The sequence below is a fragment of the Corynebacterium sp. HMSC064E07 genome (genome assembly GCF_001815745.1).
Classification (GTDB): Bacteria; Actinomycetota; Actinomycetes; order Mycobacteriales; family Mycobacteriaceae; genus Corynebacterium; species Corynebacterium jeikeium_D.
Genome location: NZ_KV821808.1, coordinates 1 through 57,671, shown reverse-complemented (window position 1 = coordinate 57,671; position 57,671 = coordinate 1). Strand labels below are relative to the sequence as shown.

Sequence of the window (57,671 nt, the reverse complement as noted above, 5' to 3'; positions counted from 1 at the left end):
CTCATATCCTGGTTGACCCGGAGGCTGGTACCGCTGGTCTGAAGTTCTCCGCCAGCAACCAGCAGCGCGCTACCGAGTCGGTCTACAAGCTGAAGTCCGTCACCGTTGAAGGTATCGGCGAGGTTGAGCTGAAGAAGGTCGCTGAGACACCTTCCTTCGCTAAGGCTGCAAAGGGCGAGGACTCCCTGCCGCGTGAGTGCCAGATTGTTGCCGGCCCGAAGTCCGTCATCGATCCGCTGGCTAAGACCGCCAAGGACAACACCGGCTGCATCGCGTACTACACCAATGAGCTGGACCCGAGCACCCTGGTTGGCGACAAGAGCAGCGCTGCTGGCCAGAACCGCGAGGCCACCTTCGAGTTCACTGACCCGCAGGGCCAGACCAACACCTACGACCTGGACATCACCATCTCTGCTGACATTCTGGAAGCTGGCGCACCGAACCGCGGTGCTGACGGCATGATTGAATCCAAGTAATCGCAGCACAGTGGTGTTCCTGCGCTGTTCGCGCGCAGCGCACTTTTAGGCGCTGGTACAGCGCAGTCCTGTCCCGCAAATAACGCGAGGAGCTTCATCGAGCGGGCATGGGCGATTGGTCGCTTGATACGGGCCACGGCGGTACAGTCAGTCCTTGACACATGTCATTGACTCTGCCCTGGCCCGTTCTCGCGTATCTGGGGCAATTTTTTAGCGACATTTCCCGCACATCCCGCACCAAACGTTGTCGGGTCTGTCGCCCCCTCGTTTGAAGCAAAGGCGGTTGCACCGTGGCCAAGACCAAAGACGAAGCCTACGAATGCTCGGCATGCGGTTGGCAGGTGTCGAAATGGGTTGGTCAATGTCCCAACTGCAAAGAGTGGGGCACACTGGAGAAGGTCACTATCCGCTCCAGCAGAGGGAAGTCCGGCTCCACCCTTGAGGACAAAATCGCCACCCGGGCAGCCAAGCAACGTCGCCGGAGTGCTGCCACAACGGAGCCCGGCACGCGAGGTGACCGTCGTAAAGCATCTTCCACTTCCGTCGCGGCTGAGAGCCAGCGTTTAGCACAGCGCGCGCTTGACGACGATGCGGAGGAACGTTTCCTCGCCGAGACATCCGCAACAGATCGAATCCCCACTTCTTCTTCTGAGCTGACGGCCATTACCGGGATTTCCGCCAAAGCTGCGCACGCGGTGCGCACGGGCATCGGTGAGCTGGATCGGGTGCTCGGTTCGGGTATTGTGCCGGGTTCGTTGGTGCTCTTGGCCGGCGAGCCGGGGGTTGGTAAGTCGACGTTGCTGCTTGAAGTGGCCTATCGCTGCGCGGACGGCGATTTGGGGCCGACACTTTACGTCACAGGTGAGGAGTCGGTCGGTCAGGTGCGACTGCGTGCCGAGCGCACTGGCGCGCTGTCGGACTCGCTGTACCTGTCGGCGGTGTCGAATATCGAGGACGTCATCGATCTGACGCTAGAGCTCTCCCCCGGTCTGCTCATTGTGGACTCCGTGCAGACGATGCGTGCCGACGTCGAAGGTGCTCGCGGTGGCGTTGCTCAGGCCCGCGCCGTAACCTCTGCCCTGGCGGCGTTGGCAAAGGAGACCGGGACTGCGATTTTCTTGGTAGGGCACGTGACCAAGGACGGCAATGTGGCCGGCCCGCGCACGATGGAACACCTCGTTGATGTGGTACTCAACTTCGAAGGCGATAGACACTCGGGGCTACGCTTCTTGCGGGGTCTGAAAAACCGCTTCGGCAGCACCGATGAGGTGGGCTGCTTCGAGCAGACCGCGGGCGGTATTGCGGAAGTTGAGGATCCCTCGGGGCTGTTTTTGCATCACCGAACACCGACCTCGGGAACTGCAATTACCGTGGCCATGGATGGCCGCAGACCGCTGCTGGCGGAGGTGCAGGGCCTGGTAATCAACACCGAGGCACATAATCCACGACGCAATGTCTCTGGTCTCGACCCGAGGCGCGTGCCGATGGTCGCGGCCGTGCTGACTGAACACGGTAACTTCAAGCAGTTGGCCCGCATGGAGATGTACGTGTCCACCGTCGGCGGAATGACGCTGTCGGAGCCGGCCGCGGACCTGGCGATTGCGCTGGCACTGGCCTCATCCATGACTAAGCGGACCTTCCAGGACAAAACCATTGCACTCGGCGAACTGGGGTTGGCCGGCGAAGTGCGGCGAGTGACCGATTTGGAGTGGCGCCTTAAGGAAGCTCATCGAATGGGCTTCGACACGGCAATTGTGCCCAGAGGCGCAAAAGGCCCGGCAGGGATGCAGCTGCTGGAAGCAGCCACCGTTGCCGAGGCCATTGAGCTTGGGTTAGGAGCTAAGCGCTAGCGCATGTTGAACGTGTAGGCGTCAGAGTTGTTGTCACCAATCACGCCGTAGAAGATGTACGACCCGGAGGGAACTGGGACCCGGTCTTCTTCGGAGCACTTGTTCGGCGCCGAGGTCAGACGCGACCAGGTGGCGGCATAGTTGACTTCCTCGCCCGGTGCCAATACCAGTTCACCGTGGCCTTCGGAGTCATTGCAATCCACATCCGACCAGACTCGCTCATACGTTGCCAGGTCGTACACCTCGAAGCGCAACTGCTGCTCATCAAGGTTCACGCGGCATTCACCGCCGGTGGGATTGTGGACGGTAATCGCCAGAGTCGGCTGCTCATCGCCGTAGTTCGGCTGATCCGAGGTGGCCGTCACCTGCAGATCTGCAAGGGTACAGTCCTTTTTGCTCGCAAGCGCCGCCTGAGCGTCATCCTTCGCGGAGTCTTCGCCTTCCTTGTCGCCCTTCTTGGCGTCCTTGTCAGACTTGTCGTTCTCCGAGTCCTTGTCAGACTTAGGCGCGTAAGGTTCCTTGGGCTGTTCCGGAGGAGTCACCTCTTTCCCGTCATCCCTGGTGACATTCACCGGTTCAGAATCCTCGCTGTCCCGGTTTACCAGTGCGGAAATACCCCAGCCCAGGAGAACGAGGATGATAACGAGCAACACCGCCGCGGCGATACGCCGACGCCGGTAGATTTCTGGAGGCAGCTTATTGGTCACACATTTAGGTTAGCGGGTTCTCGCTGACTCCATGGGTAACGACGGTCTCAGCGCGTCCGTCCTCCAAGCGGTACCGCATACCGACAACGCCCACCTCGCCGGTCACCAAGCGCGATGAAATCTCTGGCGAGCGATCAATAATGTGATTAACAATCTCGCGCACGTGGCGCCGCTCAAATTCGTCGATTTCAGTCTCGCCATCCTTGCGAGCCGCCAGCAGCGACGGGGTGACCTTTTCAATCAGCACACGCTGGAAACCACCCGGCAGTTCGCCACCATCCAGTGCATTCTTCGCCGCAGCCACAGCGCCGCAGGACTCGTGACCGAGAACAATCACCAGCGGAACTCCAAGACCATCAACTGCGAATTCCAGCGAAGCCAGCACCGACAGGTCAGTAATCTCACCGGCAGTACGGATTACAAATACATCGCCCAAGCCCTGATCGAAAATAATCTCCACCGGAGCGCGGGAATCCGAGCAAGCCAGCACAACGGCCTTCGGCTTCTGCCCCTGCGTCAGCTGCTTACGACGAACCAAGTCCTGGCGAGGATGCGCAGTCTTGCTCTCGCAGAAGCGGAGGTTTCCGCGCACCATCGATTGCCATACACTCTCAGGAGTCCTCTCAGAATTGCTCATAGCTATATTGTGCAACGACTCTGCTGTTTATGGGAAAGCGAGAATGTAGATTGACCTCTGCAATTAACCAATCCGACGACTTCGACGAACACGTCGATGCCGCCTTACGTGATTGGTATCGCACCAACATGCGGCCACTTCCCTGGCGCGAAGAAGGCACTTCACCATGGGCTGTGCTCGTCAGCGAAGTGATGAGTCAACAGACTCCCGTCGCCCGCGTCATCCCCTCCTGGCGCGCCTGGCTGGAAAAATGGCCCACCCCAGCCGATTTGGCAGTCGCGCCCAAGGATGAAGTCCTACGTATGTGGGGAAAACTCGGCTACCCCCGACGTGCACTCCGGCTGCGTGAATGCGCAGAAAAGATCGTCGAAAAGCACGACGGCGAAGTACCAAGCGACGTGAACACACTGTTAGCCCTTCCGGGGGTAGGAGACTACACCGCTCGGGCAGTAGCGGCGTTTGCCTTTGGCGTGCGTACGCCGGTGGTGGACATCAACGTGCGCCGCGTACTCCGGCGACACCGTCAGGGCACGTACCTACCCGGCATCGCCAAACGCGCCGACATGACGCTCGTCGAAGAGTTCCTACCACTCGACCCCACGACTGCGGCCGAGACTTCCGTCGCACTCATGGAACTCGGCGCTACCGTCTGTCGAACGACACCCGAGTGCGAGGTCTGCCCCATCGCCACCAGTTGCGCATGGATTGCCGCCGGTCGCCCCGAACCCGAAGACCACGAAATCGCCGCTGCTAAACGGCGTGTGCAGAAGTTCGAAGGCACCGACCGTCAAGTCCGGGGCTTGCTTCTCGACGTGCTCCGCGCCGCCGACTCCCCCGTCGAACAGGCCGCTCTGGATGCGGTCTGGGATGATGCGCATCAGCGTTCCCGCGCACTGTTTTCCCTGCTTGACGACGGACTTGCGGAGCAAACCTCCGATGGCCGCTTCCAGTTGCCCCGTTAAAGCCGAGGCAATGCTCCGGTAAAGACCAGATTCGAACAAGTGCGTTGCCTAGAATTAGACACATGAATGCCACGCCCCATCGACCTCAGCGCCAGCGCTGTCTCTTTGGGGCTAGTAAGCGCAGAATTGCGCTGAGCACAGTGCTTGGAGTTGCTCTTCTGGGCTCTAGCGTGGGAACGCTCGGTGGTTGCTCGGCGGTGGATGGTCTAGGAGCGACTGGCTTCGGTTCTTCGGATTCTGACTCTTCTACGGTGAAGCGATTGCCTCCGGGGCAGGTAATTACGAAGACGCCATTTCCGGTCAATACGCCCGCACGCGCACAGCGGGTCGTGTTTTCCTCCACAGGTGCACGCGACCACCGCCAGACAGCCGTGTCCGGCACGATTTTGCAGCCCTACGCCCGATGGTCAGAGAAATCCCCGCGCCCACTGGCAGTAATTGCACCTGGAACTCTCGGCATGGCTGATAACTGTGCCAGTTCGGTCGCCCTGCGTTACGAAGCGCCTCCGACGCCTCCGGCACCTCAGCTGCTGGCACAGGGATGGAATGTTGCCATTGTGGATTACCAGGGGCTCGGCACGCCTGGGGTACATCCGTATCTCAACCGTGAGATTGCCGGGAATAACACGCTCGATATGGCGCGAGCGGCTATTGAGACTTTACAACTACCTGCAGATACTCCCATTGCGCTGTTCGGCTACTCACAGGGCGGAGGCGCCACCGCTGCAGCCGCCGAGCTAGCCGATGCGTACGCCTCGGAGCTGAACATCCGCGCTGTTTACGCCGGGGCTATTCCGGCCGATCTCACCGACACTGCACTGCATATTCGCGGCTCGGCGCTGGCGGGGCTCGTCGGTTACTTCATGAACGGCTTGATTGCAGAGTACCCAGAGACAAAAGAACCGATCGAGCGCATGCTGAGCCCGCTGGGGCAGGATTTCCTGAAGCTCACGGCCGATGAATGCATTGGCGCCACTGTCGAACGTTGGCCCCGCAATGACACCAAGGCATTCACGGCCAACGACTTAGGAATAGCGGAAAATCTGCGCTCGCCGGAGCTCTCCCCCGTCGTTCGGCGCCACGTGGAAGAACAAGCTCTGGGGACAAAGACTCCCAGTATGCCCGTATTCGTTACCCATAACGCATTGGATGATGTGCTACCCGTGACGTCGGCACGCGAACTTGTGCAGAAATGGCAAAAGGCCGGCTCCGACATCACCTACGTGGAGGTCGATACTGACCTCGGTGATGGGACGCACGGCCTTGCCTACGTGCTCACCCACGAAGAGATGCTTGCGTGGGTGAATCAGAAAATGGGGTACTAGCGGCGACAACCGCCGCTTTCCTCCATCTAGCAAGTACAGCTACTTTTTCTTCCAGCGACCACGGAAGGTCAAGCCCTTGCCCAGTCGGACGGTGTAACCGCCACGGCTGTTAATGGTCACCGGACCGATACGCTTCGAACCAGAGACTCCCGAACCCGAGTAGTTCAGCCACGTGTCCTTGTCCAGGTTCTGCTTCTTGCGAAATTGGATCCCCATTTAGTTCTCTCCCTCGGAGTTATCAGATTCGGGCTCTGCCTCAGCAGCGGCCTGGTCTGCGGCACCCTCGATGTCGTCGGATTCAACACTCAGGGTGCCTTCAGCACTCCCGAGAACATCCTTGTTTTCCTCGGACTCAGCCAGAGCACCGCCGTCGGCATCGACGTTACCGGCCTTGCCCTTGTTGGTGAAGGTAAACTTCGCCTTGTCGACGTCCTTGGACTCGCCATCCCAGCCTTCGACATCGATGAAGACGGTCTCGCCGAGACCAACCTCACCGTAGAGAATCTTCTCGGAGAGCTGATCCTCAATCTCGCGCTGGATCGTGCGACGCAGCGGACGGGCACCGAGCACTGGATCAAAGCCACGCTTGGCCAGCAGGTTCTTGGCGCGGTCGGAAATCTCCATGGTGATGCGCTTCTCGTCGAGCTGGTCGCTGACGCGGGCCAGCATGAGATCGACCATCTGGACAATCTCAGCCTGGCTCAGCTGCTTGAAGACCACAATCTCGTCGATACGGTTCAGGAACTCCGGACGGAAGTGCTTCTTCAGCTCGTCGTGGACCTTGTCCTTCATCCGCTCGTACTTGCCATCTTCATCGGCCTCGCCGACACCCGAGAAGCCCATACCAACAGCCTTGGAAATGTCGCTGGTACCCAGGTTCGAGGTGAAGATCAGAACCGTGTTCTTGAAGTCCACCACTCGACCCTGCGAGTCAGTCAGACGACCGTCTTCCAGGACCTGCAGCAAGGTGTTGTAAATCTCCTTGTGGGCCTTCTCAATCTCGTCGAAAAGCACGACGGAGAACGGCTTGCGGCGCACCTTCTCGGTGAGCTGGCCGCCCTCTTCGTAGCCGACGTATCCGGGAGGAGCACCGAAGAGACGCGAAGCGGTGAATCGGTCGTGGAACTCACCCATATCAATCTGAATGAGTGCGTCTTCCTCACCAAAGAGGAACTCGGCCAGGGCCTTCGACAGCTCGGTCTTACCAACACCGGACGGACCGGCGAAGATGAACGAACCGGACGGACGCTTCGGGTCCTTCAGACCAGCGCGGGTACGACGAATAGCGCGGGAGACAGCACTGACGGCCTCTTCCTGACCGATGATGCGCTTGTGCAGCTCATCCTCCATGCGCAGCAGACGCGAGGACTCTTCCTCAGTGAGCTTGAACACCGGAATTCCAGTCCAGGAAGCCAGGACCTCCGCAATCTGCTCCTCGCCAATCTCAGCGATGGTGTCGGACTCGCCCGCACGCCACTTCTTCTCGCGCTCGCGGCGCTCTTCGCCCAGCTTGCGCTCCTTGTCGCGCAGACCAGCTGCCTTCTCGAAGTCCTGCTCGTCGATGGCGGCTTCCTTCTGGCGGCGCACATCGGCAATCTTGGAGTCAATCTCCTGCAGGTCAGCCGGGGCAGTCATACGCTTGATACGCATACGAGCACCGGCCTCATCAATAAGGTCAACAGCCTTATCCGGCAGGAAGCGGTCGTTGATGTAGCGATCCGAGAGAGTAGCGGCGGCAACCAGTGCCTTGTCCGAGATGGATACGCGGTGGTGAGCCTCGTACTTATCGCGAACACCACGCAGAATCTCGATAGTGAGATCCACGCTCGGCTCCGGCACGTTCACCGGCTGGAAACGACGCTCAAGAGCGGCGTCCTTCTCGATGTGCTTACGGTACTCATCCAAAGTGGTAGCACCGATGGTCTGCAGCTCACCGCGAGCCAGCTTCGGCTTCAGAATCGAGGCCGCGTCAATTGCGCCCTCTGCGGCACCGGCACCGACCAGCGTGTGAATCTCGTCAATAAACAGGATGATGTCACCGCGCTGGTTAATCTCCTTGAGCACCTTCTTCAGACGCTCCTCGAAGTCACCGCGGTAACGGGAGCCCGCAACCAGCGAACCCAGGTCGAGGGAGTAAAGCTGCTTATCCTTCAGTGTCTCCGGCACACGGCCGTTGACGATGTCCAGCGCGAGACCCTCCACAACGGCGGTCTTACCAACGCCCGGCTCACCAATCAGCACAGGGTTGTTCTTGGTACGGCGAGAAAGAACCTGCATAATGCGCTCGATTTCCTTCTCACGGCCAATAACCGGATCCAGCTTGCCCTCACGTGCAGCCACGGTCAGGTTACGACCGAACTGATCGAGCACCAGCGAACCGGACTGGTGGTTTCCCTCCTGCACACGAGCGCCGGAAGTAGCGCCGACCGGACGCTGCTCCGGAGAACCATCCGACTCATCACCCTGGAAACCGCTGAGCAGCTGAATAACCTGCTGACGTACGCGCGGCAGGTCAGCGCCGAGCTTAACCAGTACCTGAGCGGCAACACCCTCGCCCTCGCGAATCAGGCCGAGCAGCAGGTGCTCAGTACCGATGTACTTGTGACCCAGCTGCAGAGCCTCGCGCAGAGAGTACTCCAGCACCTTCTTTGCACGCGGGGTAAACGGCACGTGACCGCTCGGCGGCTGGGAGCCACGACCAATAATGTCGACTACCTCAGAGCGCACAGCGTCCAGGGAAATACCCATGGACTCGAGCGCCTTGGCAGCCACACCGTCGCCTTCACTAATCAGGCCGAGCAGGATGTGCTCCGTGCCGATGTAATTGTGATTGAGCTCGCGTGCCTCATCCTGCGCCAGGACGACAACGCGACGTGCTCGGTCCGTAAACCTCTCGAACATCACTGCCCTTTCAAGTGTCTATTTTTGCCGTAATTCAATAAAGGTTGTTTCACCTAGCTTAAACGCGACGCGTCGCAGATTAATCCCTATAGCCGTACGCCAGTAGCGAACAGTCTGGTCGAGAGAGATGCAACGGCAATTTCATCCTGGAACGGACGCCTAGTTGTTCACGCGATCGTCGTGGCCATCATCCCGGTCGTCATCATCGCAATCATCGCAATCATCGCGATCATCGCGATCATCGTCCAGCTCCTCAGTCGACGTCACCGTAGTGGTGTCGACAGGTGCCGGATCGACGTCATCACTATCGCCACAAGCTGCAAAACCGAAGGCCGCACCGGTTGCGACTGCTCCGACTACGGCGACTCGGGTCGCCGAAATACGTAGGAAAGTTTGATGCTTGAGACTGGACTTCATGGGTTCCCCTAAGTCATATCGGATGGCCTCACCCTCCACTACTGCGACGAGAGCGCAGTTGGATTGGAACATCTTTCAAGAACTTTTCCTAGAGAAATTACCTCAAAACGGAGACCCTAAGTGCGGCGACAACATTTCTCGAGACAGAAAAAGCCCCGCACTTTTGAACGTACTCCCTGGTCACGCCTCAGGTCTTCACAACTATTCGTTTCTGATAAAAAAATTTTGCAAAAAGCTACACAAAAGTGACCTAGGACACTTATTCTTACTGTAAAAGAAACTAAATCGGCGGTCCTACCGATGAGGTTTCGCCTGATTAGGCCTCTCCGAAGACCGCAGGACATGAACCACGGAAGATGAGTGACTATGACATCTAATCCACAGACCTCGATTTTCAATAAGGTGCGCAAAGCTTCGCGAGCTACCTCGGACCTCGTTCTCGGACTCGCACCGGTGACGCAGGCTGGCGTCCTCGGCTCGATGGGACCTGGCGCTGCTGGAAAGGCATTGAATTCCATCTACCGTTGGGACTTCCTGCCAGCTGGTCTCCTCGGCATTGCAGCCGGCCGCGACCCGCACCACACCGCGATTATTGATGACGGCGGCTCGCTGACCTACGAAGAACTGCACGAGCGCTCCACTGCCCTGGCTCGAGCACTCCGCCACGGTGATATTCAGCAGCGCGACCGCATCGGCGTGCTGTCTCGCAACCACCGCGGTTTCATTATGGCGCTGTGTGCCCACGGTCGCCTCGGCACCGACCTGGTACTGCTCAACACCGGCGCCTCTGCCGAGCAGACTCTGGCCGTGATTCGTGAGCAGAAGATTGACTTCCTGTTCATTGATGAGGAATTCACTCACATGTTGCCGGAGGACTTCGATGAGTGCCCGGTCGCAGTGTCGTGGTTCGAAAACTACGGTGACACCTCCTGTGTTCGCGAGGGCTGGACCTCCATGCAGGAGATGCTGAAGACGGCACCGCCGGCAAAGTGGCCAACCGCCGAGCTGCCAAGCCGTCCACGCCGTGGCCGCGTTATTATTCTGACTTCCGGAACCACCGGCACGCCAAAGGGTGCCAAGCGTCCGGAGCCGCGCAGCTGGATGCCGGCATCGTCCATCATGAGCCGCATTCCGCTGCGCCAGCGTCGCCCGGCTTACCTTGCGGCTCCGCTGTTCCACACCTGGGGATTCGCAACTGCACAGCTGTGCATCGCACTGCGTTCCACCATGATCATGCGCCGCAAGTTCGATCCGGCCGACAGTCTCCGCATTATCGAGCAGCACTCTCCGCACACCATCTTCCTGGTGCCGACCATGCTGCAGCGCATGATTGAGATTCTCCCGGAGAACTACGACATCGGCGCGACATCGCTGAAGGTCATCGCATCCTGTGGCTCGGCCATTCCGGAGGGAATTGTCACTAAGACCCTCGAGCGTTTCGGGCCGGTTCTCTACAACCAGTACGGCTCCACCGAGGTCAGCTGGGCAACTATTGCTACCCCGGATGAGCTCAAGGCAAACCCGACCACGGCAGGTCGCGCACCGCTGGGCACTCGTGTCCAGATTCTCGACGAAGACGGCAACCGCGTTGCCGACGGCGAGACCGGTCGAATCTTCGTGGGCAACAACATGCTGTACGAGGGCTACACCCGCCCCGGCGCGGACAAGCAGGTCATTGACGGCATGGTCTGTACCGGTGACCTGGGTCGAATGGAAAATGGCCTGCTCTACATCTCCGGTCGCGAGGACGACATGATTGTCTCCGGTGGCGAGAACGTCTTCCCACGTCAGACCGAAGATGCACTCAGCCAGCTCGAAGGCATCCGCGAGTGCGCAGTCGCAGGTGTTCCGGATGAGCGCTTCGGCCAGGCCCTGGTCGCCTGGGTTGTCCGCGACGATTCCCCTGAGGGCCGCGCCCTGACCAATGAGCAGATTCGCACATACGTCAAGCAGCGCCTCAGCCGATTCGCCGTGCCGCGCGAGACCGTGTTCCTCGATGAACTGCCACGCAACGCAGTCGGCAAGGTTGTTCCTCGCCACCTGCCGAAGCCGTGGGAGAACGCCACCGAGGAGAAGGTGGCTTAGGGCGCAGGGACCGTCGTAAAGCGAACGGCAGACACGAAAAGGACGCGGTAAAAACTTCCAGTGTGGAAGTTACCGCGTCCTTTTTGCGTGTCCTAGGAAGAACTAGAGCTGATTAGCCAGCGTTCAAAACACCGTAGTCCGTGACAGGCTCACGGAAAATCTCTTCGCCGTCCTGGGTCACGGTTACCGCATTCGGAGTGACGGTATACGTGTAGCCACCATTTTTCGCGACAGCACGGTTCCCGGAGAAACTATCTACTGTGTACGCATCCGGGGTATCCGAAATCTCACCGAAGTCACCAATGTAATGGCGCTGCTGGCGGTTATTGGAATTCTCACAAATCACGGCCTTACCCGAAGAAGTCTCCGCCAACACACGCGCGTAATACCCACCCGAGCAGCGAGCGGTACTGCCAACCCAACCTTTGGCATCGATATCATCGCGATTCATACCGAACGCGCGAAGACCAAAATTTCCCCGCTGCGTAGTGGCAGGAGCGCTGCTCTCCGGCTGCTTCGTCGTTTCCGGCTCGACGGTCTGGGTATAGGTTTCCGTGTACGTCTCCACCGGCGCCGGGGACGCAGTGCTTGACGACGAGTCCCCTGCCGCAACCGTATCGGGAGACTGCGGGGAATTATCGGAGGAATTATTCAGGTAGTACGCGCCACCGATACCGGCGACCGCTGCAAGTGCGACACCGACGATGCCCAAAACCACGTACAGACCGTTGTTGCTCTTCTGCTCAGGTACCGGAGCCTGCTGATAAGCCGGATACTGCTGGGGTGAACCTCCCTGGTTCGGCCCCTGCGACTGGTACTGATACTGAGGCTGGTACTGGCCTTGAGCCCCACCCTGCGGCTGCTCCCAGGCAGATGTTGCATAACCGTCCTGCTCCCAATCCTGCGGGGAGGACGAACGCGGGTTGTACTGGTCGGTCATCGCTAAATTCCTTATTACTTCAGAGCCACACTTGTGCTCGGCCAATAACGTGGCGACTTGTGACTTCGCCCACAGTGGAACTTGCCACTACGTATTTTCCATTAACACTATGCGTTGCCCAGCGTACCCTGCTAGAAGCTAGCACTAGCTCAGAGCGGCACTTTGTTCTTGAAGAAATTGACGTAGTTCCGATCGGAGATCTTTCCCAGCATAAACTCTGGCTCCAACCCGAACATCGACCAACGAGTCTTCGTTGACCAGGCCAGCGACTGTGGTGTTGTGGTGCGGTGGTAGCTGATCTGGTAACCGTCAGTGTGCACTCGAATCTGCGTGTATCCACCCGGATAGCCAAGTGCAGCACCCCGCTCACAGAAGTCCGTATCCCCATAGTCGGCGACACCACGACGGCTGCGGTGCGTATGACCAGCGAACACACCTTTGGCACCCGGCGTGGCAGCCAGGATCTCCTGGAAAATCTTGGCCTGCTGAGCCTCGACCATGAATGCCTCCCCACCGAAATGCGAACGCACCGCATCCTGAGTAAACGGGTGGTGCGCAAACAAAATTGTCGGACGCTCTGGATCCTCTGCTAGTTCAGCACGCAATGCACGCATCTGGCGCTCATTAATACGCCCACCTGCATAACCAAATTCGGCAGTATCAACACCGATGAGACGCACTTCGCCGACGCGAGTCGACCAGTGCTGCTGCGTCGGCACAAGACGCTGGCTGAAGTAATCTGGAACCGCGGTCTTGCCCTTGCGGATTCCGCGTCCCCGGAAACCATTGATATTGGGCAGTCCGGGCGGGTGCACATCGTGATTACCACGGGTGACAAACCAGTTTTTCCCAAACTCACCGAAAGTATCCAAAACCCTGATGAGCTCGTCATACTCCTCAGGACGGTTGCTATCCGTGCAATCGCCATTGACGACGAGAGTGTCTAACCCGGCAGCCTTTACCGTGTCCACCAGACCCTGCAATTGCATAGAGGCGAAAGGCTGCTCTCCCGGATCGGAGGAAAGACCGAGGTTGCCAATGCGAATGCCGTCATGATTGGGCTTACCAATGTGTGTGTCATTCGTCAGCGCGAACGTCGCCAAATGTGCACCCGCCAACGCTGGCAGAGTACTTACGACGCCTGTCTTCTCCGGCGCCGTCTTGCTCATGGTGATATTCAGCGACGGGACCGCGCGGCAGTTGTGGGACCAGCACTCAAAGCGGTATTCCCGTCCCGGCTCCAGCCCATCAATGACCACATGGTGGTAGCCCGACTCTGAGTACCCCTCGTGCACGAGCTCTAGCGGCGTTGAATCCGCTGGAGCAAGCAGCACCCGCTCATCCGAAGGAACGGTCGGCTTAATAAAGCCATACGCTGTCTGCACTCCCGGAGCATATGTTGCCCATGTAAATGCCACTGACGTATCTGTAACAGTAATGACCTCCAAGTCGCTAGCCAGTACCTGCCACGACTTGGAATCCGACTGGGTAAGCCCCAGCCCCGACGTGACGTACTCCAGGCCGTACGCTCCCGAGGTTTTCGCGACGGCCATTGAACTTGCAGCAAGAGTTGCAACAGAGAGGTAGGCCCGGCGGGAAATGCTCATGGCCAATAAGCCTAGAACCTAAAGATGAAAAATAGATGAACTCTTCCTCTAATCTCGGAAAAATAGGAGCACAACAACAAAAGACACACGACTAAAACAGCGCAAAATAAAACACCGCCCTACCAGGTCATGGAAGGACGGTGTTTTAAGAAATGTGGCTTGAGCATCTAAGTGAACTTTTACCGGCTCACCAGTATGTAGATTGCTCTGAAGCTGTAATTACTTCAGTTCCTTGGAAGACAGCCCCAGGGTGCGGCGAGCAACAACTAGCTGCTGAATCTGCTGGGTACCTTCGAAGATATCCAGGATCTTGACGTCGCGGGACCACTTCTCCAGCAGGTTACGCTCGGAGTAACCGAAGGTGCCTGCCAGCTGAACGGCACGCAAGCAGATCTCAGTGCCTGCGCGGCCGGCCTTGGCCTTACACTCAGAAGCCTCCAGAGTGTTCGGCTGCTTGTTGTCAGCCATCCACGCAGCGCGCAGAGCCAGGAGGTACGCAGCCTCCCAATCGGACTCCAGCTTCAGGTACTCAGCTGCAGCAGCGCTCTGGGTGTGTGCCGGTGCATCGTAGTCAATCTCGATGCCGGCCTCTTCCAGTATGCGACGCAGCTCTTCCAGCGAAGCACGGGAGACACCGATGGCCATACCGGCAACCAGCGGACGAGTGTTGTCGAAGGTCGCCATTGCGCCGGCGAAGGACTTCTTAACATCAATGTCCGGGGAACCCAGCAGATTCTCCTTCGGGACGCGGACGTTGTCCAGGCGGAGCACTGCGGTATCCGAGGAACGAATACCCAGCTTCTCTTCCAGGCGCTCCACGGTGAAGCCCGGGGTGCCCTTCTTCACCAGGAAGGACTTGATGGCAGCGCGGCCCTTGGACTTGTCCAGGGTCGCCCACACAACGACGGAATCGGAACGCTCACCAGCAGTAACGAAGATCTTCTCACCGTTGATGACGTACTCGTCACCATCGAGCTTGGCAGTGGTGGAAACAGCGGAGGAGTCAGAACCGAAGGACGGCTCGGTAATTGCCATGGAAGCCCAGGTCTTACCGAAAGCCTCCAGCTGCTCATCAGTAGCAACAGCTGCGATAGCTGCGTTACCCAGACCCTGGTACGGCAGGGACAGGGTCAGCCCCACGTCACCCCAGCAGGTCTCAATAACGTTGAGCAGCGAAGCCATGTTGCCACCGTTTTTTACACCGGTACGCTTCTTTTTCTTGTCATCGCCACGTCCGCCGGAAGCACCGGAGAAGCCGCGGCCACCATCTGCCATGCCGTCCATCATGGAGGCAAGGGTGTCGAGTTCCTTCGGGTACTCGTGCTCAGCGAGATCGTACTTACGGGAAATCGGTCGGAAGATCTCAGCGGCGGCCTGATGCGACTGGGACGCGCCCGCCTTGAGGAACTTCGGCAGTTCGAGGTTAATCATTTTCTTTCCTCTTAATTCTTTTCGGCTGAAGTATCTAGCGGTTTACAGAACGACGATGCCTTCGGCGACACCAATTGCGCGGAGGTCACGGTACCAACGCTCAACCGGGTGCTCCTTGGTGAAGCCGTGTCCACCGAGCAGCTGCACACCGTCGGAACCAATCTTCATGCCCTTTTCCGTGGCGAAGGTCTTAGCCAGAGCTGCCTCGCGAGCGAAGCCGCGACCCTGGTCAGCGCGGGAAGCACCGCGGAGGGTGATCATACGGAGACCATCGAGCTCAATCTTGATGTCGGCGACCATGAATGCCACTGCCTGGCGGTGGGAAATCGGCTCGCCGAATGCCTGACGCTCGTTGACGTAAGGAATGACGTAGTCGAGAACTGCCTGAGAAGTACCCATTGCAAGCGCGGCCCAGCCGAGGCGGGAACGACGCAGAATGTCGAGGTATGCCTCTTCACGATTCTCAGCAGAGGTGCTAGCACCGCCGAGAATGTTCTCAGCCGGAACCTTGACATCCTTCAGGATGACACGGCCCATTGCGGCACCGCGCAGACCCATGGACGGATCAGCCTCAACGTGGAGGCCCTCAGTGTCGGACTCAACGATAACCAGAGCTGGCTTACCCTCGAGCTCAACACCGATGATGAACAGCTCAGCTGCGCCGGCGTTCGGAACGAAGGACTTAACACCGTTGAGGACCAGCGAATCGCCCTCGCGCTTCGCGGTGGTTTCAGGCTTGCGCGCGTCGAAAAGCGGGCGCGGCTCTGCGAGAACAACAGCGGCAGCCGGGACGTTCTCGCCAGCGAATGCCGGCAGGTAGGTCTTCTGCTGCGAGTCAGAGCCGTGAGCGGTCAGGGTGGCAGCGACACCGGCCGGAGCCAGCACAGCCAGAGCCAGACCCATGTCTCCGTAGGACAGAGCCTCTGCGACCAGCGCGTTGGTGGTGACGTCCTCACCTGTAGCGATGCCTTCGAAAGCCTCCGGGACGTTGATCATGGTGACGCCCAGCTCAGAAGCCTCAGAGACGAGGTTCTCCGGCGGAGTTGCCTCGTGGTCGGACTTGTAAGCAGCCTCGCGTAGACGAGACTCAGCGAACTCCTTCACCGTCTCGACGATCATCTGCTGATCCTCGGTCGGGGTGAGGTCGAAGAGCTTCTTTGCCTTCTCCTCGGCTGCGGCCTCCTGTGCAGCCTGGGCTTCCTCAGCCGGACGCTCCGGCTTACCGGAACCGGAAATCTTCTTAAACTGACGATTCGCGGCACCAAGGGTCTTGAAACCGGACTTGGTGGACTGGTACACCACGCGGTCGATTTTTGGCTGAAGGTCGTACTTCTGGGCGAAGTCCGAACCAGTAATCGACGTGATGAACCGCATTGCCGCTCCGATAGCGTCGCGACCAGGGTTATTGCGGCCGACAGTCGAATCTTCGCGGTTCTTCTTCTCGCTCATGTGATCATGGCCTTTCGAGTCAGAACTATTACTGGCATAACAATAAATGAATCACGTGACCGTTGTCACAGGAATTGAAAAAACATTGCCAAGTAACAGAAAACTTTCAGGTTTCTAACTTGTCAGGCGATAACGCGGTTAACAACGTAGTTGCGATCAGAGAGCTCACCAAGCAGCGCCTCGGGCTCGAAACCGTACATCGCCCAACGGGCACGCGCAGTCCACGCAAGCGCATCTTCGCTGCTCAAACGATGGAAATTAACCTGGTAACCACCGGATTAGACATGCAGTAACGTATAGCCACCGGGGTAAGCCTTACACGCGCCAGTCTCCAAATAATCAACACCGGCACCAAAATCACCGCGAGTACGCTTTGCACGGTGGGTGTGACCTGCCCCTGCGAAGAATACACCCGGAGCGTCGTTAAGCAGCTGCTGCAAACGTCGTGCATCAGCGCTATTGAGAATGAAGGTGGGGCCGGCAGCGTTTGTCCAGCCAGCCTCGGAAGTAATCGGGTGATGAGCCAGCACAACCGTCGGCTTGTTGGGGTCACGCTGCAATTCCTGCTCTAGTGCATCGAATTGTTCCGAGCTAATTTCGCCGCCGGACTCATCCAACTTCGATGAATCCAGACCGATGACGCGGACCGGCCCCTGCTGAGTGATCCACAGTTCCTGTCGCGGACGCCCCAGGAGAACACCGAAGGGATCGCGATGATCTTCGGTGCCCTCCAAAACCGGAAATTCGTCGTAGCCAGCAGACGAATCGGCATCCGGCTTATGCGGACGATCATGATTGCCGCGGGTGACAAACCACTGCCGCTCCGGAGCACCAAAAGTATTCATAATCTCGGCAAATCGACGTACCTCCGCCGGACGTGCTTCCGACGTGGCATCACCGTTGACGAAAACCTTTTCAATACCCATCCCCCGAAGCTCAGCGAGGGCAGCCGTCAACATGACCTCGGGGTACGGTGCGGCACCGGCTTCAGGGAAAATAGGTGCAGGCAAATTGCCGACAACAATACCGTGCCCGTTTTCGCCGATATGCGTGTCGTTGAGGATGGCAATCGTGGTCAGATACTCCCCTTCCGGAGCGACCAGCGTCGTGAACCGTCCAGTTTGTTCAGGCGTATTGGGGAGGTTTCGGGTAATCAATCCCGGCTCGGCGACCAGCCCATTCGATCGACATTCGAAACGGTACGTGGTTCCAGGCCGCAGCTTATCGACGGTCACAAAGTGGTAGCCAACCTGCGCCTCGTCCTTATGCACCACGGGCAGCTCGCCGCCCTCATCAGCGTCGACTGGCACTAGCGCAACTTCAGTGTCGGCCGGTGCCAGCGGGGCCAGCTTCCCCCACGCTGGATGTGGGCCTGCATACGTCGTCCACGAAAATGTCACCGACGTATCGGTCACGGTCACGACTTCCAGGTCCGTCACCACGAGGCCACTGGTCAAACCTGTTAATGGAAACGGCGCCTGGTTCGGAGCCGCCGATGCAACTGCTCGCGTCCCGACGCTACTGACGGCCACCGCTACGGCACCCGCACTCGCTACTGCTCCCGCTGCTGCTCCCAAGCGCAATACGGATCGCCGATTAATTCTCTTATTCCCATTTACCGAAGTCATGGGTGAAGAAATTACGGGATAAAAACAATCCCGGTGATAACACCGGGATAACTACACATGAATTCGGCGGCCAGCCGTGGTTTTCCGGCTGACCGCTGCAGACTACATGCTAAAAAGAAACGTCGCTTACGCTTCCGGCTTCACAATCGGGAACAGCACGGTTTCGCGAATACCGAGACCGGTCAAGGCCATCAGCAGGCGGTCAATGCCCATGCCCACACCGGTCGTCGGCGGCATGCCCTGTTCCATTGCGTGCAGGAAGTCCTCATCCAAAACCATGGCCTCGTCGTCGCCACCGGCGGCCAAACGTGCCTGGTCCTCGAAGCGCTCACGCTGGACAACCGGGTCAACCAGCTCGGAGTAGCCGGTAGCCAGCTCGAAGCCACGGACGTAAAGATCCCACTTCTCGGTCACACCCGGCTTGGAGCGGTGCTGACGAGTCAGCGGAGAGGTCTCGACCGGGAAGTCGCGGACGAAAATAGGACCGTCGAGCTGATCTTCACAGAGCAGCTCCCAGATTTCCTCGACCAGCTTGCCGTGGCCCCAGCCGCCCTTCTCCGGAACCTCAAGTCCAATCACGTCGGCGATTGCTTTTAGCTCCTCGACGGTCGAGTCGATGGTGACTTCCGGCTGACCAGGGAACTTGCGAGCAAGTGCCTCGTTCAGCGACGGGTACATCTCAATCTGCTTCCACTCGCCGCCGAAGTCGAACTCCGTGCCGTCGGCAAGCGTGACAGTCGTCGAACCGAAGACCGCGACGCAGATTTCCTGAATGACCTCGCGGACGGTGCGGGCGGAGTCATCGTAGGTGCCGAAGGCCTCGTAGTACTCCAGCATCGCGAACTCCGGGCTGTGCGAGGAGTCGATGCCCTCGTTACGGAAGTTACGGTTGATCTCAAAGACTCGCTCCATACCGCCGACGACGCAGCGCTTAAGGAAAAGCTCCGGCGCGATGCGCAGGTAGAGATCGATGTCCAAAGCGTTGGAGTGAGTCACGAATGGACGTGCAGCAGCACCGCCGTGCAGAGTCTGCAGCATCGGGGTTTCGACCTCGAGGAAACCGCGACGTTCAAGGGCGTGGCGCAGCTCGCGGATGACCTTGATGCGAGTCAGTGCGTTAGTACGAGCCTGCTCACGCATAATCAGGTCCGTGTAACGGTGACGCACCCGGCTGTCCTCGGACAGATCAGCGAACGACACCGGCAGCGGACGCAGAGCCTTCGAGGCCATCTGCCACTTGGTAGCCATTACGGACAACTCGCCGCGGCGCGAAGAAATTACGCGGCCAGTAATGAGGACGAAGTCGCCCATATCTACGTCCGACTTCCAAGCAGCCAGGGCGTCCTCGCCGACCTCAGCCTTGGAAAGCATGGCCTGCAGGGTCGTGCCGTCGCCCTCCTGCAGAGCGGCAAAGCAGAGCTTGCCGGTATTACGGATAAACATGACACGACCAATGACGGTCACGACATCCTGAGTCTCCTCGCCGGCCTCGAGGTGGCCCCACTCTTCGCGGACATCCTTGAGAGAGTGAGTACGGGGAACCTCGACCGGGTACGGCTGAATTCCAGCCTCGAGCAGGCGGTCACGCTTCTCGCGGCGAATGCGCAGCTGCTCAGGAACGGTGGCGGTGTTTTCAGGGGTCTTCTTCGCGTCAGTCACGGCTATAAAGGTTAGCCGACTACACCGCCGACCTGCTACTCGCCCGGCTCTTTGCGAAATACGCGGCGGGCTACTCCCCCGCCTGCCGCCAACCCCGACGAATATCCTCCACAATTTGAGGATGAGCGAGTGTCGACGGTTCCAATTGTTGCGGACCGTTATCAGCACCGAACACGGTTGCAGCCCGAGCCACGTCAGGAGTGAGGAATTTCAGCGGCGGGGCGCCGTCGTAAAGCTCGAGCGTAGGAGGCTCAGGCTCGGCCTGCGCGAGTACAAACCCCCAGTCCCCGAAGGTGGGAACATGCACATGGTACGGAGTGGTCGACCAGCCTGCGGCGCGAATCGAGCTATCGGTGCGCCAGAAGGCCTGCGGCGTCGAAAATGGCGAACCCGACTGCACCACCAGCTTCGCGCCCGGCGCGGCCACCGTGCGGATTAACCCGTAAAACTCCTGAGAGTAAAGCTTGGCTAGCACTGCGTTGTCGGGATCGGGAAGATCTGCGTAGATGACGTCGAATTTTTGCGTCTGGGTCTTGCCACGTACCTGATCGTGGAGCCATGCGAAAGCATCCGCAGTAACCTTCTCCACTCGAGGATTGTCCAGGCTACCGCGGTTGTCTTCCCGCAGCACAGTGCGGGCAACCTCGATGACCTCCGGATCCAGCTCAACCTGAACAATGCGCTCGATGTTGGGCATCCGCAGCAGCTCCCGGGCAGCCAGCCCATCTCCCCCGCCGAGAATCAACGCCGACTTCGTGTCTTTATCCACCGCCGGGTAGACCAGCGACTCGGTGTAGCGGTACTCGTCACGACTGGAGTACTGCAGTCCTCCGTCGAGATAAAGCCGCCGGTCCCCGCCAAATCGGGTGACGACAATGTCCTGGTACTTCGAGTGCTTGGCAAAAACAATGGGTTGGGCGTAGAGCGACTGCCGGGCGGTCGCCTCGATGTCCCGGATTCCGGCCAGCAACGCAACCAACCCAACCAGCGCCGCGACGAGGGCGGCGACAGCTGCGACAAGTGCCCGGCGGGACAACATCTGCTTCAGTAGCAGCGCGGCAATTACCAATGCCGCGGTGACGTTGATCAGTCCGGCGATGGCAGTGGCCTTCAGCATTCCCACTGTAGGCAGGAGCACAAACGGCCAGATTAAACCGCCGACCAAGGCTCCGAAGTAGTCCGCGGCGTTGAGATTCGCCAGCACGCGACCGGTGTCCTCTGCGGAGGACGTCCGACCGGTCTGCAGAAGTGTCATGAGTAACGGCACCTCGGCGCCAACCAGCGTTCCGATTATGAAAGTGGCAGCGACCAATGCTCCGAGGCTCTCACCTGTAACCGAAAACACCCAGTACAGGGCGGTTGCGGAAACACCACCGAGCAAACCCAAAGCGCACTCGATACCGAGGAAAGACACCGCGGCACGGCGCACAAACGGTTTCGCCGCGACGGCACCAAAACCCAGTGCTGCGACATAACCGGCCACAATCAGGGAATTCGCAACGACGTCACCGCGGCCAAGAGAAGCCGACAGCGCCAGTAGCGCCAGCTCATAGACCAGGCCGCAGGCAGCGCAGGCCGCCACAGAGCCCAGCAGGAGAGCCCGCCAGCGCCGGGAAGTCGTGGTGGTCTCCATCTATGACAGCGCCACCGCGTTAATCACACCGATAACGATGAAGGTGGTCGCCGCCAACGCCGCTCGGGGGCGTACTTTCGCGTCCATCACGACATCACGGAAGCGCCCCGGAATCAGGGCTTCCAGCACCAGCAGCGATGCTGCCTGCAGCACAATGCCGAGGGCACCGTAGACGAGGGTCTCCCCTAAGCCAATCATCAGGGCGTCGTCGGATGCGCGGATTACCGAAACTACAATGCAGGCCAGCGCAATCTGCTGCGAGCCCGCTATCATCGCGGCGCCCGCACGGTTTTCGAGAAACACCAGGTCGCGCAGTTTCCCAGGGGTAATCAGATCAAGGACAATGAATCCGACTACAAGCACTAGGGCACCCGCAAGGAAGTAACCGATGGTGGCCGGTACTCCGACGGCCAGATGCTCGCCCACTGTTGACTGCGCTGTCTCTGATGTCTCCGACTGCGCCGTGAGGATAGCCGTCCCGGTGGTGGCCATGTACGTTACTGGTCCCATGTTTATTTCGCTCCTCCGAATGATCCGGCCGATCCACCCGAACCGCCAGAGGGGGCGGAGGGACCGAAACCGGGGCCGAGATAGATGAAGTGCCCACCCGAATAGCGGCCACTAAGTGATTCTCTGGTTATCAGGCACGTGTCCTTCGACCCTGCCTCAGGGGTCTGACGCGAAACGATGAACAGGTGCTTCTTCGTCCTCAGGTACGCCGCCCCGCCATCTTCGTTGTAAGCCTGTGGCTTGATCTCTTCTTTCAGCTCACGCCCCACCTCAATGGGGTCGCGGTCGCCACAGGTCCAACGTCGATCAATTCCGCTGCTGACCTGCGTCGCAGATGCTGCGCCGGGCGCGGACTGATAGCGCTCGCTAATCCTCTCTTCCGCAGATTTCCCGCCGACGAAGAAACCGGCCAGCGTGACCATAATGCCGACAACGATCAGTGCGTAACCAATACTTCCGCGTCCCATAGACTCAGGAACCTCCCTTTACGCGGTCTGCCTCAGCCCCATGGTTACCAGCAACGGCAGTCCAAGTATTCGACGTCCACACGAGCTGCCCCGGCGGGTAGCCGTGCCACGTATCCCAGCGATACCCCTGCTCAATCGGCTCAGCAGACAACACAGTCAGCGCGCCGGGAGAACCGGGAAACTCTGCGACGACCGAATGGGGATGCCCCGCTCCGAACTCACGCCGTAAAGCATTTGCGCGCTGAGCGAAGGCTTCTGGCGAGAGGTTCTCCACACGAGCTTTCACCATCACGCCCGCCCCACTCAGGGGCACACCGTGTGTCGCAGTACAGGAAATCTCCTCGGTAAAGCACGGGTTCTTCCGCTTACCGACGAAAACCACATGCGACGCTCCGAGGACACCGAGCGTCAGCGGCGGTGTTTTGCCGTCGGGGTGTGAGATAACCGCCTCGCAGAGGGTGTCCGGGACTTGGCCGTCAAAAGCAACGCGGAGTTGCTCCGCAGCGGTGTCTTTGAACGGCACATCTAGAATTGCCAGCGACATAGCGACCGTCACTAGCGATTGTCCGTGTCCGGATTATGGTCCGGCGCTGCCATAACATCAATCTCACCGGGAAGAATCCTAATACCGGTGGATGCCTCCCACATCGAGTCACCGTAGCGTTCCAGTCCGAGCAAGCGACCGTCACCGGACTTGTAGTCGACGAAGTCCGTAGCCCCCTCGGGCGGCAGCCCAGTGGTGCCAATCGCGGTGTAGCGGGCGGCCCCCCGCTCTTCCTCCCAGTACTCCACACCGTCGACAACGATGGGATTAGCTGGTTCGAAGCTACCTGGAAGCTTGCGCCACCAGGTGAGGATGACTTCACCCTCATCTTCCTCAACGCCGAACCAAGAACCATCTGCCCCACCGTCGACGAGATGTTCCCACCAGCGGAACGGTCCCTGAGAGAGCTCAAGTGATCCGCGCACAACATGGGAGGCACCACCGTAGTTCAGGATTGCGCCCGGTGCGACAGAGGTTGGGCCGTACTTGCGGTACTCATCGGTCATCAGTGGATCGACGAAGCGCTCCCGATCAGACCCCGGAACCTGAGTATTCCGACGCGCTACAACAACGACGATGACTCCGATGACAACGAGGATGATGCCGATTATGACAATGCTGTTCACTAGGATTAATCCCATCGATAGTGTGGTGGCGCTGAGAAAACGCCCGATTACTAACTTTCTACCGAATACAGTCGCGGCGCGTCGTCGAACATTATTTTCGTTCGAGACGCGCCGCGATAGGTCTACGCGCTAATCCGCGCGTTTTTGCTTAGCTCCTTGCCAAGGGCAACCTACACACCAATCTTCTTGCCATCAGTGCGTACAACCTGAACGACTGCCGGGCGTGGCTGCTCCTTGCCACCGTCCGGCCAGTGCGAGGTCGGGTTGGTGGTCGGGTCCGGGTTGTCGCCGACCGGGTGACCCTGATCCGTCTCGATTTCGCCCGGGTGCTGAACGTTGACCATAACGCGGTTGGAGAACACCTGCGGACCACAGGTCTCAGCAGCAACCGGAACAGTCAGGAAGCACTTGGTCTCACCACGACGCTCGCCTTCGACAGCAACGGCGAACAGGCCGTCGTTGGAGTCCAGGGCGTTGCCGTCTGTGGAAACCCACAGGTTGCCGTACTCGTCGAAGGTGACGTTGTCCGGGCAGGAAATTGGCGAGACCGATTCCTTGTCGAAGCCACCGAAGTAGGTGTAAGCCTCGTTCGGGTCACCGCAGACCAGCAGAAGGTTCCACTTGCCCTTGGTACCAGCGTGGTCATCTTCCATCTCCAGAACAAGGCCATTCTTGTTCTCGGTGATTGGTGCAACCTCAGTCGCACCCTCATAGGGGCGCCCTGCGCCATCAGTCTTCTTGGCGGCCTTGTTGTCCTGGGTCTTGCCAGAGCTATCCGGGCTCGCCTTTCCGCGGTACTTGTTGTTGGTCAGCGCCGCGTAGACCTTACCGGTCTTCGGGGACGGCTCGATATCCTCCGGGCGATCCATGCGAGTCGCACCGACCTTGTCACCGGCGATGCGGGTGTAAATGCAGACCTCTTCGGCGGTCATGCCATCAACGTGGGACTCGTGCTTGCCGTCTGCCTTGGCGGTCATCAGCGGAAGCCACTCAATGTCACCGTCGAAACGGCCGTCCTTCGGCAGCTCACCGGAGCCGTCAATCTCGGACTCGGAATTACCGTTGAACTTACCGACGTAGAGCGTGCCCTCGGACAGAATGCCCATGTTGTGCTTGAGGTCGCCTTCCTTAACCTTGCGGGAAGAGACGAACTTGTAGATGTACTCGAAACGCTCGTCGTCGCCGGAGTAGCACACAACCGTGCCGTCGTCGGTGACGTAAATCTGACCGGCTTCATGCTTGAAACGGCCCAGTGCGGTGTGCTTGACCGGGGTGGAGTTCGGGTCAGATGGGTCAATCTCTACCAGCCAGAAGAAGCGGTTCGGCTCATTCGGCTCCTTGGAGACATCGAAGCGGTCGTAGTACTTCTCCCACGCGCGATCGGACAGCTCTTCATTCTTGACCGAGTAGCGCTTGAGCTTCTTAACTGTGTCCTCGTCCTTGAGCTTGCCAACGTTGCCGAAGTACTGGTCGACGTTCTCCTCGCCGGACAGGTAGGTACCCCACGGAGTAACACCACCGGAGCAGTTGTTCAAAGTTCCCTCGACCTTCATACCGCTCGGGTCAGCCTTGGTCTTCAGCAGATCGTGACCAGCAGCCGGGCCGTCAACTGTGAACTCGGTGAAGCCAGTGATGCGACGGTTACGCTTGTCGCTCAGGATCGGCTTCAGGAATCCCTTGTCATCCTCTTCCACAGCAAGGATGGTCTGACCGTGGGCAGCCAGTCCGATGTCGACCTGCTCCTTAGTGGCATCTTCCTTCTTGTAGGCACGGAACATCATCGGCTCGGTGGTGTACTCGTGCGAGCAGACGTACAGCAGTGTGCCGTCTTCAGCCTTAATCAGGCCAGCGAAGTCATTGTTGAAGCCGAACTGCTTCAGCTGGTTTTCCGGAGTCTGCTTGTCAAAGTCGAACTCCGGGCCACCTTCGTGGATTGGGTCGCCCCAGCGAATCAGAACATTCTGCTCGTAGCCGTCCGGGATAACGACTGCGTCTTCCGTGTTCGGCTTAACGGCGTCGAAACGCATACCCTCCGGCGATTCGCCCTTGCTACCGTCACCGGCAGCAGTGGTACCGGAGGCATCGGAGCCACCTGCGGCACTGCCCGAATCATCAGAGGAGCAAGCGGCCAGCACGGCGCCACCGCCGACCGCAAGAGCACTAGCACCAGTGACCTTCAGTGCAGCACGACGGGAGAATGCGCGCTGGGAGAATGCCTGCTTCGCAACATCACCGAAGTACTGGTTGTCAGAGAACTCATTCGGAGCATCGTCAGCACAAGCATTACCACACTTGTAAGTGCAGGTCAGGGAGCTGCGAGAGGTAGCAAAAGGATTTGTCAGCAGATTCTTGCCAATACGAACCACGGGGGAGACCGCCTTTGTATAGCTTCGACTAGATGAGGAAATGGAAAACTAAAACTTTTAGATCCTCTAAGAAGCTAAGGACGCTGCGTTACCTTTCGGTTTCTAAAGATCAACTCGCCAATGAGCTTTAGTTGACGGTCTAATGGCTTACAATTTAACGGCAAGTAAACACCCTGGTGTCGTGGTTTTCCGGCTCGACCTTCTCTCCACCCACGCAGTCGAAACCCAGCTCTGCGGGCTGCGTGGACTAGCCCTAGTTCTCCGGACTGCGCGGATTCTTCAAATCAGACCCCTCCGGAACATCCGCCGGGTCATTGCCACTTTCCAGGATCTTGTTGTCTTCATCGACGAAGATGACATTCGGCTTGTAAGTACGCGCCTCAGCGTCATCCATCATGCCGTAGCCGATGATAATAACCAGGTCACCCGGAGAAATCAGACGAGCGGCGGCACCATTGATAGAAATGATGCCCGAGCCGCGCTCTCCGGTAATGCAGTAAGTGGTAAGACGGTTGCCATTATTAATATCGACAATGTCGACGGCCTCGCCTTCAAGCAGGTCGGCCGCTTCCATCAAATCAGCGTCAATCGTGCACGATCCAACGTAGTGAAGATCAGCCTGAGTCACCGTGGCACGGTGAATCTTGGACTTCAACATAGTGCGAAACATGAAAAAGGTAGGTCCCTTCCTGGATTCGTCCCCTGGATGCTTGCCTACCGCGGCACCCCTTAGCGTGGCAGGTTGTCAGTCGGCACACTATAATACGACAACTTCCCAGCCACGAAAAACTACTTCGAAAAGCCGTCCTACTCGCTGTCCTGCTCAACGCCAAAGCCGGCGTTCTTCAGGTTTTCTTTGCTGGACTCATCTTTCAGGCGGGCATCTCGAGCAGCGCGGACCTTTTCCTGCAGCTCAGCCAACTCAGCGGCCTCTTGCTCAGTCAGCTCGCCGTCCAGCCCCGCAGCCGACAGGGCCGCTGACGCAATTTCGGCGTCCTTCTGCCCGAGCTGACCGAAACCGTTTGCCGAATCCGGGCGCGGCGCACCCAGAATCAAGCCAACATTATCAATGAGACGAGTAGTGCCGACCTTCGCAGCAACCAGTAGGCGAGCTTCAGTCTCCTGGCCGTCGCCGCGCAACACCTCGTCGGAAAGCGGGGCGAGCGCAGCGTCACGCAGCTCCAAGTAATCCAACTCGACCTCAGGCTGGCTGGCGAGCACACCACGCGCGGTTTCCAGCACAGCATCCGCACCACGGTCCGCGACAAAAGCACCGGCAGTCAGCGCAGCGGACAGGGTTACTGCGAGATTGCGCTGCTCCTCGGACAGGTAGCGGTTGCGGGAGCTCATAGCCAGCCCATCGGCCTCGCGGATCACTGGCACACCGTGCAGCTGCACCGGCATATTCAGATCAGTGACCATCTGCTGCATCAGGCACAGCTGCTGGTAGTCCTTCTCACCAAAAACGGCATCAGTGCAGTTGGTAATGTTGAAAAGCTTGTTAACCACTGTCAACGCACCGGCAAAGTGCCCCGGGCGAGTAGCACCTTCGAGCTCAGTAGCCAGCGGCCCCGGCTGCACCGTCGTGCGGAAACCGTTGGGGTACATCTCCTTCGCGTTCGGCGCAAAGACCAGCTCAGCACCGACAGCGCGGAGCTTCTCCACGTCTTCATCCAGAGTCCGCGGGTAGGCATCAAAGTCCTCCCCCTCACCGAACTGCAGCGGATTGACGAAAATCGACACCACCACAACAGCGCGCGGCAGTGTCTTCGCGGCCTGTACTAGTTCAAGGTGCCCCTGGTGTAGCGCACCCATCGTAGGTACGAGCACCACCGGCCGCCCGGTCTTCCGCAACGCACGGGTGACCTGCGTGATTCCCGCAATAGTCCTGTGAACAGTTGTCTCTCCGGCGGTATACCCCGTCATGTTTCCTCCGCGTTCAGATCTACCGGACCAAACTTTTCGTCCGACGGCAATACCTTACGCCACATCCCGGATGACCAGAACAACCAGTCCGCTCAGCTCATCGGCGTAGGTACCGCAAAACCTCGTTGGCACCGCGCAGCTCGGCGATACGCTCGGCAAGAGCCAGGTAGGCGGTTCCCATTTCCGGTGCCACCGCTTCAATTTCACGTTCGTGCTTGACGACGGTCCCAAGGTCGTCCCGCGTCACCGGGCCAGTCAGCCCCCGGGAACCCCACCTCAAGGCATTGTCCAATGAAGCTTCCAGCAGTGGACGGAGCAGCTCGGCGGCCTGGCCTCGACGCAGCTCAGCTAGGTCGGTGTCTTCGGCTGCTGCGTCTCCGCCGATAGTGGTTGCCAGCATTTCTACTGCATCGACCACAACTGCGCCCAGACCGTTTGAGCCGTGGGCCATAGCCGCGTGATAAAGGCCGCGGTGACGTTCGTTGATGAACACCGGACGACCGCCGAGTTCACCAATGAGCAGTTCACTGACTGTTTTCGCGAGCTCATCCCCAACAGTGATACCCCATGGGCAACCGGTCAGGAGCTCGGAGTCGTCGTCAAGCCCTGCGAATGTCATTGCGGGATGGGCGGCGATGGTCAGCGCGCCGGTGAGTGCGACCGGATCGAGCACGGCACGCCCGAGGGAACCAGAAGTATGCATGACGATGCGTCCGGGGCCGACATGGCGGGCGACTTCCTCGGCGACCTCTGCGATGGCGCGATCCGGCACGGCGATAACGATGAGCTCGCAGGTGGAAGCTGTGTCGGCAATGCTACTAACCTGTGCGTTCGGGAGACGTAGATGCGCTCGTGTGACAGATTCTGGTGAGCGCGCGACCACGTGAGTGACACGATGCCCACAGTGCTCTAACGCCTGGCCGAGCGCGACCCCGACTTTTCCGGCAGAAATAATCCCCACCGCCAACCGCGGAGCGGTTGTCCGATGGGGATGGGAATCATGCTGGCTTTGCGTCATGACTGACTAGGTTAGACCAAACCAGCTATGTGCAGTGAGTAGGCCGCGCATACTCGGTAAGCGACTAGGCCTCTTCGTCCTCGCGCTGCTCCCTCTTCTTGCGCATCTGCGCCATCAGCTCGGCAACCGTCAGGCTGCCCTTGTTGTCCTCAGCACGGCGCCGACCGTGGCTTGCAGGCTCCTGCTCAGGAGCCTGAGCCGGTTTCTGAGCTGGCTCTTCTGCGAGGTCCTCATCGCGAATGGCCTGCAGCTGGCGAGTCGGAGAGTCCGAGGCATCGTCCGATTCCGGCGCAGCGAATGGGTGCCGTGCACCGTGTGCCTCGTGAGCACCGCCCTGAGAATCATCCTCTGCGGCGTCCTCGGCCGGGGTTTCCTGCCAGTTGATGGCGCGGAAAGAGTTAGTGGAGAACTTCTCCTTGGAAACGGCTTCGTCATCCTTGGAATCGGCGACTTCGTGGACGTCAACCGGCTGGCCAGACGGCGAGAATGTACGGCGCATGTCGGTAGCCTCGGCGTCTTCAACCGGCGAAGCGGAGGAAGCGGAGCCCGTGCCGCCGTGCTGGGTATGAACGCCAACAGTGCCGTTAGCGGTCATCTCAGCGCGGTGGGAAGTCGCGCGTGGTGTCGGCCGGTCGTGACCGGTCGGATCCTTCATCGGCGAGGCCTGCTGTGGCGAGTCGAGCTCACGCAGACGCTCGGCCTGGGCGCGAAGAGCAACCTGCTCGTCGTCGAAATCCTCCCCCATGAACTCAGCAAGCTGGGCACGCAGTGCAAAGACCTCAGCGCGCAGCGCCGCAATGTTGTCATCGTTGTTACCCTCAAGCGAGTCCAGGTAGTTCTGCTCGAGAATCAGCTCCTGCTCACGGTGAGTAGCCAGCTCGCGGTCAAGCTCCACCTTGTGCAGTTCCTCGATTGTCTCCAACCGCTTGCGCTCCAGCGCAATGGTCTTGCGGTATCGAGTCACCAGCACAGCCCCGATAACTGCCGACCACAACGCCAGCAGCACGGCAACCTTCATCCACCCGGCAGAGGAGGCAAAGAGCATGACGATACTGGCAATCACCGCGAGCATCAGCAGCACAACCATGAGAATGACGGCGGTTTTCTCCGTCATACCATCGGTAGAACTGAATTTCGTCACATCATTGCTCTGCTCATCTGCATATGCCGCATCAGCCCCGGAGTTAGCCCCAGCGGAGTAGCTTTCGAAAGCCGAAGAAGGCGACGGAGACGGAGACTCGGCCATATCCGACGAAGTAGCTGCCGCGTCGCCCTGAAAATATGCGGCATCACCCGAGCGCTTCGGGTCATTACCGGCGTTGGAGAGGTCAGTCATAACTCCCACCCTACCGAGTTAGTTCCCATTTCCCCGCTAGGAGGCGAAGAATTTTCGCCATCAGTTGGCAATTGGCAAACTTTTTCCAGCCACAGCCCCGCCGCAGCGAGCAAAATGCCGGATACTGTGCCGACAATCATGATCGGCCCGTCGGCCTGTGCAGCCGCAAGCTCCGTCCACTTCGGCAAAGCCCACAGCACGCCACCGGCGTACAAACCTCCGAGAATCGCCCCCAACCATGCGGATGCCGTACCGACCACCAGCCATCGCGACAACGTTAACGGCTGCACCTGGCTGCGATCCTGCCCGACCTTCCCCTCTTTCAGCACCGACTTAATCCACCGCGCTGCCGCCACACAGACAGCTGTGAGCAACCAGGGAAACCCCAGGTCCCACCAACTTCGTGGCCCGAGCGCACCGAAAAACTGTGCCACGATCATCCATGACGCCAGTGCGAGAACCAGCGCAGATGCAGCCAACGTAATCGGTGAGGTCGGTTTCATCTCTAGGCCTCTTCTCCATCCGCGCTGTCTGCTAGACGCACTGCGTTTACGTCTTCAGGTGCCAGCTTATCGACGAGTGCCGCGACCCGAACTCCCCCCAATTCGGCATCCGGGTCGGCATCGAGCCACGGCACCAGTACAAAGGCACGCTCGGTTGCCCACGGATGCGGCAGGGTCAGAGTCGAATCGTCAGAGATGATCTCCTCGCCGGTGTCCTTGTCGATGACCTGCACAATGTCCACGTCGAGCGCCCGTGGTCCCCAGTGAATTTCGCGCACTCGACCAGCGTCATTTTCCAGTTTCCAACCAGCTTCCAGCAGCTCCATTGGTGTCCGGGACGTATCGACAATGAGCACGGCATTGAGGAAGTCACCCTGCTCTACCCCACCCCAAGGTGGGGTGGCATAAATTTTTGAGGCTGCGACCAATTCATCGGCGAAGAAGGCCTGCACACCAGTTAGGTTTTCTCGCGCGCGGTCCATGTTCGCGCCGATAGAAAGAACGGCGCGAATCATGCCAACCGCTTCTTCCGCGAACGGCGGGCTGTTACCGCAGCGTCATCAAAGTCGAGCGGAATGGGCGCATGCGGTTTGTGAATGGTTACTTCCACCGCATGTAACAGTGGGGACAATCCGCGTTCGGCGCGGCCATCGTCGTCGGCAAGCACTGCTTCGGCAATCTCGGTCGCGACGGTTTCGATGAGGTTGCGCGGAGTGCCGGTCAAAATTCCGTGCGCTGTGGCTGCGATGTCGGCGTAGTTGACGGTGTCGTCCAGCTCGTCGCTGGCAGCGGCACCGGAGAAATCCAACCACAGGGTGACATCACAGATGAAGTCCTGGCCATCGCGGCGCTCGAAGTCGAGACAGCCGTGGTAGCCGCGGGCTTTCAGACCTTTGAGTTCAATGCGATCAGCCACTGTTTCTACTCGTCTCCTTCCAGAGCCGCCTCGGCTGGCGATTCAGCAGGAGACTCATCGTGCTGTGCAGCGCGGTTAGAGCCACCTTCCGGATAGTCGCCGGCCGCGGTGTAACCGGTCAGTGAGCGGCCAAGGTTCCATGCCTGCGCCACCCGCACTGCGTCGAGGTTGTCGGCCACATTGTGAACTCGAACCGCCCATGCGCCCGCCGCTGCGGACAGCGCGGAAATTGCGGTAGTCGCAGCATCAGCCTGCTTTGGCGCGCGAGCCTCACTGCCGACGGCGGCGGCGAAACGCTTGCGGGAGGCACCGACCAATACGGGGAAACCGAGGTCAATAAGCTCCGGCAGGCCGTGGAGGAGCGCCCAATTGTCATCGGCGTTTTTGGCAAAGCCCAGGCCTGGATCCAGGACAATATTTTCCTCGACGATGCCGGCGCCCATGGCACCGTCGACAAGCTGAAGCAGGTGCTCACGGACATCGGCGACAATGCCGTCCGGGTGAGTTTCGGCGCGTCCAGAAGCGGAGCCGAAGCGATCGGTCTTCCAGTGCATCAGGCAGATGGGCACATCGGCATCGGCGCAGACTGCGTACATGTTGGGGTCTGCGAGACCGCCGGAGACATCGTTGATGAACACCGCGCCCTCGGCGATTGCTGCCTCTGCGACACTTGCGCGCATAGTATCGACGCTGATCAGGTGCCCGTCTGCCGCGAGCTCACGGACCACCGGCACGACTCGGGCAATTTCCTCATCCTCGGAAACGCGGTGTGCGCCGGGGCGAGTGGACTCGCCACCGATGTCGAGAATATGTGCGCCTTCAGCGAGCAGCTCGTGCGCATGGGCAATCGCCGCGTCGAAGGTCTTGTACAGGCCGCCATCGGAAAAGCTGTCCTCGGTGACGTTGACAATGCCCATCACTTTGCAGAGCTGATTCTCGATACCCATCTCCGCCGGCTGTCCTGCCTGCGCTTGCAAGGGGGATTCAGTCACCTTGTTGTCCAGCCTTTCCAATCGACCATTTAACTGTTGCGTTAGCTCTTGCGGATGAGCGCCATTGCCTCTGCGCGCGAACGGGCATCCGTCTTGAAGCCACCGCGGACGGCTGAGGTCACCGTGCGCGCACCCGGTTTGCGGATACCGCGCATGGCCATGCAGAGATGCTCCGCTTCAATGACGACGATCGCCGAGGCCGGATCCAGCCGCTCCACCAAGGCATCCGCAACCTGACTGGTCAGACGTTCCTGCACCTGCGGGCGCTTCGCATAGCCATCGACCAGACGAGCGAGCTTGGACAAGCCCGTCACACGACCGTCCTTGCCCGGGATGTAACCAATGTGGGCAACGCCGAAGAACGGCACCAAATGGTGCTCACAGGTCGAGTAAATCGGGATGTCCTTCACCAAAACGAGTTCCTGGTGATCCTCGTTGAAGGTCTTCGCCAGCACCTCAGACGGATCTTCAAACAGGCCCGCGAAAACCTCACGGTAGGCTCGCGCCACTCGCGCCGGTGTCTCCTTCAGGCCTTCCCTGTCGGGATCCTCACCGACGGCAATCAACAGTTCACGAACCGCAGCCTCGGCCCGCCCCTGATCGAATTCGCGCTCCATGATGTGTACTTATCGCTCCTCGTTGGTGTCCGGCTTGTCCTGCCAGGCGCTGTTGTCTTCGTTTCGCTTGACGACGCCGTCCTTATCCGAATCGTGCATCTGTGCCCCCTTGTCATCGGAATTGTCGGCGTTCTTCGGGTTTTCCGGACGTTCTGTGTGTTCCGGCTGCTCGTTATCCGGCAGGCGGAATCCGCGCAGCTCCTGCTGTTGTCCTGCCGACGGCATCACCGTAGTCGGGGTGGCATCGCTGCCAGAGTTGTCCTGGCGGTGACGTCCGCCCTGCCTGTCCCACGGCATCTTCGGAGGGGCAGGGATATTCGCGGGGCCGTTGCCACCGTTACTACCCGTACCGGTTGCCTTCGAGCCGAAGTCCGGCGCACCTGCCGGGTAGTTAGCAGTGCCCGGGTGCTGGCCACGCGCGTTGCCCTGGCCTTCCTGCGAACCCGGCTGGTTCTGCCCATCAGGGCGAGGAGTCGGCGCAGGCGCCGGTGCCGGTGCGGGAGCCGAACTGTGCGTGCTGCCGGTATCCTTCGGCGGCCAACCTGGAGCGGTCCAACCAGCCGGCGGTGGGGTGCCACCGTAAACCGGAACATTCGGTCGGTCCTGCTGGGCGCCCGGCAAACCCGGGACACTAGCATTACCGGCACCAGCGGAGCCTGCCGGCCCCTGACCATTGCCGTTGTTGCCCGCGTCCTGGTTCTCCGGTTCGCGGCGGCGCACCGGCGCGAAGATGTTGACACGCTTCGGCGGTTCCTCGCCGCGCTCGATTGCCAACTCCACCGGTGTCTTCACCGGCTCGCGGCCATCGGCCGGGTGCTTAGTGTCGCTATCGAAGAAGTTCAGGCGCTCACGGGGAACGACATCGGTGAAGATAACTTCCAGATCCGGACGACGCAGAGTCTCCTTCTCCAGCAGTTTCTCAGCCAGAACATCGAGAGTGTCGCGGTTTTCCTTCAAGATGGCGTAGGCCTCGTCATGAGCCTTATTGATCAGCAAACGAACCTGCTGATCAATGGTTGCTGCCACCTCCGGAGAGTAGTCCAAAGAGCCGCTGCCACCGCGGCCGACGAACGGGTCGCCCTGCTCCTCCCCGTACTTCACCGGGCCGAGCTCCGGCGACATGCCGTACTCGGTCACCATGGCGCGAGCAATCTTGGTGGCCTGCTCGATATCGGCAGAAGCACCGGTAGTCGGCAATCCGAACACCAGCTCCTCGGCAGCGCGACCACCCATGGCGAAGACCAGACGGGCAAAGAGCTCTGGCAGGTTATACATGCCCTTGTCGTCCTCGGGGACGGTCAGCGCATGTCCACCAGTGCGACCGCGAGCCAAGATGGTGACCTTGTAAACACGCTCAATGTCCTTCAGCGCCCACGCAGCCAGGGTGTGGCCACCCTCGTGGTAGGCGGTGACCTTCTTCTCCTGCTCGGAAATCACCTTGGAGGTACGGCGCGGACCGCCGATAACTCGGTCGACTGCCTCTTCCAACGCATCCGCAGTAATGATGTTGCCGTTGACGCGAGCAGTCAGCAGCGCAGCTTCATTCAGCACGTTCTGCAGATCAGCACCGCTCATACCGGCGGTGCGCTTCGCCAGCGACGTCAGATCCGCATCCGGCCCAAGCGGCTTGTTCCGGGCGTGGACCTTCAGAATTGCCTCGCGGCCCTTCAGGTCTGGTGCGCCCACCGGAATCTGTCGGTCAAAACGGCCCGGACGCAGCAGCGCCGGGTCGAGAATATCCGGACGGTTGGTCGCAGCCATGATGATCACACCCTGACGATCACCAAAACCATCCATCTCCACCAGCAGCTGGTTCAGGGTTTGCTCACGCTCATCATGGCCGCCGCCCATACCGGCACCACGCTGGCGACCGACGGCGTCAATCTCGTCGATGAAGATAATGCACGGGCTGTTTTCCTTGGCCTGATTAAACAGGTCACGGACACGAGAGGCACCGACACCGACGAACATTTCAACGAAGTCCGAACCCGAGATGGTGTAGAAAGGCACTCCTGCCTCACCAGCGACGGCGCGGGCCAGCAAGGTCTTACCGGTACCGGGAGGACCGTAGAGCAGAACACCACGCGGAATCTTCGCGCCGAGCTCTTCGTAGCGAGCTGGGTGCTGCAGGAAATCCCTAATCTCGTCGAGCTCCTGGACGGCCTCATCGGCACCAGCAACATCCTCGAACGTATTGGTCGGGGTCTCCTTGTTCAGCAGCTTGGCGCGGTTGCCACCAAAGCCGAACATGCCGTTCTTGCCGCCTTGCATGCGGCTGAAGAAGTACATGATGACGAAGAAGAAGATCACCATCGGCAGCAGGAAGCCCAAGGTGGACATCAGGAAGGAATCCTGCGTGACCTTGGTATCGAACTTCTCCATACCCTTGGCGGCGGTGACCTTGTCAAAGACTTGGTCGGTCGCACGCGCTGGGTACTTGGTCATCACCTTCGTGACGTCCTCAGTACCTTCGACCTCCACGCCCTTCTTCAGGGTGAGGCGAATTCGCTGTTCACGATCGTCAATCTGAGCTTCCGTGACATTGCCCTTATCCAACTGGGTCAGGGCAACGGACGTATCCACCTCGCGGTATTCCCGGGAATCATCCGCCAGCTGAGTAATAGCAAAGAGGATAATCAGGATGATGCCGGCAACGGTGGCAAACCGGAACACCTTTTTCTTGTCCATACAGTGGGTTCGCTTTTCGCTCTCTACATCTATTAGTTGCTTTTATTAATTGTACGCATCAACGAGTTCTTCTCGAAGACACATCAATGACACAACGTGGGGCCAGGGCTCATGGCACCTGACCCCACAGTAGGCATAACGCATCGCAACCGAAAAAAGTTTCCAACTCCTACTTTTCACAGCTAGAAGACAGCTAGAACTGCGGGAGGGTAAGCGCGCAATGCCCGTCGTCAAGCATCGGCACTGTGCAATAAGCGCCGAAGACAGACCTAGCCCTGGTAAACGCGCGGGTGAAGCGTGCCGACGTACGGCAAATCGCGGTAGCGCTCGGCGTAATCCAGGCCGTAACCGATGACGAACTCGTTCGGAATGTCGAAGCCAACATCCGCAACATCCAGGCTGGTGCGCACAGCCTCTGGCTTACGCAACAGCGTAATGACCTCCAGGGAGCGCGGATTACGGTTGCGCAGGTTCTTCATCAACCAGGACAGGGTCAGGCCGGAGTCAATGATGTCCTCGACAATCACGACATCGCGTCCCTCAATATCGCGATCCAGGTCCTTCAAAATACGCACCACGCCTGACGACGAGGTGGAGTTTCCGTAACTGGAAACCGCCATGAACTCCATCTGGCTGGGAATGCTGAGCTGACGAGCAAAGTCAGTCAGGAAGAACACCGCACCCTTGAGCACTGCGACCAGAATCAGATCGCTGTCGGCATCCTTGTACTTCTCATTCACACGATGCGCCATCTCGGCAATGCGAGCATGCAGCTCCTCTTCGCCAATGAGAACTGCCTCTACCTCATCGCCGTAGGGGTTTGCGGGGACGTTGAAATCCTTCACATCATGCATCGCATTTCCTTTCCGCACTTCTATGGCGGCGTGTCGATGGAGCGTAACTGCCCCAGTGCAAGTTCAGGGTTATGGCAACCGATTGTTCTCAGCCGCCGGAAGTTGGATTGCGGCACCCTTCTTAAGGCACCGCGGGACGATTCATTACCAATTGTAGAGTGCCATCTTTTCGCTCAACGACCAACCTGGCATTTCTGTCAGCACCATCGCGACCGCGGGTCACCGGCACTTCGCCCTGGCCGTGATAGCGGTGCACGAGCGCCATCACCATGTCGATCTGTTTACTGCTGGGCTCCGCACCCGCCTGCCGCAACCAACGTGCGAGGACACGCACCGCGATGGCGTCGTCAAGCTCAGCCACCCCTCGCACAGACAGGCTCCCGCTTGCCGACGCCTCTTCCTCCCCCAGCAGCGCATGCAGAGCCGAATCGGCGTGAGCGTCCAAAAAGTCATTGTCGACTGCTGCAATCGCCGCAGTCTTAGCGAGATTTTCCGCAACTCCCGGACCCAGCTCCTGCTCCAGCAGCGGCAAAATCGTCTTTCGAACCCGGACGCGGGCGTAATGGTCGTCATGGTTGTGCGGGTCGTGCCACACCTTCAAGCCCAGCTCTTCGCAGCAGAGCTGAGTATCTGAGCGTCGCACACCGAGCAGCGGGCGCAGAATCCGAGTCCCGTCAGACCACGTGAGGTTGTCGCGGATGGCGGACAGCGCTTGCGGACCGCCTCCCCTGGCCAGCCGCAGCAAAACTGTTTCCGCCTGGTCGTCCAAGGTGTGGGCGAGCATCAGCGCCGCACCTCGAGATTGGGCGACCTCCCGTAGCACTGCGTGTCGTGCCAAACGCGCCTCATATTCGGGACCACGGTCGGAATTGTTGTTGATATCGACCGCGATAACCTCGGCCGTAGCCCCCATCCCCCGAGCAATGTGGGCGGCGCGCTCGGCAACTTTTGCAGAGCCCTGCTGAAGCTGATGATTAACTACGACGGCGTGGACTTTGCGGCCGGCCAGCGCACCCTTGGGCCCGAGAGCTTCCGCACAGGCCCCGGCGGTCAGGGCCAGCGAATCCGCACCACCGGAAAGCCCAATGACGACACCGCTGCCCAATTCCTGCCCCACCTGCTGCACTATCGCGCGGACAGCTTGCCGAATGATGAGGAAATGAGGGCTGCGGTCCGGCCAAAAAGGTCTAGCCAACGCGCCCACCACTTGCGATGGTTTCCATCGCGGTAAGCAGAATTCGCTCCTGGGTCGGGCGCGCAATCAGTTGCACCGGCAACCCAGAGGTCGGTTCCACAACGATGCCAGCCGGGAATCCCAGGTAATTCCACGTCGAGACGTAGGGAGTGAAACGCAGATTGGACAGCAGGTTCACAATCCAGGGCATGCGATGCCACGCGCGGATTCGCGGTGGGTTCTTGGCCAGAGCCGGGGTAATCAAGATGGTGTCACCCGGTAGCTCACGCTCGATGCGAGCGCCATCGCGTGCCACTTGGCGGCCATTGATTGTGAAACGCAGCAAGCGACCAATGCCGGCGTGGACTCGATTGCGCCACTCCAGGTGATCAGGGCGCGGCTCGTCGCGAAGCTGATCCGCCACCCCCGCAGTCCAGCGCGCGAGCATCGGCAGTGGGTTCAGCGGGTACGGCATGTTCTTTTCCGAGACGGCAAAGCCCTTGTCCGCGAATACTCTCGCCGCCTGTTGCGCCGCATCGACGTACTCCGGTGCAGCCTTCAAACCGAATACGGGCGCAGTGGTGTCCACGCTGACGGCGAAGTTTTTAGGCAGGGTCTTCGCCGGATTCTCCGCATCCACCATGCCATTTGTGAGGATCTTGGTGATCAGGCGCAAGTCATCGTTATTGACTGTGAGCACCCCTTGGACAGACATTCCGTACCAGTCATTGCCGCCCACGCGCCCCGGCATTGTTCCCGGGGTCGCCTTCAGGGTCGAAAGCCCACAGCACGCTGCAGGGATACGAAGTGACCCCATGCCGTCGTTGCCCTGCGCAAACGGAACCATCCCAGCGGCGACAGCTGCTGCGGATCCACCGGAGGACCCACCCGGAGTGTGCCCCGGCAGAATCGGATTGTCGACGGCCAGCCCCGGCAGCGTCGTCGTCCCCCACGTACAGAACTGCGGATTCACCGTAGTTCCCACTGCGATTGCACCGGCGCTAGTCAACTGCTGGACAAACGGGTTCTCTAGAGCGGTGTTTTCCTTCAGCGCGAATGGCACACCTGCGAGCGGCAACTCCGAGAGGTTCTCGCTGTGCTCGAGTTCCCGCGCAGCCTGCAGAGCCCTATCCACCCACACTTCACGGAAGGCATGAATCCCTCCATCCAGTCTGGCGATAGCGTCGAGACTGCGCTGCACGCTGTCCACCGGGCTTAGCTTTCCCTCGCGAACCAGTGCGGCAATCTCGTGAACGGTTGGCAAGTTCCTAATCGCGGAAGTGTGAGAGGCCATTGCGGATTCATCTCCTCAAATTATTTTCAGTGGTAAATGAATCTCAGTTTAGATATCTGCCAGTGCGCTCGCTGCTTTATCCGCCGCAGCTCTTGCTGGCAACAGGCTCGCTTCATTGGAAATAAATGCGAACGTCAGCACCTGCCCCGACTTCGTCACCACATACCCCGCCAGCGCCGAGGCTTTATTCAGCGTGCCTGTCTTCGCACGGACGATGCCCGCCCCGGACTGACCAGCAAAGCGCGTCGCCAGAGTGCCGGACACTGCCGCCACCGGCAGGCTGTCCAACAGTGGGCGCAACCGCAACGCAGTGCTTTCCGACGACTCCTGCGACTCCGCCAGTCCTCCCTGCTCAGCCGATTCCACCGGCCCCGCGGCGGAATTGAGCACCTCGGAGAGATGCTGCGGAGAAATACGGTTATCCGTGCTCAGGCCGCTGGAGTCCGACAGCACCGCACCATCGAGAGGAAAACCGTGCTCCGCGAGAGTGTCACGCACGGCACGTGCGGCCCCCTCAAAGGTCGGCGGCAGACCGCGAGAGATAGCCACCTCACGGGCAATGGACTCTGCGAGCACGTTGTCGCTGTAAATCATCATCTCGTGCACACGGGTAACTAGCGGAGCCGACTGCACGAGCGCAACAATGTCTGGGTCCAGAGGTAGTGACTGACCATCCTTGGCTGCATCCCTCAGGCTGCCTCCGTTTTCCGCACCAAGCGCCTTGGCCAGCGCATCAGCTGCATCCGCAGCGGGCGTGGCGCTGCGCTGCGATTCTTCATTCGTCGGATCGATACGACCGGCATCCATCATCACCGACTCCACCGGTGCGATGTAGCCGTCCTCCAACCCCTCGCGCTCCCAGGTCTCGTGGAAACTCTCGGTGAATAGAGAGTTGTCGAGATAAACCTTGCCGACCCCCTCCGGAATGACCACGGAAATCTTTTTCGCCAACTCAGCGATTGAAGCCGAGTCCTGGAAGAACCCTTCCCCGTCCTTGCTTAAGGTAGGGTCGCCCCCGCCGTGCAAAACGATGTCATTAGTCCCCGTAACCCGGGAGACGCGGGTGGAAACCCGATGATCTTCACCTAAGTCCAACAGTGCGGCAGACGCGGTGAGAATCTTCATGCTGGACGCCGGCAAGGCCACCGCGGTGTCATTGATCCCCCACAGTTTCTGGCCGGTCGAAGCATCGCTGACAATTCCATGCAGCTCACCGAAGGCTGGATCAGCCGCAGCAGCGTCCATGATGGCGCTGACTTTTTGGGCCAGAGTGCCGTCGTCAAGCGAAGACTGCGCAGCCGTCACGGGAACAGAAGCTTGACTGACGGCGGGCGGCGCATCGACCACAATCTGACGATTGTTATTGACGACAACCGCTACGCCGCTGCCCGCTGCGATAACGAGAACACCGGCGATGGCACCGCCGATTTTCAGTCCACGCGACTTCTTGGACTTGCCGGATTTTACGGAACTGGGCGATTTTTCCGTGCCCTTAGCGGCGGTTTTGGAGCTGTCAGAGTCGGTACTGCCCACGGTCACAAACACCTTCTTCCTGGAAACAAAACCTCACTTAAGGTGCACAAATAAACGGTTTTGAGCGGGTTTCGCATAAGATAGCCGTCAGAGAAGTGTACACCGATTATAAGGAGTCATCGCCGTGAGCGTTGAGGTCACTATTGAGATCCCGAAGGGTCAGCGCAACAAGTACGAAGTCGACCACGAGACCGGCAAGGTCTACCTCGACCGCTACCTGTTCACCCCAATGGCCTACCCGGCCGACTACGGCTTCATCGATGAAACCCTCGGCGAAGATGGCGACCCGTTGGACGCTCTCGTGATCCTGCCGGAGCCGGTTTTCCCGGGCGTTATTGTCAAGGCTCGTCCGCTCGGCGTTTTCAAGATGACCGACGAGGCCGGCGGCGACGACAAGCTGCTGTGCGTCCTGGATGATGTCCGCTTCGACCACTACCAGGACATCGATGATGTTTCCCAGTTCACCAAGGACGAGATTGAGCACTTCTTCGTCCACTACAAGGACCTGGAGCCGGGCAAGGAAGTTTCCGGTTCGGGCTGGGGCGACAAGGCTGAGGCTGAGCGCATCCTGACTGAGGCTATCGAGCGCCACAAGTAAGAGCCACAAGTAAGAATTGCGCTAGCCAACCTCCCTTCCTGGGGCTCGCACCTTTGACGCAGTTCCTGTGATTCAGCGCTACGGCCGTCGGAGTTTTCCTCCGGCGGCCTTTGTGCTTCCGGCGATAAGGCCAGATTGCGTATAGTGCGCACTATGGAAACCGTAAACGTATCTGAAGTACCCGAAGACGCACAGATCATTGATGTCCGCTCACAGATGGAGTGGGATGACGGCCACGCCACCGGCGCCGTTCACATCCCCATGGAAGAGATTCCGTCCCGCTACGGCGAGCTAGATTTGGATTCCGACATTTACCTGATGTGCCGCTCCGGTGGACGTGCCGCTCAGGTTTCTTCCTGGTTGGAGAAGAACGGTATCGACACCATCGTCATCACCGGCGGCATGATCGACTGGGAGCACTTCGGCCGCCCAATGGAGAAGGCCAACTAAATCAACTACAACTGCCCTGCCTACCTGCAGGGCAGTTTTTCTTTTATCTACCCACCCCAAAGCACCGACCTTCTAACAATCCGCAGGCAAACAGGGACATTATTAGTTGGCCATGTCCCATTATTGATGGTTCCCCAGATTGTCTAGTATGGGAAGTATGTCTGATTCATCCGTACTTTCCTCGGCGGACTCAGCCGACACCAGCGGTGGTGTGGCAGCCGCCGTAGACGCGAAGGTGCCTGCTGTCGACGCACAGAGCAGCACCAAGGCGAAGAAGGCTCGCAAGGGAGCGAAAGCGAAAAACAAGGCCAGCGCTAAGTCCAAGTGCAAGCCCGGCTCCGCAAGCGAACTCGCCGTCACACCGGCCGCCCTGCGCAAATCCGCGTCCTGGTGCCTGGCACAGCTCGATGCGGCTGTCCGCGCCAGTGTCAACGCGGCTCTGGGCCGCACTCAGATTGAGTCGATTTCCATCCGCGGGTATTGGGTTCTGGAGGCTATCGCCGATGGCGGCGACATGGCTCAAACCGAGCTGAGCGCGCTGCTCGGCATGGACCGCTCTGACATGGTTCGCCTGATTGACTCTCTGGAGTCGGCAAATCTAGTCGAACGCACCCGAGACTCCAAGGATCGACGCCGCCAGCTCATCGCGCTGACAGAAACGGGCAACACCACCCGCGCATCTCTGCGACGCTCACTCCGCAGAGCCGAACGCGCCGCCGTCGCCGAATGCGCACCCGAGGTACGCGCGCTGCTTGCATCGCTTGCCGACGACTCCGCTGCAAGCCCCGAAACCGATGCCGGCGCGAAGAACCCCGAGACCGCTACCCCAGAGGTCACGGCCACTGAGACAGACACCAAGAACATGGCGGAGAATAAGACGCAGGCGACGTCGTCAAGCGATGCCCAGCGTCCTAAACGGAAGAAGTCGAAGAAGAAGAAAAAGCGCAAGAAGAATAAGAAGGGGGCTCTCAAGTGACAACCACTGAAGCGAAGTTCCTACGTGCTACGGAACAGCCGCTTGAGCGCACACTCATTGACATTGTCCGGGCGACCGCGCGAAGGTTCCCTGAGGCTGAGGCCATCGATGACGGCGAGGTTGTCGTCACGTATGCGGAATTAATCAACGAGATTGATTCCACAGCTACGTGGCTCTACGAACAGGGCATCCGTCGCGGCGACCGCATTGGTGTGCGGATGCCGTCGGGAAGCCGCGAGCTCTACCTGGCAATTTTGTCCATCATGGCTGCCGGTGCCGCCTACGTTCCGGTGGATGCGGACGACCCCGACGAGCGTGCCGAAATGGTCTTCGGCGAGGCCGGTATCGCTGGTTACTTCGATGCTGAAGGCCTACATTTGGCTGGCTCTACGGCGCGTAATCGCCCCCGCCCGCTGGACTTCGACGCCGACTCCGACGAGGAAGCGACGGAACCGACGCCGCCGAACGCACGCGAGATCATCTCGCAGGAGCCCACTCCTGACGATGACTGCTGGATTATTTTCACCTCTGGCTCCACCGGCAAGCCCAAGGGCGTGGCGGTCACCCACCGCAGCGCCGCCGCTTTTGTCGATGCGGAGGCCCGCTGGTTCTTGGCCAACCACCCGGAAGGGCCGCTCGGCCCGGACGACCGCGTTCTCGCCGGACTGTCCGTCGCCTTCGACGCCTCCTGTGAGGAAATGTGGCTGGCCTGGCGAAATGGCGCCTGCCTGGTGCCGGCCCCACGTTCGCTGGTGCGCTCCGGTGTAGACCTGGGCCCATGGCTGATTTCCCGCCACATCACGGCCGTTTCCACGGTCCCAACACTGGCCGGCCTGTGGCCCGCTGAAGCACTCGACAGCGTGCGCCTACTCATCGTCGGTGGCGAAGCCTGCCCGCAAGAGCTGGTCGAGCGCCTGTCCACCCCTGAGCGCGAGATGTGGAACACCTACGGCCCCACCGAGGCCACCGTCGTGGCCTCCGGCATCGAGCTGAAGCCTGGCAAGCCCGTGACCATTGGTTTTCCTCTGGACGGCTGGGACCTCACCGTTATCGACGAGGAGGGCAACCCCGTCCCACCGGGCACGAAGGGTGAGCTAGTCATCGGCGGTGTGGGACTCGCGCGCTACTTGGATCCGGAGAAGGACGCCGAGAAGTACGCGCCGCTGCCAGCCCTGGGCTGGGAGCGCGCGTACCGCACCGGCGACCACGTCATCATGGATGAGGGCGGACTGTACTTCACCGGCCGCGTCGACGATCAGGTGAAAATCGGCGGGCGCCGTATTGAGCTCGGCGAGGTCGAGGCGCACCTGGCTGCCCTCCCCGGCGCTACTCAGGCGACTGTCGTGGTGCAGAAGACCGGTGCTGGCGACTCCATCCTGGTCGGCTACGTCGGCGCCGGTGGCGACGCCGCAGCCATGGACTACGACAAGTGCATGGACACCCTCCGCGATGCCATGCCAGCCGCGATGGTGCCACGCCTGCACATCATGGATGAGCTGCCGGTTCGCACCTCCGGCAAGGTCGACAAGGCGGCGTTGCCGTGGCCACTGCCTGCACGTGCGGGTGAGGGCGACGTCGACAAGCTGAGCCCTGTGGAGAAATGGCTGTCCGATATCTGGGCCGACGTGCTGTCCGTACCTGCGCCCGGCGCAGCCTCGGACTTCTTCGCCCTGGGCGGCACGTCGCTGGCGGCGGCGAGCGTCATCGCGCGCATTCGTCAGCGCGCCCCACAGGTCGCCGTGCGCGATCTCTACGACCACCCACGCCTGGGAAACCTCGCCGAGGAATTGGTCGCTCGCGGTTTCATCAGCGACGACATGCTTGCCGACGCGCCAGACCCCACCGCCCACCTGGAAAAGGTGCCCGAGCCGACGCCTGTCTCCCGCAAGACCCGTTGGGCGCAGGTCGGCCTCATGGTGCCTCTGCAGTGGGCACGTGGCATGCGCTGGGTAACGTGGCTTGCGATTATCAACTGGGTTATCGGCGGGCCGCTGGCACTACCAGGCTGGTTGGTGGCTGTACTGGCCGTGTTGTTCCTGACCCCGCTGGGGGTTATGCCCATCAACGCGGCGACGACACGCCTGCTCACGCGCAACATCGCCCCGGGTGATTACCCGCGTGGCGGCTCGGTGCATCTGCGCCTATGGGCGGCTGAACGCCTGGCAGAGAGCTCCGGCGCCCACTCAGTGGCGGGCGCTCCGTTCGTGCTGTGGTATGCCCGCATGCTGGGTGCCCGCATTGGTAAGGGCGTGAATCTGCACGCGCTGCCGCCGGTGACGGGTCTGGTCAAACTGGATGATTACTGCTCGATCGAGCCGGAGGTAGACCTGTCCGGATACTGGGTCGATGGTGATGTCGTCCACGTCGGCGAGGTCACTATTGGCAAGCACGCCCGCATCGGTGCCCGTTCCACGCTGCTGCCCGGCGCGCGTATCGGCAATGACGCTCACATCGAGGCGGGTTCCACCGTCACCGGTGAAAAGAAGGTCAAGGCTGGTGCGCGCTGGTCGGGTTCCCCGGCTCGCAAGGTCGGCCGGTCCAAGCACCGCTTCCCGGAGGAAGTCCCGCCGGCGCGTCGCCACTGGGTGGCTATCTACGGTCTTACTGCTGTGTTACTGACGCTGGTGCCGCTGTCCGCTGCGGTCGCGATGGCTGCTGTCATCGGTTGGGGCACGGGGCTTATCGACGGCACCACCGAGCTAACCACCTCGAATCTCTGGCCAACGCTGGGTAGCGCCGTGCTGTGGGCTATTCCCGCCACCTTCGTCGGTGTTGCGGTGTATGCCCTGCTGACGCTGATTCTCGTGCGCCTGTTCAGCATCGGCCTGAAGCCGGGAGTGTTCCCGGTGCGTTCGCGCGTGGGTTGGCAGTCGTGGGCGACAATTCGCCTGATGGACGCTGCCCGTCACGACCTATTTTTCATCTACGCCTCCATGTTGACGCCGCTGTGGCTGCGTGCACTGGGCGCCCAAATTGGTCACGACAGCGAAGTCTCCACCGCGATCGGTATTCCGAAGTTCTTGCACGTCAAGGACGAGTCCTTCTTGGCTGACGACACCATGGTCGGCAGCTACGAGCTCGGCGGCGGTTGGCTGCTGGTGGGTGACTCCCGCATCGGCAAGCGCGCCTTCCTGGGCAACTCCGGCATCACGCTTCCAGAACGCAAGCTGGCGAAGAACTCACTGGTGGCCGTGCTGTCCTCTACTCCGAAGAAGACCAAGTCCGGCTCCAACTGGTGGGGTTCGCCGCCAGAGCGCATGCGCCGTGTGGGCACTGTCTCCAGTGATGAGTCGGCTCAGACCTACCGTCCGACTACGGGGTTGAAGGTCGCCCGCGGCATCGTCGAGACACTGCGCGTCCTGGCACCGATGGTCTCTCTCATGCTGGCGACGATCACGCTGTTTAGCTTGCAGGGAATTGGTATGTTCACCGCGGAGCTGGTCACTGCAGGTGGCGTTGGCGCTGCTCTGCTCGGCCTGGTGGTCGCGTGGCTGCTCTCCCCTGCCGTGCTACTGATTGTTGGTGTGCTGGGGCTGCTCATCACGGTCGTGGCCAAGTGGGTGTGCGTCGGCAAGCACAAGCCCGGTGATCACCCACTGTGGAGCAAGTTCGTCTGGCTCAATGAGCTGCAGGATGCATTCGTCGAAATGGTTGCCGCACCGTGGTACCTGAACCCGGCGATGGCCACCGGCGGTATCGCACGCGCGATGCGTCTGCTCGGCGCGAACGTTGGCCACGGTGTGTGGCTGGAGACGTACTGGCTGCCCGAGACCGACCTTGTCACAATCGAGCGGGGCGCTTCTGTCGGCCGTGGTTGTGTCGTTCAGACGCACCTGTTCACCGACCGCGTGATGACGCTCGACACCGTCCACATCGGACACGGCTCCGTCCTAGGACCGCACTCAGTCGCACTGCCGGCATCTGTGCTTGACGACGGCTGCCGCGTCGAACCCGGTTCTCTCGTCATGCGCGGTGACCATGTTCCTGCGCACACCTCCTGGCGAGGTAACCCAATTGAGCCAGTGGTGGCCAAGAAGTAGCCCGGATTGAGTGGGGGGGCTTAGGTAGGAGCCTGGTAGGCACAACGGGCTGCAAATGTGAAACTGTGAGAGTTTATGACACTTTCAAGCCATTTTTCGGACAATTTTTGCTATAAACGCGGTCAGTAACTCCATTGGCCCGCTGCCAGCCATAACCGAGGTCACTAACTCGCATTGGGGCTAAGTAGGGCTAAGTAGCAAAAGGTGCCCACCCGGCGACACGCCGAGCGGACACACTTTTTGCTACTTAACCCACTATTTATTTTGCGGCTATGCAGTTCGCGACTTACTCTGCTAGCTGCAACCGAGCCTGCTGAGCTGCGGCTACCAATACTTTCAGTGAAGCCGTAACCTCTTCCCAACCTCGGGTCTTTAGACCACAGTCCGGATTAATCCACAGCAGGTTGGGGTCAACGCTTTCAAGCGCATCTTCCACGAGCTGGTTGACTTCTCCGTCCGTCGGCACGCGAGGCGAGTGGATGTCCCAGACACCTGGACCAATCCCGCGAACGTATCCCTCATCTTTCAGCGCTGCGAGCACCTGCATACCGTTGCGAGCTGCTTCGATGGACGTGACATCGGCGTTGAGATCATCGACGGTGTCGATAAGCTCATTGAAGTCCGAGTAGCACATATGCGTGTGAATCTGAATGTCGTCAGCCACACCAGAGGTAGCCAGACGGAAGGAACCTACGGCCCACTTCAGGTAGGCGGGCTGGTCCGCTTCATTCAGGGGCAGCAACTCGCGAATGGCTGGCTCATCGACCTGCACGATTTGCGCTCCAGCGGCCACGAGATCTGCAATCTCATCGCGCAAAACCAGCGCAACGTTATCCGCAGTGTCACCGATGGGCTGGTCATCACGGACAAACGACCATGCCAACATGGTCACCGGCCCGGTGAGCATTCCCTTGACGGGAAGGTCAGTCATGTTTGCCGCTGCCTTGTACCACTGCACCGTCATTGGCTCTGGCCTGGTGATATCACCGTAGAGAATCGGCGGCCGCACGCAGCGGGAACCATAGCTTTGGACCCAGCCATTGGCGGTCGCGAGGTAGCCGTCCAGCTGCTCCGAGAAGTACTGCACCATGTCATTGCGCTCAGGTTCGCCGTGAACCAGCACATCGAGTCCCAATTCTTCCTGCTGCTCAATGGAGCATCGAATTTCAGCGAGCATTGCTGATTCGTAGTCGACTGGGGTGAGCTCTCCCGCGCGCAACTGCGCACGTGCACGACGAATGCTATTGGTCTGCGGGAAGGAACCGATTGTGGTGGTCGGCAGCGGAGGCAGGTTAAGGGCCTCAGCCTGAGCCGCCTGGCGAGCCGCAAACGGGGAACGGTTACGGTCGCTATCCTCGATTGCCGCCAAAGCTTCACGAACTTCAGGCTTAACAATCCGCTTCGACTCTGCCCTCGATGCCAGTGCTGCCCGGGACTCCCTCAACACCTTCAAATCCGCGGCATCGAGTTGGCGGTCATTCAACTTGGCATCAAGCGCCCTCGCCAAAAGGGTCACCTCGGCAATTTTCTCATCGCCGAAGGCCAGCCACTGCAGCACCTCGGCATCTTCTTCGCTCGGGTTTTCCGAGGTCAGGGAGTACGGGACATGTAGCAGCGAACAGCTAGTCGACACCGCGATGGGGCCTCGGGCTGCCAGCTTCTCCAGCGTCGCCAGAGCTGCATCCAAGTCGGTGCGCCACACATTACGCCCATCAACAATGCCCGCAACCAGCAGTTCCTTGCCGGTCCAATGCGGCAACTCAAAGCTACCTGCTACCAGGTCGCAACCAATGGCCTGCACGCCTGTGCCAGAAAGGGTTTCCAGCGCCTGATCACCATCACCAAAGTAGGTCTGCACCCACAACTTGGTATTCGCAGACTCCGCCACGCCGGCCAACTTCTCGTAGGCCTGGCGAATCCTAGCAAGAGTCACTTCATCGAGGTCAGTGACCAATACTGGCTCATCGAGCTGAATCCACTCAAAGCCCTTATCCCCCAGTTGAGCGATGATTTCCGCGTACGCATCGGTCAACTTTTCCAAAAGGCCAAGTGGGTTCGAATCATCGTCGGTACGCGACAGGCTCAAGTAGGTCACAGGACCAATCAAATGAGGGCGCAGCATGGTGGTGGCGCCATTGTTCAAGCTGCAGGAATCGTCCAACCAGTCAGTGAGGTCAGAGGTAAATTCAGTATCGGCTGACAGCTCCGGAACAATGTAGTGGTAATTAGTGTCGAACCACTTGGTCATTGCGGATGCCGGTTGCGTCTTCGTACCGCGAGCGGCGGCGAAGTAGTGGTTGATCCATTCCGGTAGGTTGGAACCGTCCGTTTTCGGGACATTCTGGAAGCGGGCTGGAAGCACTCCGAGCAGCGCCGATGTATCCAGCATAGAGTCGTAGAACGAGCGCCCAATTGTCGGAACCGAGTCGATTCCTGCCTTCAGCGCTGCGCCAATGTAGCTATTGACAGTGTTGCGCGCCGTCGCGGCCAGCAGGCCGCCGGTCGCCGGGTCGCGCCAGTAGTTTTCCAGAGCTCTTTTGAGCTCACGATTACGCCCTATCCGCGGAATGCCCGCGAGGGTTGCGTGAATTGCCATGATCTCGTGATTTCCTCGTCAGTCGTGATCAGCATCGGGTATGAAATTGCACAACCGGCAGGCATTCGGACTTGTCATCACTGAAAAGATTGGTTATCAACGCGTCGGATAAACCAAAGCTCTGGCAGTGATGCTTACCGTTGCGGGACAGTTCCGGACTTGCACCGGGATTCCCCTGCATAACTCGAAGGCCTTATGCGCGCTAGGCTCAAAACACACCTTGCGCGGAAAACGTGCGATATGCAGCACTTTCCTTAATGAACACCTTCGAGGCGGCTGTGGATGTGAAGTATATCGCAATATACAAATATCTCATTCACTTAGCCCCCTCCCCGAGCCTTTGCTTTGATGCTCTCCTGCTGGGACCAAAGTGATTAAGCTCGTAGTCATAAAAGCTATTTATTCTACCTCTTTTCAAGGAGTGACCTCGAGTGACACAGGCTTCCGGACCTTCCCTGAGGGGCGCCAAGATTCCGTTCGATGGCCCGGTCCAGTCAGGCGTTGAACAGCCCGGCCAAGCACATCTCCGCCTCGTCGCATTCGATTTGAAGGACGGCGTCGACGCAGCAGATCTGAAGGCACTGTTCTCCTCGCTTACCGACGTTGCCCGCCGCCTCACCCAAGGCCAGGACATCGAGGGGTATCTGGAACCGGAAATGGTTGCAGCCACTGCAAACCTGACCATTACCGCAGGTTTCGGTGAGCGCATCTTCGATGTGCTCGGCAAGCCAGAGCGCAAGCCGGCTGGTCTGCACGATATCCCGTCATTCCAGCATGACATGCTCCGCCCTGAGTGGGGCCAGTCTGACTTCGCTCTGCAGTTGTGTGGTGATGACCTCGTCACCGTTTCGGCCGCGTCCCGTCTACTGGAAAAGAAGGCGGCTCCGTGGGCTCGCGTGAAGTGGTTCCAGAAGGGCTTTTCCTACGCCTGGGGTTCGCAGCCTCACGGCGCTACCCCACGCAACCCGCTGGGCCAGCTCGACGGCACCGTCAACCCGTCCACTCCGGAGGAATGGTCCGAACAGGTGTGGATTGACTCCAAGGACAAGGCGATTAACAACTCCTGCGTGATGGTTGTTCGCCGTATTGCGCTCGACTTGAACAGTTGGGATGAGCTCAGCACCGACGAACGTTCCATCGTTATCGGTCGTGACTTCCACACCGGCGCTCCTCTTTCCGGCGGCAATGACGAGTTCGATGAAGAGGACATGGATGCCGTCGATGACCAGGGCGAGTATCTCATCCACCGCCAGTCTCACTTGGCGCTTTCCCGTGAGCAGGATGGTCAGCCTGACGACGCCCTGCGTCGCCGCGCCTATGCATACGAAGACCAGCCCGGTGAGCCAGCTTTCCCATTCGAAGGACCGAACGTTGGCCTGGTCTGGGTTGCATTCCAGAAGAACCCGGACAACCAGTTCAGCGCAATCCAGGCCCGTTTGGATCGCGGCGATTTGCTCAATGAGTGGAACCGCCATATCGGCTCCGCTGTGTATTGGATTGCCCCTGGCACCACCCCAGATTCCTACTGGGGTCAGGAGTTGATTGAGGGGTAAAGGCTGCAAGCTGGCAGGCTAAAGTCTGACGGACTAAAAAGCTGGCGGGCTGCAAATGTGAAACTGACCCAGTTTATGACACTTTCGAGCAAAATTTCTGGCCGTTTTTGTCATAAACTCAGTCACTAACTCGCATCGCCCCGCCGCTGCGAGCCATAAGGGCATCGTCCCGGCGCTGCCAACCATAAGAAAACGCCCGCCGAGTGCCTGAGCACTCATGCGGGCGTTACCTCTAGACAAGAATTTTGTCAGTTACGAGCCACCGAATTAGTCACCAATCTGGTCGCGGCCACGCTTAACAATCTTCGGATCCGGAGTACCGACCAGCTCGTGGTCCTTCTCCGTGTACTCGAACTTGCTCAGCACATAACGCATCGCGTTGATGCGGGCACGCTTCTTGTCGTTGGACTTAATGGTAATCCACGGGGACTCATCGGTATCCGTGTAACGGAACTGCTCTTCCTTCGCGCGGGTGTAGTCACCCCAACGGTCCAGCGATGCGAGGTCCATCGGAGAGAGCTTCCACTGACGTACCGGGTCGACCTGGCGAATAGCGAAGCGAGTGCGCTGCTCCTTCTGGGTCACCGAGAACCACAGCTTGGTCAGCGAAATACCGGAGCCCAGAATCATGTTCTCCAGCATCGGAACCTCACGCAGGAACTCTGCATGCTGAGACTCAGTACAGAAACCCATCACGCGCTCAACGCCCGAACGGTTGTACCAAGAACGGTCGAAGAAGACGATTTCGCCAGCGCACGGAAAATGCTCAATATAGCGCTGGAAGTACCACGAGGTGGACTCACGCGGCGACGGCTTTTCCAGAGCCACAGTTCGAGCACCACGCGGATTCAGGTGCTCGTTAAAGCGCTTAATGGTACCGCCCTTACCAGCGGCGTCACGGCCTTCGAAGAGGATGATGTGCTTCTGACCAGTTTCCTTGGTCCAGTTCTGCCACTTCAGAAGCTCAATCTGCAGCTTCCTCTTAATAGACTCGTATTCCTTGCGCGTCATGCGCTCCTCGTACGGGTAGCCATCGCGCCAGGTATCAACCCGCTCACCGTCTGGAGTGACCAGTACCGGATCGTCCTCATCAGAATCATCGACGACGTAACCTTCGGTCTTCGCCAAATCGACGATGTGGAATTCCTCTTCATTCTTGTCAGCCATACCCCTTATCCTACTGAATTTCTCTACCACACGTCCCCCATGCGGGTGCCCTTACCTGCAATTTCCCAGCAGTTAACGTTCCGTCTTACCGAAATTGAGGGGGTGGGACTGCACGCAGCGACCGTCGATAAGCACTGCGCGTACAATAAATGCCATGTTGTTATCCGAGGCTCTTGCCGCACGATCCGAAGTTTCCGACCGGCTGGCTGAGATTAATCGCCGTCTCGCGCTGGTGGCGCAGGTGCAGGAAGGCGATACGCCTGATGAAGATCCGCAAGCGCTTATTGCCGAAGCCGAGCGTCTGATGGCGCGCTTCGAATGGCTGGTGCGCTCGATTAACGCAACGAATTCCGCTACTGCCTTCGAGGACGGAACGCTTAGCGACGCACTTGCGAAGCGCGACCACCTGCTAACACGGCGGCGGTTCTACACCTCCGCAGCCGATCAGGGCTCGGGTCGGCGGGATCGATACTCAGCTTCGGAGATTCGCTATGTCGCCACTGTGGATATCCGGTCGCTGCGCCAGAAAGCCGACAAGGCGGCGAAGGAATACCGGGACTTGGATACCCGTATTCAGCAGGCGAACTGGTCAACCGAGCTTATCGAGGCCGCGAATAAGCCGGCCGAATAGCAAAGTGGCAGGGTTCGGTAGCGAAACCAGAAGAATTTCACATTTTGATAAGTCGGTAGTTGCATCCAGATTGTCGGCGAGCGCGACGGCCTGTCTCTGGCCTTAAAGGGACACCTAAAGATCTCACCTGTACTGAGGCAGCAGGATTAATAACAGACAGTCCTCGTCATTGCGTACATGGGTACAGATCATCGGTTATTTTTCACTACCAAGCGCTGAGGCGTCTGATGCAACGAGGGTGGGTTCGGGGACTTAAAACTTTCTCAAGTTACACAGCAAAAAGCGCCGCTGAGGATTTCCCTCAGCGGCGCTTTTTAGGCTAACTCAAGCAGTCGGGACCTCTTTTAGAAGCCCATGCCGCCCATCTCGTCGCCACCCGGCATTGCCGGCATAGCCGGTTCCGGCTTGTCAGCGACAACAGCCTCGGTGGTCAGGAACAGAGCCGCAATGGAAGCGGCATTCTGCAGTGCGGAGCGGGTAACCTTCACCGGATCGTTGATGCCAGCTTCCATCAGGTCGATGTACTCGCCGGTAGCAGCGTTCAGGCCTTCACCCTGCGGCAGGGAAGCAACCTTCTCGGTAACGACGCCGGCCTCGAAACCAGCGTTCAGAGCAATCTGGCGCAGCGGAGCTGCGAGAGCCGCACGCACGATGCGGACACCGGTTGCCTCGTCGCCGGTCAGACCCAGCTCGTCGTCAAGCACGTGCGAGACCTGCAGCAGTGCGGAACCGCCACCTGCGACGATGCCCTCTTCCACAGCAGCCTTTGCGTTACGGACGGCATCCTCAATGCGGTGCTTGCGCTCCTTGAGCTCGACCTCAGTTGCGGCGCCAGCCTTGATAACTGCAACACCGCCGGCGAGCTTAGCCAGGCGCTCCTGCAGCTTCTCCTTGTCGTAGTCGGAGTCGGAGTTCTCGATCTCAGCGCGGATCTGGTTGACGCGGCCCTCGATAGCGGACTGCTCGCCAGCGCCCTCGACGATAGTGGTCTCGTCCTTGGTGACGACCACCTTGCGAGCGCGACCCAGCAGCGGCAGGTCAGCGGTCTCGAGCGACAGGCCGACCTCCTCGGAGATGACCTGGCCATCGGTCAGGATAGCCATGTCCTGCAGCATTGCCTTACGACGGTCGCCGAAGCCCGGAGCCTTGACAGCGACAGACTTGAAGGTACCGCGGATCTTGTTGACGACCAGGGTGGACAGAGCCTCGCCCTCGACGTCCTCAGCAATGATCAGCAGCGGCTTGCCGGACTGCATGACCTTCTCCAGCAGCGGCAGCAGGTCCTTGATGTTGGAAATCTTGCCGGAAACCAGGAGGATGTACGGATCCTCCAGAACGGCCTCCTGGCGCTCCATGTCAGTGGCGAAGTAACCGGAGATGTAGCCCTTGTCGAAGCGCATACCCTCGGTCAGCTCCAGGTCGAGACCAAAGGTGTTGGCCTCTTCCACGGTAATGACGCCTTCCTTGCCGACCTTGTCCATAGCGGTGGCAATCAGCTCACCGATAGCCGGGTCAGCAGCGGAGATACCAGCGGTAGCAGCAATCTGCTCCTTGGTCTCAATGTCCTTAGCGGACTCCAGGAGCTTCTCGGTAACAGCCGTGACAGCCTTCTCGATGCCGCGCTTGATGCCCATCGGGTTGGAGCCAGCAGCAACGTTGCGCAGACCCTCGGAAACCAGAGCCTGAGCCAGAACGGTAGCGGTAGTAGTACCGTCACCAGCGACATCGTCGGTCTTCTTGGCAACTTCCTTGACCAGCTCAGCGCCGATCTTCTCGTAAGGATCCTCAAGTTCGATTTCACGTGCAATGGAGACACCGTCGTTGGTGATCAGCGGTGCGCCCCACTTGCGCTCGAGGACTACGTTGCGACCCTTCGGGCCCAGCGTAACCTTGACAGCGTCTGCCAGGGTGTTCAGACCCGTTTCGAGACCGCGGCGGGCCTCCTCGTCAAATGCAATCATCTTAGCCATGAGGTTTGAAGAATCCTCCGTCTATTTATGTGGCACTTACATTGGAAGTTGACCCAGGCGCCCGCGACGGCATGTGATTCGAGGGAAGCGCCGCCCTCTCCATCACCGGAGTCAACACTGTACTTTTTAACGACTTTGCAACACTTGTTTCAGCCTGCGCTGCAGTATGTGCTGCAGTTTGCTGCAACTCGCATACAACGCACACATACACAAGGTGTGAAGTTGTTTTTATTAGCACTCAATTAGAGCAAGTGCTAATTCACTTTTTTAGCACTCAACCCCATCGAGTGCAAGGTTAAGCGCCGCAACTCCCAACGCCAATACCACTCCCGACGTCACTCCCAACGTCATCATGGTTGTGCGCCTACACTGTCGCACATGAGCATTATTAATAAGGAACTCACGGACGCCCTGCGAGACCACATCTCCAGCCAACGCGAGACCATCCGCACCCAGCTGACCGAGCTGGTGGCTTTCCCTTCCGTACACGGCACCGAAGAAACCAAACAGGCTTGCATTGACGCAGCTCAGGCGGTTACCAAGATGTACGCAGAGCTGGGCATCGAACTGAAGGCGCACCACACCGTCGACGGCTCGATTGCACTGTCGGGTTTCGTCCCCGCGTCGTCGGAAAGCGCGAAGACCGTACTGCTCTACTCCCATTACGACGTCCAGCCGGCGGGCGACGAGTCCGCTTGGACCGCAGATCCGTGGACACTCGACGAGCGCGACGGTCGCTGGTACGGCCGCGGTACTGCCGACTGCAAGGGCAACGTGGTCATGCACCTGGCTGCGCTGCGCGCGCTGCGCGACGACGCTCTTGCGGGCCACGTCGACATGCCAAACATCAAACTCATCGTGGAGGGCTCCGAGGAGCGCGGGTCGGCGGGCCTGAACAACCTCATCGCCACACAGCCAGAGCTTTTCGACGCCGACGTCATCCTCATTGCGGATGTCGGCAATGCCGAGGTTGGCCAGCCGACGCTCGTGACCACTCTGCGCGGCACCGCCGATGTGGAAGTACGCGTCGATGCGCTGGAGCAGCCGGTTCACTCGGGCATGTTCGGCGGCGCAGCCCCGGATGCGCTGGCGGCACTGATTCGCATGCTCGACAGCCTGCGCGATGAAAATGGCTTTACTTCTATTGATGGACTGGACTGCTCGCAGCGGTGGGAGGGCCTGGACTACTCGCCAGAGACTTTCCGCGCTGACGCCGGCGTGCTCAATGGAGTGGGCCTGATTAGCAACGAGGACACTTCCGTCTCCGATCTGACCTGGGCGCGCCCGTCGGTGATTGTGACCGGCATCGACTGCCCACCGGCAACCAATGCTGTCAACGCGATTTCGTCGACCGCCATGGCGCACATTAACTTCCGCATCCCAGGCGGCGTTGATCCGGCTGAGGCGCAGGACGCGCTGGAAAATCACCTGCGCGCACATGCTCCGTGGGGCGTGAAGGTGACGGTCGAACGCGACGAGCTGGCTAACCCGTTCCGGGCCAACGTTGAGGGCAAGGTTGTGCAACTGGTCGCTGACAGCCTGTCGGCCGCCTATGGCAAGGAGACCGCAAGCATGGGCGAGGGCGCCTCAATTCCGCTGTGCGCCACCCTGCTGGACGCCGTACCAGGTGCTGACATCGCGCTTTACGGCGTGGAGGAGCCACAGGCTCGCATCCACTCGGCTGATGAATCGGTCGACCCGAACGAGATTCGCGACATCGCTATTGGCGAGGCGGTTTTCCTGGCCTCTGTCAACGGAATTTAACGGGGACAGCAAAGAATCCACCAAAGATATTGATTGAATGACTTGTGTCACATCTTTTACCTGTAGTAAGGTTCCACCCATGCAGCAGAACATTCTTATTCGAGTAGCGAAGGCTACGAACCCCGGTGGAGGCCGACAGGACTGACCCCTCCACACGGGGTCTCTGGCCGCAACTTCTCAAAGCACTTGGTTGGTCCGCCACTCACAGCAAAAGCAACTAAGCAAAGGACCAGAAAAGAATGTTTCCCACTCGCACCCAGAAGAACATGTCCACTTCGACGACGTTCACGGGCAAGCGCCCTTCGTTGGAGCACCAGGACGACGGCAATGTGCGAACTTATTCCGACGATCCATTTAGGGCTCGATTCGGACATCGCCTGCCTCGAGGCTTAAGGCAAGAAGCTCGTGGCATGAACTGGCAGAAGTTCAAGGACACCTACTCCCCCACGAGCGGCCCGGTTCAGATCAAGAATTTCGAGGCAACCCGCGGCACCCTGGGGCGCTGGAATTTCAACGCTGACTTAACACTGACCGACAAGGACGACCACACCCACACCTTCACCCAGGAGATTACCGCTATGGGGCCGGTGTCGGCTTGCACTAATCTGCTGGCTGATGCAGGTTACCGCGTGGAAATCGTGGAATTCCACCAGTTCGAAATCTTCGAAGCTACCGCTACCTTTGTCTATGCAGGTCACAACAATGACCATGTGTGGACCATGGGCTTCGGCCAGACTCCGGAGGCTTCCGTGCTTTCCGCTTTGGTCTGCGCTGCTAACCGCCTGCATGGGTAGGACGCGGATGCTGCTCGTTTAGTAAACGGGGGGTGTCCCTATGTTTTTGTCAAGTGCCAGA

47 protein-coding genes, 1 pseudogene and 1 riboswitch (1 of these 49 running past the window's edge) are annotated in these 57,671 nt (G+C 59.5%); of the genes and pseudogenes, 13 read left to right on the top strand and 35 right to left on the bottom strand.

Annotation, left to right across the window (positions count from 1 at the left end):
- Window positions 1–476: the 3' portion of a hypothetical protein gene (locus tag HMPREF3053_RS02835; RefSeq protein WP_016421450.1), read on the top strand. 211 nt of this gene lie to the left of the window's left edge; only the last 476 of its 687 coding nucleotides appear in the window; its start codon lies off the left edge, out of view; its stop codon occupies window positions 474–476.
- A gap of 290 nt (window positions 477–766) precedes the next feature.
- Window positions 767–2,326, top strand: a complete 1,560-nt coding sequence (gene radA, locus HMPREF3053_RS02830) for a DNA repair protein RadA (protein WP_049180934.1) — start codon at window positions 767–769, stop codon at window positions 2,324–2,326.
- Here radA and HMPREF3053_RS02825 read toward each other — a convergent pair.
- Both HMPREF3053_RS02825 and HMPREF3053_RS02820 read right to left on the bottom strand, forming a co-directional pair.
- On the bottom strand, window positions 2,323–3,033 hold the full coding sequence (locus HMPREF3053_RS02825) for a hypothetical protein (RefSeq protein ID WP_038626593.1): 711 nt from the start codon (window positions 3,031–3,033) through the stop codon (window positions 2,323–2,325). The two genes, radA and HMPREF3053_RS02825, sit on opposite strands and share 4 nt — an antisense overlap.
- 4 nt (window positions 3,034–3,037) lie before the next feature.
- On the bottom strand, window positions 3,038–3,670 hold the full coding sequence (locus tag HMPREF3053_RS02820) for a carbonic anhydrase (protein ID WP_042388218.1): 633 nt from the start codon (window positions 3,668–3,670) through the stop codon (window positions 3,038–3,040).
- A 29-nt stretch (window positions 3,671–3,699) separates the two neighbouring features.
- Here HMPREF3053_RS02820 and HMPREF3053_RS02815 point away from each other — a divergent pair, with 29 nt between their 5' ends.
- Complete coding sequence (locus HMPREF3053_RS02815; RefSeq protein WP_049194046.1) at window positions 3,700–4,632, top strand: HhH-GPD family protein; 933 nt, start codon at window positions 3,700–3,702, stop codon at window positions 4,630–4,632.
- 62 nt (window positions 4,633–4,694) lie between these two features.
- A complete protein-coding gene (locus HMPREF3053_RS02810) occupies window positions 4,695–5,957 on the top strand; it encodes a lipase family protein (protein WP_224786627.1) in 1,263 nt (420 codons plus the stop codon).
- Between the two features lie 39 nt (window positions 5,958–5,996).
- Here HMPREF3053_RS02810 and HMPREF3053_RS11055 read toward each other — a convergent pair whose 3' ends face one another.
- From HMPREF3053_RS11055 to HMPREF3053_RS02800, 3 genes are all read right to left on the bottom strand, one after another.
- Window positions 5,997–6,173, bottom strand: coding sequence for a hypothetical protein (locus HMPREF3053_RS11055; protein ID WP_005510144.1), 177 nt, complete (start codon window positions 6,171–6,173; stop codon window positions 5,997–5,999).
- Complete coding sequence (locus HMPREF3053_RS02805) at window positions 6,174–8,858, bottom strand: ATP-dependent Clp protease ATP-binding subunit (RefSeq protein ID WP_070767248.1); 2,685 nt, start codon at window positions 8,856–8,858, stop codon at window positions 6,174–6,176.
- Between the two features lie 159 nt (window positions 8,859–9,017).
- Window positions 9,018–9,275: a hypothetical protein gene (locus HMPREF3053_RS02800; RefSeq protein WP_141758935.1), complete on the bottom strand. Its 258-nt coding sequence runs from the start codon at window positions 9,273–9,275 to the stop codon at window positions 9,018–9,020.
- A gap of 366 nt (window positions 9,276–9,641) precedes the next feature.
- Between HMPREF3053_RS02800 and HMPREF3053_RS02795 the strand changes: the two genes are divergently transcribed.
- The gene (locus HMPREF3053_RS02795) at window positions 9,642–11,360 is read left to right on the top strand and encodes an AMP-binding protein (protein ID WP_070767246.1); all 1,719 of its coding nucleotides are present in this window, start codon (window positions 9,642–9,644) and stop codon (window positions 11,358–11,360) included.
- Window positions 11,361–11,472: 112 nt separating this feature from the next.
- Here the strand turns inward: HMPREF3053_RS02795 and HMPREF3053_RS02790 are convergent, their stop codons facing one another.
- From HMPREF3053_RS02790 to dacB, 27 genes and pseudogenes are all read right to left on the bottom strand, one after another.
- A complete protein-coding gene (locus HMPREF3053_RS02790; protein WP_070767245.1) occupies window positions 11,473–12,300 on the bottom strand; it encodes a hypothetical protein in 828 nt (275 codons plus the stop codon).
- 149 nt (window positions 12,301–12,449) lie between these two features.
- Window positions 12,450–13,907 (bottom strand): purple acid phosphatase family protein, encoded by a 1,458-nt coding sequence (locus HMPREF3053_RS02785; RefSeq protein WP_070767244.1) that lies wholly within the window; start codon window positions 13,905–13,907, stop codon window positions 12,450–12,452.
- Between the two features lie 219 nt (window positions 13,908–14,126).
- Window positions 14,127–15,338 (bottom strand): acyl-CoA dehydrogenase family protein, encoded by a 1,212-nt coding sequence (locus HMPREF3053_RS02780; RefSeq protein WP_038626631.1) that lies wholly within the window; start codon window positions 15,336–15,338, stop codon window positions 14,127–14,129.
- A gap of 42 nt (window positions 15,339–15,380) precedes the next feature.
- The gene (locus HMPREF3053_RS02775; protein ID WP_070767243.1) at window positions 15,381–16,787 is read right to left on the bottom strand and encodes an acyl-CoA dehydrogenase family protein; all 1,407 of its coding nucleotides are present in this window, start codon (window positions 16,785–16,787) and stop codon (window positions 15,381–15,383) included.
- Window positions 16,788–16,909: 122 nt separating this feature from the next.
- Entirely contained in the window at window positions 16,910–17,035 is a 126-nt protein-coding gene (locus HMPREF3053_RS11255; RefSeq protein ID WP_256381105.1) for a hypothetical protein, read from the bottom strand.
- A 30-nt stretch (window positions 17,036–17,065) separates the two neighbouring features.
- Complete coding sequence (locus tag HMPREF3053_RS02770) at window positions 17,066–18,244, bottom strand: metallophosphoesterase family protein (protein ID WP_168166688.1); 1,179 nt, start codon at window positions 18,242–18,244, stop codon at window positions 17,066–17,068.
- 297 nt (window positions 18,245–18,541) lie between these two features.
- Window positions 18,542–20,074 carry a lysine--tRNA ligase gene (lysS, locus tag HMPREF3053_RS02765; protein WP_038626637.1) on the bottom strand — a complete coding sequence of 511 codons (1,533 nt, stop codon included), beginning with the start codon at window positions 20,072–20,074 and terminating at the stop codon, window positions 18,542–18,544.
- A 70-nt stretch (window positions 20,075–20,144) separates the two neighbouring features.
- The gene (locus HMPREF3053_RS02760) at window positions 20,145–21,707 is read right to left on the bottom strand and encodes a polyamine aminopropyltransferase (protein ID WP_070601085.1); all 1,563 of its coding nucleotides are present in this window, start codon (window positions 21,705–21,707) and stop codon (window positions 20,145–20,147) included.
- Window positions 21,708–22,217 carry a DUF350 domain-containing protein gene (locus tag HMPREF3053_RS02755; protein ID WP_083308211.1) on the bottom strand — a complete coding sequence of 170 codons (510 nt, stop codon included), beginning with the start codon at window positions 22,215–22,217 and terminating at the stop codon, window positions 21,708–21,710.
- A 2-nt stretch (window positions 22,218–22,219) separates the two neighbouring features.
- Window positions 22,220–22,684, bottom strand: coding sequence for a DUF4247 domain-containing protein (locus HMPREF3053_RS02750; RefSeq protein WP_049181136.1), 465 nt, complete (start codon window positions 22,682–22,684; stop codon window positions 22,220–22,222).
- Window positions 22,685–22,688: 4 nt separating this feature from the next.
- Entirely contained in the window at window positions 22,689–23,228 is a 540-nt protein-coding gene (locus HMPREF3053_RS02745) for a DUF2617 family protein (RefSeq protein ID WP_141758934.1), read from the bottom strand.
- 11 nt (window positions 23,229–23,239) lie between these two features.
- Complete coding sequence (locus HMPREF3053_RS02740) at window positions 23,240–23,854, bottom strand: DUF4178 domain-containing protein (RefSeq protein WP_168163875.1); 615 nt, start codon at window positions 23,852–23,854, stop codon at window positions 23,240–23,242.
- Window positions 23,855–24,024: 170 nt separating this feature from the next.
- Entirely contained in the window at window positions 24,025–26,220 is a 2,196-nt protein-coding gene (locus HMPREF3053_RS02735; RefSeq protein WP_070601078.1) for a PhoX family protein, read from the bottom strand.
- A gap of 253 nt (window positions 26,221–26,473) precedes the next feature.
- A complete protein-coding gene (panD, locus tag HMPREF3053_RS02730; RefSeq protein ID WP_070601076.1) occupies window positions 26,474–26,890 on the bottom strand; it encodes an aspartate 1-decarboxylase in 417 nt (138 codons plus the stop codon).
- A gap of 314 nt (window positions 26,891–27,204) precedes the next feature.
- Window positions 27,205–28,146, bottom strand: a pseudogene (gene panC / locus HMPREF3053_RS02725) (pantoate--beta-alanine ligase); the annotation flags it as partial.
- Window positions 28,147–28,243: 97 nt separating this feature from the next.
- Window positions 28,244–29,164 carry a Rossmann-like and DUF2520 domain-containing protein gene (locus tag HMPREF3053_RS02720; RefSeq protein ID WP_070429763.1) on the bottom strand — a complete coding sequence of 307 codons (921 nt, stop codon included), beginning with the start codon at window positions 29,162–29,164 and terminating at the stop codon, window positions 28,244–28,246.
- 64 nt (window positions 29,165–29,228) lie between these two features.
- Entirely contained in the window at window positions 29,229–30,500 is a 1,272-nt protein-coding gene (locus tag HMPREF3053_RS02715) for a DUF6779 domain-containing protein (protein WP_070429764.1), read from the bottom strand.
- Entirely contained in the window at window positions 30,497–31,003 is a 507-nt protein-coding gene (locus HMPREF3053_RS02710; RefSeq protein ID WP_049190665.1) for a DUF3180 domain-containing protein, read from the bottom strand. Before HMPREF3053_RS02710 ends, HMPREF3053_RS02715 begins: the two co-directional genes overlap by 4 nt.
- Window positions 31,004–31,005: 2 nt before the next feature.
- Window positions 31,006–31,518, bottom strand: coding sequence for a 2-amino-4-hydroxy-6-hydroxymethyldihydropteridine diphosphokinase (folK, locus tag HMPREF3053_RS02705; protein WP_070429765.1), 513 nt, complete (start codon window positions 31,516–31,518; stop codon window positions 31,006–31,008).
- Window positions 31,515–31,919, bottom strand: a complete 405-nt coding sequence (gene folB / locus HMPREF3053_RS02700) for a dihydroneopterin aldolase (RefSeq protein WP_016421486.1) — start codon at window positions 31,917–31,919, stop codon at window positions 31,515–31,517. The genes folK and folB overlap by 4 nt, the downstream gene beginning before the upstream one ends.
- 5 nt (window positions 31,920–31,924) lie before the next feature.
- Window positions 31,925–32,866 (bottom strand): dihydropteroate synthase, encoded by a 942-nt coding sequence (folP, locus tag HMPREF3053_RS02695; protein ID WP_016421487.1) that lies wholly within the window; start codon window positions 32,864–32,866, stop codon window positions 31,925–31,927.
- Window positions 32,867–32,952: 86 nt separating this feature from the next.
- Complete coding sequence (gene folE / locus HMPREF3053_RS02690) at window positions 32,953–33,528, bottom strand: GTP cyclohydrolase I FolE (protein ID WP_016421488.1); 576 nt, start codon at window positions 33,526–33,528, stop codon at window positions 32,953–32,955.
- Between the two features lie 9 nt (window positions 33,529–33,537).
- Window positions 33,538–36,216: an ATP-dependent zinc metalloprotease FtsH gene (ftsH, locus tag HMPREF3053_RS02685; RefSeq protein WP_048731751.1), complete on the bottom strand. Its 2,679-nt coding sequence runs from the start codon at window positions 36,214–36,216 to the stop codon at window positions 33,538–33,540.
- A gap of 269 nt (window positions 36,217–36,485) precedes the next feature.
- On the bottom strand, window positions 36,486–37,070 hold the full coding sequence (gene hpt / locus HMPREF3053_RS02680; RefSeq protein ID WP_005510094.1) for a hypoxanthine phosphoribosyltransferase: 585 nt from the start codon (window positions 37,068–37,070) through the stop codon (window positions 36,486–36,488).
- A gap of 121 nt (window positions 37,071–37,191) precedes the next feature.
- On the bottom strand, window positions 37,192–38,265 hold the full coding sequence (tilS, locus tag HMPREF3053_RS02675) for a tRNA lysidine(34) synthetase TilS (protein WP_224783774.1): 1,074 nt from the start codon (window positions 38,263–38,265) through the stop codon (window positions 37,192–37,194).
- Window positions 38,258–39,538, bottom strand: coding sequence for an amidase family protein (locus HMPREF3053_RS02670; RefSeq protein ID WP_070767239.1), 1,281 nt, complete (start codon window positions 39,536–39,538; stop codon window positions 38,258–38,260). Before HMPREF3053_RS02670 ends, tilS begins: the two co-directional genes overlap by 8 nt.
- Window positions 39,539–39,586: 48 nt before the next feature.
- Window positions 39,587–41,071, bottom strand: coding sequence for a D-alanyl-D-alanine carboxypeptidase/D-alanyl-D-alanine endopeptidase (gene dacB / locus HMPREF3053_RS02665; protein ID WP_241486363.1), 1,485 nt, complete (start codon window positions 41,069–41,071; stop codon window positions 39,587–39,589).
- Between the two features lie 124 nt (window positions 41,072–41,195).
- Between dacB and HMPREF3053_RS02660 the strand changes: the two genes are divergently transcribed.
- From HMPREF3053_RS02660 to HMPREF3053_RS02645, 4 genes are all read left to right on the top strand, one after another.
- Window positions 41,196–41,669, top strand: a complete 474-nt coding sequence (locus HMPREF3053_RS02660) for an inorganic diphosphatase (protein ID WP_049194061.1) — start codon at window positions 41,196–41,198, stop codon at window positions 41,667–41,669.
- 153 nt (window positions 41,670–41,822) lie between these two features.
- The gene (locus HMPREF3053_RS02655; RefSeq protein WP_016421494.1) at window positions 41,823–42,119 is read left to right on the top strand and encodes a rhodanese-like domain-containing protein; all 297 of its coding nucleotides are present in this window, start codon (window positions 41,823–41,825) and stop codon (window positions 42,117–42,119) included.
- 157 nt (window positions 42,120–42,276) lie between these two features.
- The gene (locus HMPREF3053_RS02650) at window positions 42,277–43,095 is read left to right on the top strand and encodes a MarR family winged helix-turn-helix transcriptional regulator (protein WP_049194062.1); all 819 of its coding nucleotides are present in this window, start codon (window positions 42,277–42,279) and stop codon (window positions 43,093–43,095) included.
- Window positions 43,092–47,135 (top strand): Pls/PosA family non-ribosomal peptide synthetase, encoded by a 4,044-nt coding sequence (locus tag HMPREF3053_RS02645; RefSeq protein WP_070767238.1) that lies wholly within the window; start codon window positions 43,092–43,094, stop codon window positions 47,133–47,135. The genes HMPREF3053_RS02650 and HMPREF3053_RS02645 overlap by 4 nt, the downstream gene beginning before the upstream one ends.
- A 286-nt stretch (window positions 47,136–47,421) precedes the next feature.
- Here HMPREF3053_RS02645 and metE read toward each other — a convergent pair whose 3' ends face one another.
- On the bottom strand, window positions 47,422–49,731 hold the full coding sequence (gene metE / locus HMPREF3053_RS02640; protein WP_049190647.1) for a 5-methyltetrahydropteroyltriglutamate--homocysteine S-methyltransferase: 2,310 nt from the start codon (window positions 49,729–49,731) through the stop codon (window positions 47,422–47,424).
- A 38-nt stretch (window positions 49,732–49,769) separates the two neighbouring features.
- Window positions 49,770–49,953: riboswitch (cobalamin riboswitch) on the bottom strand.
- Window positions 49,954–50,162: 209 nt separating this feature from the next.
- Here metE and HMPREF3053_RS02635 point away from each other — a divergent pair.
- Window positions 50,163–51,284 carry a Dyp-type peroxidase gene (locus HMPREF3053_RS02635; RefSeq protein ID WP_070767237.1) on the top strand — a complete coding sequence of 374 codons (1,122 nt, stop codon included), beginning with the start codon at window positions 50,163–50,165 and terminating at the stop codon, window positions 51,282–51,284.
- A 267-nt stretch (window positions 51,285–51,551) separates the two neighbouring features.
- Here the strand turns inward: HMPREF3053_RS02635 and ppk2 are convergent, their stop codons facing one another.
- A complete protein-coding gene (gene ppk2, locus HMPREF3053_RS02630; protein WP_005510168.1) occupies window positions 51,552–52,451 on the bottom strand; it encodes a polyphosphate kinase 2 in 900 nt (299 codons plus the stop codon).
- Window positions 52,452–52,605: 154 nt separating this feature from the next.
- Here ppk2 and HMPREF3053_RS02625 point away from each other — a divergent pair, with 154 nt between their 5' ends.
- A complete protein-coding gene (locus tag HMPREF3053_RS02625; RefSeq protein WP_049190643.1) occupies window positions 52,606–53,082 on the top strand; it encodes a DIP1984 family protein in 477 nt (158 codons plus the stop codon).
- A gap of 344 nt (window positions 53,083–53,426) precedes the next feature.
- On the opposite strand, the gene groL is transcribed toward HMPREF3053_RS02625, so the two are convergent.
- On the bottom strand, window positions 53,427–55,052 hold the full coding sequence (gene groL, locus HMPREF3053_RS02620; protein ID WP_038626677.1) for a chaperonin GroEL: 1,626 nt from the start codon (window positions 55,050–55,052) through the stop codon (window positions 53,427–53,429).
- Between the two features lie 378 nt (window positions 55,053–55,430).
- Between groL and HMPREF3053_RS02615 the strand changes: the two genes are divergently transcribed.
- Both HMPREF3053_RS02615 and HMPREF3053_RS02610 read left to right on the top strand, forming a co-directional pair.
- A complete protein-coding gene (locus HMPREF3053_RS02615) occupies window positions 55,431–56,816 on the top strand; it encodes a dipeptidase (protein WP_049171925.1) in 1,386 nt (461 codons plus the stop codon).
- Between the two features lie 239 nt (window positions 56,817–57,055).
- Window positions 57,056–57,610 (top strand): 2-isopropylmalate synthase, encoded by a 555-nt coding sequence (locus HMPREF3053_RS02610; protein ID WP_048731724.1) that lies wholly within the window; start codon window positions 57,056–57,058, stop codon window positions 57,608–57,610.
- Window positions 57,611–57,671: the final 61 nt, after the last annotated feature.

Excerpts from the sequence above, each read along its gene's own strand:
- HMPREF3053_RS02820 (WP_042388218.1), bottom strand. The coding sequence starts at position 3,670 with ATGAGCAATTCTGAGAGGACTCCTGAGAGTGTATGGCAATCGATGGTG.
- HMPREF3053_RS02815 (WP_049194046.1), top strand. The coding sequence starts at position 3,700 with ATGGGAAAGCGAGAATGTAGATTGACCTCTGCAATTAACCAATCCGAC.
- HMPREF3053_RS02810 (WP_224786627.1), top strand. The coding sequence starts at position 4,695 with ATGAATGCCACGCCCCATCGACCTCAGCGCCAGCGCTGTCTCTTTGGG.
- HMPREF3053_RS11055 (WP_005510144.1), bottom strand. The coding sequence starts at position 6,173 with ATGGGGATCCAATTTCGCAAGAAGCAGAACCTGGACAAGGACACGTGG.
- HMPREF3053_RS02805 (WP_070767248.1), bottom strand. The coding sequence starts at position 8,858 with ATGTTCGAGAGGTTTACGGACCGAGCACGTCGCGTTGTCGTCCTGGCG.
- HMPREF3053_RS02800 (WP_141758935.1), bottom strand. The coding sequence starts at position 9,275 with ATGAAGTCCAGTCTCAAGCATCAAACTTTCCTACGTATTTCGGCGACC.
- HMPREF3053_RS02795 (WP_070767246.1), top strand. The coding sequence starts at position 9,642 with ATGACATCTAATCCACAGACCTCGATTTTCAATAAGGTGCGCAAAGCT.
- HMPREF3053_RS02790 (WP_070767245.1), bottom strand. The coding sequence starts at position 12,300 with ATGACCGACCAGTACAACCCGCGTTCGTCCTCCCCGCAGGATTGGGAG.
- HMPREF3053_RS02785 (WP_070767244.1), bottom strand. The coding sequence starts at position 13,907 with ATGAGCATTTCCCGCCGGGCCTACCTCTCTGTTGCAACTCTTGCTGCA.
- HMPREF3053_RS02780 (WP_038626631.1), bottom strand. The coding sequence starts at position 15,338 with ATGATTAACCTCGAACTGCCGAAGTTCCTCAAGGCGGGCGCGTCCCAG.
- HMPREF3053_RS02775 (WP_070767243.1), bottom strand. The coding sequence starts at position 16,787 with ATGAGCGAGAAGAAGAACCGCGAAGATTCGACTGTCGGCCGCAATAAC.
- HMPREF3053_RS02760 (WP_070601085.1), bottom strand. The coding sequence starts at position 21,707 with ATGGAGACCACCACGACTTCCCGGCGCTGGCGGGCTCTCCTGCTGGGC.
- HMPREF3053_RS02755 (WP_083308211.1), bottom strand. The coding sequence starts at position 22,217 with ATGGGACCAGTAACGTACATGGCCACCACCGGGACGGCTATCCTCACG.
- HMPREF3053_RS02750 (WP_049181136.1), bottom strand. The coding sequence starts at position 22,684 with ATGGGACGCGGAAGTATTGGTTACGCACTGATCGTTGTCGGCATTATG.
- HMPREF3053_RS02745 (WP_141758934.1), bottom strand. The coding sequence starts at position 23,228 with ATGTCGCTGGCAATTCTAGATGTGCCGTTCAAAGACACCGCTGCGGAG.
- panD (WP_070601076.1), bottom strand. The coding sequence starts at position 26,890 with ATGTTTCGCACTATGTTGAAGTCCAAGATTCACCGTGCCACGGTGACT.
- HMPREF3053_RS02720 (WP_070429763.1), bottom strand. The coding sequence starts at position 29,164 with ATGACGCAAAGCCAGCATGATTCCCATCCCCATCGGACAACCGCTCCG.
- HMPREF3053_RS02715 (WP_070429764.1), bottom strand. The coding sequence starts at position 30,500 with ATGACTGACCTCTCCAACGCCGGTAATGACCCGAAGCGCTCGGGTGAT.
- HMPREF3053_RS02710 (WP_049190665.1), bottom strand. The coding sequence starts at position 31,003 with ATGAAACCGACCTCACCGATTACGTTGGCTGCATCTGCGCTGGTTCTC.
- folK (WP_070429765.1), bottom strand. The coding sequence starts at position 31,518 with ATGATTCGCGCCGTTCTTTCTATCGGCGCGAACATGGACCGCGCGCGA.
- folP (WP_016421487.1), bottom strand. The coding sequence starts at position 32,866 with ATGGGTATCGAGAATCAGCTCTGCAAAGTGATGGGCATTGTCAACGTC.
- folE (WP_016421488.1), bottom strand. The coding sequence starts at position 33,528 with ATGGAGCGCGAATTCGATCAGGGGCGGGCCGAGGCTGCGGTTCGTGAA.
- ftsH (WP_048731751.1), bottom strand. The coding sequence starts at position 36,216 with ATGGACAAGAAAAAGGTGTTCCGGTTTGCCACCGTTGCCGGCATCATC.
- hpt (WP_005510094.1), bottom strand. The coding sequence starts at position 37,070 with ATGCATGATGTGAAGGATTTCAACGTCCCCGCAAACCCCTACGGCGAT.
- HMPREF3053_RS02670 (WP_070767239.1), bottom strand. The coding sequence starts at position 39,538 with ATGGCCTCTCACACTTCCGCGATTAGGAACTTGCCAACCGTTCACGAG.
- HMPREF3053_RS02655 (WP_016421494.1), top strand. The coding sequence starts at position 41,823 with ATGGAAACCGTAAACGTATCTGAAGTACCCGAAGACGCACAGATCATT.
- HMPREF3053_RS02650 (WP_049194062.1), top strand. The coding sequence starts at position 42,277 with ATGTCTGATTCATCCGTACTTTCCTCGGCGGACTCAGCCGACACCAGC.
- metE (WP_049190647.1), bottom strand. The coding sequence starts at position 49,731 with ATGGCAATTCACGCAACCCTCGCGGGCATTCCGCGGATAGGGCGTAAT.
- ppk2 (WP_005510168.1), bottom strand. The coding sequence starts at position 52,451 with ATGGCTGACAAGAATGAAGAGGAATTCCACATCGTCGATTTGGCGAAG.
- HMPREF3053_RS02625 (WP_049190643.1), top strand. The coding sequence starts at position 52,606 with ATGTTGTTATCCGAGGCTCTTGCCGCACGATCCGAAGTTTCCGACCGG.
- groL (WP_038626677.1), bottom strand. The coding sequence starts at position 55,052 with ATGGCTAAGATGATTGCATTTGACGAGGAGGCCCGCCGCGGTCTCGAA.
- HMPREF3053_RS02615 (WP_049171925.1), top strand. The coding sequence starts at position 55,431 with ATGAGCATTATTAATAAGGAACTCACGGACGCCCTGCGAGACCACATC.
- HMPREF3053_RS02610 (WP_048731724.1), top strand. The coding sequence starts at position 57,056 with ATGTTTCCCACTCGCACCCAGAAGAACATGTCCACTTCGACGACGTTC.